We start from the raw sequence: 54,941 nt of genomic DNA, 5'->3' as shown, positions 1-54,941 counted from the left end.
ACGTCATGAGCATCCTCCCTCGTCAGCTCCCCGGGTTCCCGCCCAGGCCGACCGGTAACGCGGTGTCCGTCGCCGGGCAGGAGGGGAATGGGCGGCGACTGCCCGGGTAGCCAGCCAGGTGGAGAGCGGACAGATCAGCGACTACGGTTTCCTCGCCGATGGCCGCAGCGCGGCGCTGGTGGACGCCTCGGGCTCGGTCAACTGGTGGTGCCCGGGCCGCTTCGACGCCCCGTCGGTGTTCGGGCGGCTGCTCGACGACAACGCCGGGCACTGGTCCATCCAGCCCGAGGGCGACTACCGGGTCGAGCGCTCCTACCTTGAGGACACCTTGGTGTTGCGGACGGTCTTCCACACCGCGCACGGGGAGGTCGCGCTGACCGACGCGCTCGCCTTCGAGCCCGGCTCACGCGGTCACGACGTCGGTCTGCACTCGCCGCAGGTGCTGGTCCGTTCGGTGGAGGGCCTGTCCGGTTCGGTGCAGATGCGGGTGCACTACCGGCCGCGTTTCGAGTACGGCCGCACCATCGCGTACCTGATCGAGCGGAAGGACATGCTGGAGGCGATCGCCGGTGCCGCCCGACTCACCCTGCGCTGCAGCGAGCGGTTGACCGCCCTGGACGGCGAGGCCACCGGGACGTTCACCGTCCGCGCCGGCACGAAACACAACTTCACCCTCGGGTACGCCCCGACCTACGACGCCCCGCTGCCGGAGGTGCCGGACGCCGACCAGACCATCGCCGACACGGTCGCGGGTTGGCGTTCCTGGTCGACCGAACACCCCTACGACGGGCTCTACCCCGAGCAGGTGCGACGCAGCCGGCTGGTGGTGCAGGGCATGACGTACCGGCCCAGCGGAGCGGTGGTGGCCTCGGTGACCACCTCGCTACCGGAGAAACTCGGCGGGGACCGCAACTACGACTACCGCTACGTCTGGGTGCGCGACTTCAGCCTGACCCTGCGGGCGCTGTGGCGGACGGCGTGCCTGGACGAGGTGCAGCGGCAGTTCGCCTGGTTGGGCCGGGCGATGGGCCGCATCGACGACAGGCCGGTGCCCATCATGTACGGGGTGCTGGGGGAGCGGGACCTCACCGAGCACCGCCTGGAACAGCTCGGCGGCTACCGCGACAGCCCACCCGTGGTGATCGGCAACGACGCGTGGCAGCAGCGGCAGACCGACATCTTCGGCGAGGCGATGGATGCCGCCTGGTTGATGCGCGACAAGCTGGAGCCGCTGGACCCGGAGGTGCAGCACGTGCTCCGCGTGCTCGCCGACCAGGCCGAGCGGGACTGGGAGTTGCCCGACGCGGGCATGTGGGAGGAGCGCGGCGTCCAGCACCACCACGTGTCCTCGAAGGTGCAGTGCTGGGTCGCCCTGGATCGGGCGGTCCGCTTTGGTGACAGGCTCGGAGAGCCGCAGGACGTGGCCCGCTGGGCGTCTGCCCGCGACGCGGTGCGCGCGGAGGTGTTCGAGCGGGGCTGGAACGAGCGGCTCCAGTCGTACACCGGAAGTTTCGAATCCGACGGCCTGGACGCCTCGGTGCTGGTGATGCCGCTGGTCGGGTTCCTGCGGGCCGACGACCCGCGAATGCGCTCGACGATCCGCGCGGTGGAGCAGCGGCTCTCCCACGACGGCCTGCTGCGGCGCTGGGACGGTGACCCGGCGGGTTTTGTGATCTGCTCGTTCTGGCTGGTGTGCTGCCTGGCGTTGGCCGGTGAGCGGGACCGGGCGCACGAGTTGTTCCGAGGGTTGGCGGAGCGGGTCAACGACCTCGGCCTGTTCGCCGAGCAGATCGACCCGCTGACCGGGGAGCAGCTGGGCAACTTCCCGCAGGCGTTCTCCCACATCGGCCTGATCAACGCCGCCGGTGTGCTGACCGACGTCGAGCGGGACCCGACGCTGCGTCAGTGCGGGATGCCCCCGGCGTACTTCTCTCCGGTGGACCGCTGAGCCGGACTTTCGCGGAGATCGTGACAACTTTCTATCTGGCAACGCGAAGTTCTATCGCTTTCCAGTGAAAGACGTTAATGTCCGGGACACCCTGCGGTGCTCCTCCAGTCGGCGGGAGCGGCACCGAGATCCCCCGGACAGCTGGAGGTCTCGTGTCCCGCACACCGCGCCGACGTCTCGTCAGCGCCACCACACTGCTCACCGTCCTGGTCACCCTCTGTCTCGTCCCGCAGGCAAGCGTTCTGCCGGCCGCCGCGTCCCCGGCCCAGGCCGCCGCCCTCGCTCCGCCCGCCACCGCCGGTTTCGAGAAGGTCGCACTGGATGGCGGCCTGTCCATGGGCGAACCGATCGAACTGGCCGTGGCGCCCGACGGCAAGGTCTTCTACATCAACCGGGGCACCAGCAGCGCCGGTGGTCAGGTCCGCCTCTACAACCCGGCGACCAGGTCCACCACAGTGGCCCTCACCCTGGCGCTGGACGCCCGCTTCGAGGACGGCCTGATCGGCATCACCCTGCACCCGAGCTTCGCGAGCAACCGCTGGGTCTACCTCTTCTACTCGCCGAAGGTCACCCCACTGGTCAACCGGATCAGTCGGTTCACCTTCAACCCGTCCACGCTGCTGCTCGACCCGGGCAGCGAGGACATGCTGATCGAGTGGCCCACCGAACGCGATCTGTGCTGCCACTCGGCCGGCTCGATGAGCTGGGACACCGTCGGCAACCTGTACTTCGCCGTCGGCGACAACACCAACTCCGGCGGCGACTCCGCCGGGATGGCCCCGATCGACGAGCGGACGAACCGCAACGCCCAGTACGACGCCCAGCGCACCTCCGGCAACACGAACGACCTGCGCGGCAAGATCAACCGGATCCACCCGGAGAACGACGGCAGCTACACCGTCCCCGCCGGCAACCTCTTCGCCGCCGGCACCGCCCTGACGCGCCCGGAGATCTACGTGATGGGTGTGCGCAACCCGTACCGGATCTGGGTGGACCGCAAGGCGAACAACACCCTCTACTGGGGTGAGGTCGGCCCCGACGCCGGCACCGACCTCGCCAACCGCGGCCCGGCGGCCTACGACGAGTTCAACCGGGCCAACGGGCCCGGCAACTACGGCTGGCCGTACTGTGGCGGCCCCAACGTCGCCTACAACGACTGGGACTTCGCCACCGCCACACCGCGTGGTTGGTTCCCCTGCGGCGGCTCGACCGGACCGGTGAACAACTCACCCCGCAACACGGGCGTCCAGCAGCTACCGCCGACCAGACCGGCACTCGTCTGGGAGCAGCACGGCGGCAGTGAGGACTGGCCGGCGCTGGACAACCCGGGTGGGTGCGGATCGCCCAACCACGTCGAGGTCTACCACTACGACCCGAACCTCGTCTCGGACGTGAAGTGGCCGGCCTACTACGACAACAAGTGGCTGATCTCCGAGTACTGCCGCAACTGGATCAAGGAGGTCCAGTTCGACAACGGCAACCCGTCCACCGGGGCACCGACAGTCATCGAGCCGGTGCTCGCCGGCATGCAACTCGTCCACCCCATCGACTGGCAGTTCGGCCCGGACGGCTCGCTCTACCTGCTGGAATACGGCAGCGGCTACTTCTCCGGCGCGGTCGACGCGGGTCTCTACAAAATCAACTACGTCCAGGGTGGCCGGTCGCCGGTGGCCAAGGCCACCGTCAACCGGGACAACGGCCTGGCACCCCTCGCGGTGACCTTCTCCAGCGCCGGCAGCTCGGACCCGGACGGCGACCCGCTGACGTACGCGTGGGACTTCACGAACAACGGCAGCACCGACTCGACAGCGGCGAACCCGTCCTTCACGTACTCCGCGAACGGCAGCTACAGCGCCCGGCTCACCGTCAACGACGGCACCGGCCGCAGCGCCACCACAGTGGTGTCGGTGGTGGTCGGCAACAACCGACCTACTGTCACGTTGACCGGACTGCCCGCCGGCGGACTCTTCGACTGGGAGCAGGACCTGACGGTGGGCGCCACGGCCAGTGACCCGCAGGACGGCACGCCGGCCTGCTCGGCGGTGGTCGTCCGGGCGGCGCTGGGCCACCAGGAGCACGCCCACGAGGAGGGGGAGGGGACCGGATGCGGCGCGACCTTCAACACCGGACCGGTGCACGCCGGCCCCGACTCGGTGCTGTTCTTCGTCCTGCGGGGCAGCTACACCGATCGTGGGGCGACCGGTTCGGTCGCACTCACGGGTGAGCAGGAGATCAGCCTCTACCCGAAACAGTGGCAGGCCGAGCACTTCGTCCAGCTCAACGGCCCCAAGGTGATCGACCAGGCGGCGGCCGAGGGTGGCAAGCGGCTGGGTGACGTCCAGAGCGGCGAGAGCGTCCGACACCACGCGGTGAGCCTCAAGGGGATCACCGGCGTCCGGGCCCGGGTCTCCTCCGGCGGCCCCGGCGGCACCCTCTCCTTCCGGTACGACTCACCGACCGGCACCGAGGTCGCCCGGATCGCGGTGCCGAACACCGGCGGCTGGGACAACTACACAGAGCTGAGCGCCACGGTGACCAAGCCGGACGACGGCACCCACGACCTGTACCTGGTCGTCACCGGCGGGAGCGGGGCGTTGCTGGACGTGGACAGCTACACCTTCACCGGCCCGGGCGTCGGCACCGGCGGCGCGCGCACCGGTGAGGTCAAGGCCCTCGGCAAGTGCGCGGACATCGCCTCCAGCCAGACCGCGAACGGCACCAAAGTGCAGACCTGGACCTGCAACGGCACCGCCGCCCAGCGCTGGACCCTGCCCGGCGACGGCACGGTGCGAGGGCTCGCCAAGTGCCTGGACGTGAAGGCAAGCGGCACCACCGACGGCACCCTCGTGCAGCTCTACGACTGCAACGGCACCGGGGCCCAGCAGTGGGCCGCCCAGTCGGACGGCAGTCTGCGCAACCCCCAGTCCGGGCGTTGCCTGGACATCCCCAACTCGGATCTCACCGACGGACGGCAACTGCGGATCTGGACCTGCAACGGCACCGGGGCGCAACGCTGGACCCTGCCCTGACCGCCCCCTGAACGGCTCGGTACCCGTACCCGAGCGTCGATGACGCACGGGGCCGGGCGGCGGAGGCGGAGCCCGGCCGTCCACCCACGTCCCCCGGGTGGGCGGCCAGGACTCGGGGGAGAATGCCGGGTATGCGGCTGGTGCTCACGGCGGACACCCACCTACCCAAGCGGGCCCGGGACCTACCCGGGCCCCTCTGGGCGGCCATCGACGCGGCCGACGTGGTGGTGCACGCCGGCGACTGGGTGGACGAGGCCCTGCTCGACGCCATGACGGTGCGATCGCGCCGACTGATCGGGGTGTACGGCAACAACGACGGGCCGGCGCTGCGCGCCCGGCTGCCGGAGGTGGCCCGGGTCGAACTCGACGGCCTGCGGATCGCTGTGGTGCACGAGACGGGCCCCCGGACCGGCCGGGAGAAGCGGTGCGCGGCTCGCTTTCCCGACGTCGACCTGCTGGTGTTCGGGCATTCGCACATTCCCTGGGACACCGAGGCGCCCGGTGGGCTACGCCTGATCAACCCCGGGTCACCCACCGACCGCCGCTCCCAACCCCACGCCACCTACCTCACCGCCGAGGTGCACGAGGGCAGCCTGACCGAGGTGAAGCTGCACCCCCTGCCCCGCCCCTGATTGCCCTCCCCAGGCCCTGCGCCCCGTCGTCCTCCCTCTCGCCCTCTCGCCCCTCGCCCCTGCCCTCTCGCCCCTGCTCCCTGCGCATGACCTGGAGGGCCTCACTCTGATGAGCGTGATGTCTGTGAGTCATCACGATGACCCGGAGACATCAGGCTCATCAGCGGATGTGGCTCCAGCGCTCATCCCTGGCCAGCCGTTGGGCCTGACGGCCAACGGCGGCAGGGCAGTCCGCGGGCGGGGTGGCAGGGGCGAGGCGGGGCCCCTCCTCGCCCCTGCTCCCTGCTTCCTACTCCCGCGATCTTGCACTTGCTGTCGTTGTTCTGCGCCTTGCGTGCCTTTTGTCGCGACAGCAAGTGCAAGATCGCGTGGAGAGGGTGCGAGCGGCGCCTCGCCGATCATGGAGTTGTGGGGTTACTGGCCTCGGCCGGTTTTGGCTTGGAGTTCGTCGATGCGCTTGGACGCCTCGGCCTTGGTCAGGTCGTCCGGGAGATCGGCGTGGGCCTCCCGGGCCAGCGTGCTCAGGTAGGACTCCTGAGCGGCGGTCGGCGGCTCGTCCCCGGTGACCCACTCGTCCGGGTCCTTGATCGCGGCGTTCTGGTCGGCGTTCTGGTCGACCTGCTCGGTGCGGCGGTCCGTCATCATCATCACCCTTTCTTTCGAACAGGTGTGCCAGTACCCCGATCATTGGTGGTTCATGCCCGAACCCCGCCACCTACGATCATCGGATGACGAAGGACCGGTCGAGCGTGGTGGTGGTCGGGGCGGGCATAGCCGGGGTGGCCTGTGCGGTCGAGTTGACCCGGGCCGGGGTGCCGGTGCAGGTCCGGGAGCGGGGGCACGTCTGCGGTGGCCGGATGGCCAGCAAACGCTTCCAGGGCCGGCCCGCGGACATCGGCGCCGCCTACTTCACCGCCACCGACCCGGACTTCGCCGCACTGGTCGAGCAGTGGCGCGCCGCCGGGCTCGTCCACGAATGGACCGACACCTTCCTGGCGTACGACCGGAGTGGAAACCACGAGGTGGCCGGGCCGATGCGTTACGCCGCTCCCCGTGGGCTTCGCTCGTTGGTCGAGCACCTGGCCGGCGCGGTACCGGTGACCGTCGACCGGCTGGTGCTCACAGTGGAACCCGGCCCGGTCGTCGACGGGCAGCCGTGTGCGGCGGTCGCCCTGGCCATGCCGGGTCCGCAGGCCGCCCTGCTGCTCGACCCGGCCCTGACCGAGGCCACCCGGGTCGTACAGGAGCAACGCTGGTCGCCGTCGCTGGCCGCGGTGCTGCGCTTCCCCACGCGGCGCTGGCCGGACTTCCGGGGCGCGTTCGTCAACGAGCACCCGGTGCTCAACCTCGTCTGCGACGACGGCGACCGGCGCGGTGACGGCGCGCCGGTGCTGGTCGCGCACACCGTGCCGGCGTTCGCGGCCGGGCACCTGGCTCAACCCACCGGGGCCGGCCCGGCGATCGAACAGGCCGTCCGGGACCTGCTCGGGCTGCCCGAGCCGGCCGTCGACGTGCACGTGCACCGTTGGACGTACGCGAAGCCGACCAGCGACGCCGGCGGCGCCACCTACCACCTCGACGCCGACGGGATCGGCCTGGCCGGCGACGCGTTCGGCAAGCCCCGGGTGCAGAGCGCCTGGCGCTCCGGCCGGGACCTGGGCCGTGCGCTGGCCGCCCGCCTGGCCTGAGTCACCCCGTCAGGCGTGCCCGGCTGCCGCGACGGGGCGAGGGTCGGCGTCCCGCTCGGCCGGGTCGGAGGTTCGCTCTCCCTCCCGGTCCAGCAGTTGCATGACCGGGGTCGCCGTGATGCCGTGCACCACGACGGAGACGAGCACCACCAGCCCGACGGTCGCCCAGAGCAGTTCGGCCTGCGGGAAGTCGGCCTTGGTGGTGGCGTACGCGAGGTAGTAGAACGAGCCGACGCCGCGGATGCCGAACAACGAGATGACCCAGTGTTCGGCCGGGCGTCCGGGAGCGCCGCGCAACGACAGCCAGGCGATCAGAGGCCGCACCAGGAACACCAGCGCCAGCCCGACGGCGGCTGCCGGCCAGGTCAGCGGGCCCAGCAGACCACCCACTATCGCGCCGCCGAGCAGCAGCAACAGCACCAGGGTGAGCAGCCGTTCGACCTGCTCGGCGAAGTCGTGCAGCACCGAGTGGAACTCGTGGGTCCGTTCGGCGGCCCGAATGGCCCGGGCGGCCACGAACACCGCCAGGAAGCCGTACCCGCCGACCACCTCCACCAGCCCGTACGCCAGGAACGTGGCGGCCAGCGCCAGGAAGCCCTCGGCGTGCCGGGCCAGCCGCAGCTCGCTGGGTGCGCGGAAGAACAGCTTGCCGAGCAACCAGCCGATGAGCAGGCCACCGCCGACGCCGATGCTGATCTTCCACAGCACGTCCACTGTGAACCACTCGGCCAACCAGTCGCTCGGGGCGAGGCTGGTCGAGGCGATGGCGATGGCCGCGTAGACGAACGGGAACGCCAGCCCGTCGTTCAGGCCGGCTTCGGAGGTCAACGCGAAGCGGACCTCGTCCTCGGAATCCTCCACGTCGGTCGGCTCGCCGACCTGCACGTCGGCGGCGAGCACCGGGTCGGTGGGCGCCAGCGCGGCACCCAACAGCAGCGCGGCGGCCGGCACCAGCCCCGCCCACCACCAGCCGAGCACTGCCACCGCCGCGATGCACAGGGGCATCGCGATCGCCAGGAGCCGCCAGGTGGACGACCACCGCCGCCAACTCAACGGCCGGTCGATCTTCAGCCCCGCGCCCATCAGCGCAACGATCACCCCGATCTCGGTGAGGTGGGTGGCCAGCTCCGGGTGGGCCAGGGGGTCCGGCGACGGCAGCCCGACCGGCAGCAGGAACACCAGCATGCCGAGGGCGAGGAAGGCGATCGGCATGGACAGCGGGCGGCGCTCCAGCACCCGCGGCAGGATGCCCGCGAGCAGCGCGCCCAGACCCACCAGTGCGAACGCCACATCTACCGGCTCCACCGGCACCACCTTTCCGCCCGCACCCGCGAGGTGCGGGCAGGTGGTGACAGTCCTTGCCCCGCAAGGGCTCCGGCTATGCGCGTCGGTGCCGGTGGACCCGAGTGATCCTCACCGGGGTCGGGTGAGCGGCGAGTCCGCCAACTCGTGCAACAGCGCGGCCGGGTCGTCGTACACCGCCACGGCACCCGCGCCGGCGAGCTCGCCGCGGCTGGTGCCACCGCAGGTCAGGCCCACACACGGGATGTTCAACTTGCCGGCCGCCACGACGTCCCACACCGAGTCGCCGACGAAGACCACCCGCTCGGCGGTCAAGCCGGACTGCTCCAACGCGGCGACCAGGATGTCCGGTGCCGGCTTGCTCTGCTCGGCGTCCGCGGAGGAGGTGATCGTGTCGATCACGTCTTCGGCGCCCAGCGCCCGACGAAGCGCGCCCACCTCGGGTTCCGAGGCGGAGGTGGCCAGCACGACACGCAAACCCCGCTCGGCGCAGGCGCGCAACAAGTCGGCCGCCCGGGGTAGCGGCGTGAGTCGTTCCCAGTACTCGGCGTAGAGGGTGTCGTGCGCGTCGCGCAGCTTGGAGTCGGCGTCGCGGTCCCGCTCCGGGCCGAGGAGATGATCCAGGAGCTTGTCCGACCCCATCCCGATCGAACGGTGCACCACCGCCATCGGCACCGGCTGATCGGTCTGGCGTAACGCCTCCCACCAGCTCACCGTGTGCAGGTAGGTGGTGTCGACCAGGGTGCCGTCGACATCGAAGAGGACCCCGGCGGGCCGGTTGGTGGCCATTAGGCGTCCTCCTGCCATCGGGCGGCTCAGGGCTGCGCGGCCGGCGGCGTGAGGATCTCGAACCAGACCGTGGAGCCCCGGACCGACGGGTCGGTGCCCCAGGCGTCGCTGAGCTCCTCGATCAGGCCGAGGCCGCGCCCGCGACTGCTCAACGTGTCGGTACGGGCCCGGGTCACGGTCCCCCGAGTGCCGGAATCGGCTACCGAGACGAGCAGCCGCTCGGCGCTGAGGTCGATCTCCACCCGGGCGGCAGTGCCGGCGTGCAGCAACGCGTTGGTGGTCAGCTCGCTGGTGCAGAGCACCGCCGCTCCGATCACCGACTCGGGCACCTGCCACTCGGTGAGCTGGCCGGTCAGCCAGTGCCGGACCCGGCTGGGCGCGGTCGGCTCGGCGGGCACCTCCATGCTCGCCGAACGACTCGGTCTGAGCGCGTGCTCGACCGCCAGCACGGCCACGTCGTCCTCCGTGCCGCCCGGGACCGCCGCGGTGGCCACCGCGCAGAGCGCGCGGGGGTCGCCGCTGCCGGCCTTGGCAATGGCGTCGCTCAGGGTGGCCAGCCCGGCGCTCAGGCTCTGCCGGCGACGCTCCACCACCCCGTCGCTGAACAGCAGCAGGGTGTCACCGGGGCGGAACGGGACGGTCGTGGTGCCCGGCCGGCCGCCCAACCCCAGCGGCGGCCCGGCCGGGACGTCGACATACTCGGCGTGGAACCGACCATCCGCGTCACCGCGGCGGATCAACGGCGCGGGGTGACCGGCGCTGGCCAGGGTCAGTTCCCGCCGCTCCGCGTCGATCACCCCGAACGCCACGGTCACGAACAGCTCGTGGGTGCTGGCCTCCGCGCCGAGGCTGGTCACCAGCCGATCCAGGCCGGCCAGGACCGCGTCGGGCGTCGGGTCGGCCAGGGCCAGAGCGCGCAGCGCGGCCCGGACCTGCCCCATCCGCGCGGCGGCCTGCACGTCGTGCCCGGCGACGTCGCCCAGCACCACGCCGAGCGAGCCGTTGGGCAGCAGGAACGCGTCGTAGAAGTCACCGCCGGCCGCGTTGCCGTCCACACCCGGGTCGTAGCGGGCCGCGATCCGCAACCGGGGAAGATCCGGAAGGTGCTCCGGCAACATGCTGCGCTGCAACAGTTGGGCAGTGCCGTGCTGGGTCTCGAAACGGCGGGCCCGCTCGGCGGCCTGGCCGATCAGCTCGGCGGAGGCGGCCAGCAGCGCCCGTTCGGCGGGGGACCAGGTGTGCGGAACCTGGTACCCGACCGCCAGCCCGCCGCGGACCACTGAGGTGCCTAGCGGCAGGGCCGCCATCGCGCGGATCTTCTGGTCGTGGCGGTCCACGGCGGTGTCCCGCAGCGGCTGCCCGTCGCGGGTGAACGACGGGGCGCCGGAGCGGGCCGCCTGGACCACCGGGGCCGACCAGTCCGCCGGCGCGCGCCTCCAGAGCGGGGGGAGCCGCTCGTCGGCCTCGTCCAACAACTCACCACGGACCCGACGCACCATGCGCCAGCCGCCGCCGCCCTCGTCGACGGCGAACGACGCCTGGTCGGGGTCGAACGTGGTGATCGCGTACCGCAGCGCCACCCGGGCCACGTCGTCGAGGGTGAGGGTGCCGGCGAGCGCCGCGGCCACCTCGCTGAGGCTCTGCAACTGCTCGGTGACGTGGGTGGTCTCGGCCGCGACAGTCAACACGCCGACGATCTGCCCGGCGCTGTCGCGCACCGGTGAGTAGCCCCGGGTGAAGACCGCCTGCTCCACCGTGGCGGAGTGCCCACGGACCAGCGGGAGGGTGGACTCCTTCTCCAGGAAGGGTTCGCCCTGCCGGTAGCAGCGCTCGATCACCGCACCGACGCCGGGCAGCGCCCAGATCTCCGCGAACACCTCGGCGGCCGGACGACCGAGGGCGCTGGGGTGTTTGGTGCCCAGCAGTTCGGCGTAGCCCGCGTTGTAGAGCAGGACGAGGTCGTCGCCGTACGCCAGGGCCATCGGCATCGGTGAAGCGAGGACCAGCTCCACCACCGCCTGGAGGGCAACGTCCCAGTTGTCGGCCGGGCCGAGCGGGGTGTTGGCCCAGTCGTGGGCGAGCACGCCGACGGCCGGGCCGGACCCGGTGGGTGCGCCCGGGCCCGGAGTTGCTGGCGTGGGGACCCGCCCGACCGTTCCTGGCATGTTCGCAGCCTAGTCGGCCGACCGGAAAAGGCATCCGACCACGGCGGCCGGCCGTCGCCGAGTCCGCCGCGTTGGCCGTTTGGGCAGTTCAGGGCCCCTGTCCGGAGGTCTGTCGGGAAAAACGCCGCGCGCTGCGCGGAGTGCCGGACCGGTTGCCGGGTATGCGCCCGGCGCAGTCCATGCGACAGGAGGGACATCATGCTGAAAACCCTCGCGGTCCGGCAGGCCGACATCGGCGATGCCATCGCCGACACCTGGAGGTCGGTGCTGCTCTTCATCCCGAAGGCAGTGGCCTTCATCGTCATCCTCGTGGTCGGCTGGCTCATCGCCAGAGCCGTCCTCAAGATCGTGGATACGGTGCTGGAACGGGTGCGCTTCGACCAGGCGGTCGAACGCGGTGGCATCAAACGGGCCCTGGAGAGAACGAAGTACGACGCCAGCGACATCCTGGCCAGACTGGCGTACTACGCCGTACTGCTGTTCACGCTGCAGTTCGCCTTCGGAGTCTGGGGGCCCAACGCGATCAGTGACCTGATCAGCGGCGTGGTGGCCTGGCTGCCGCGCGCGTTCATCGCGATCGTCATCGTGGTGGTGGCGGCCGCGATCGCCAACGCTGTCCGGGATCTGGTCACCGGGGCGTTGGGAGGGCTCTCGTACGGCAAGGTGCTGGCCGACCTGACGGCGATCTTCATCATCGCGCTCGGCGTGATCGCCGCCCTGAACCAGGTGGGTATCGCCACCACGGTGACCACTCCGGTGCTGATCGCGGTGCTCGCCACGGTGGCCGGCATCCTGATCGTCGGTGTCGGTGGCGGCCTGGTGAAACCGATGCAGAAGCGCTGGGACGGCTGGCTGGACCGGGCGGCCCAGGAGGCCCGGGCGGTGCAGCAGCAACGTCAGGCCGCGTCGGCCGGGCGTAGCGACGTGGAGCGGCAGATGGCCGACCGCGGGGGTGACCGCACCCAGGCCATGCCTCGGGTGGACGAAGCCCAGCAGTACCGCTCGTAGCGGGCGGAACGGCACGACGGGTGGGAGGGTGTTCCGCGTACGCCGCGGGGTGCCCTCCCCTCGCGTGTCAGTGCTGGTCGAGTGCGCGAGCCAGCGCGCAGACCGCGACCAGCCGGGTGAGCAGCCACTCCGGCTCGCTCCAGTCCACCGCCCCGCTCGGCGGCGTCCACCCGTGCTCCAGCGCGGCGGCGCGCACCCCCTCGGCGTAGCCGGCGAGCGCCGCGGAGGTCAGCGGCGTGCGGTCGCCGTCGAGGCTGTCCCGGACGGCCGCCGCATGCTGGTCGACGAGGGCCAGCAGCCCCGGGCGCGCGGCGGCGGCGGCGAGCCCGACAGTGCCCACGGAGACGATGAGGGCGGCCAGGGTGGACCGCGCCGAGTCGACGGCGGTACGGGAGGCGACCCGGTTGAACGGCACACGCATGGTGACCGAGGCTAACCGACCAGTGTTCGCGTCGACCTCGTCCGCTCGGCGGATGTCGGCTGCACCACTGGGGCGCTCGCCGCTGACCTGGGGGATTGATCCGGCACAGACGGGGCAGCAGGAGAACACCCAGCAACGACCGCACGCGGCACGGAGGCACGGATGGGACAGCAGGCGGACGGACCCGACGAGCGGCACCGGCGGCCGGACGGTGTCAGCGACGCGACGATCGCCGCGCTCGGGAAGCTCAGCGAGGCGCTGGAGTGTGTGGAGCGGGCCCGGGGGCATCTCTACTCGATGCACCAGTTGATCGGTCATGCCGACCTGATGCTCGACGAGGCGGTGGAACAGTTCCAGGCCGCCGGGCATCCGCGCCTCGCCGACCGGATCGCCACCGAGCTGCGCGGCCGCAACGTCATCGCCGGACGGTGGACGTTTCAGATCGTCGAGGACTTCGACGACGGCTACCACGCGCTGTTCCGGGAGTTGGACAAGCAGGCCCGCGACGAGTTGGTGGGTGGGCGGCGCCACCTCTACGAGGCGGAGATGAAGGAACACCGCCGTAGCCGGGGCCGGCCGGGCCACGAGGCCCGGCCGGACGGCGGAGGCTAGTCGCTTGTCGCGTTGGCCGGGCGACGCCGCGCCGCGTCGTCGGCGATGATCACGGTGGCCACCATCAGCGCGACGCACAGGCTGAACAGCCACGACTCGTCGGCGACGAGCCAGGCGGAAACGGGTGCCTGAAGCGCGGCAAGCAGGAAGCCGAGCCAGGCGAGTTTGCGCTGACGCGTGGAGAGGATTCCGGAGCCTTGATGCATCCCGAAATTCTTACGCGAACCGGCCGGCTTGCCGTCCTCCGATCGGCCGATTCTGGATGAGCTGTCCGTTTTCTCGACCGTACGGACACGACTTCTTTGCGGCGCGAGCGATCGGGTGCCGGCGGCGCTAAGGTGCCCTGCGGCAGGATGGTTTCTCGTGTCCACCACGCCCGCGCGTCCCCGCGCCGCACTGCTCCTGCTGTCCTACCTCGCGTTCGTCAGTCTCGGCCTGCCCGACGGCCTGCTCGGCGTCGCCTGGCCCTCGATCCGAGGCGACTTCGACGTGCCGACCGAGGCCGTCGGGTGGGTGCTCACCGCCGGTACCGTCGGCTATCTCACCTCCAGCGTGCTGGCCGGCTTCACGCTGGCCCGGGTCGGCGTGGGCGCCCTGCTCGCCGGTAGCACCCTGCTGGCCAGCCTGGCGTTGACCGGCTACTCGGTGAGCCCCGTGCTGGCGGCGCTGGTGGGCTGTGCGCTGCTGCTGGGGCTCGGCTCCGGCGCTGTCGACTCCGGGCTCAACGCGTACGCCGCCGGGGCCTTCGGGCCCCGCCACATGAACTGGTTACACGCCTTCTTCGGTCTCGGCGTGGCCATCGGTCCACTGATCATGACCGCGGTGCTGAGCGCCGGGCTCGCCTGGCGCTGGGGGTACGGCATCGTGGCCGCCGCCCAGCTCGTCCTCGCCGCCGCCTTCGCGCTCACCGTGCGGGCCTGGCGGCGTGACGCGCCGGCCGGCACCGAGGCGGGTGCCCCGACGGGTACGGCTGCCCAGAGCGTGCCCGCCGCCGCGGAATCCGGGCCGGCGTCCACCGTCCAGGTCCCGGTGAGGGACACGCTGAGGCTGCCGGCGGTCTGGTCGGGGACGCTCGCCTTCGTGCTGTACGTGGCGATCGAGGTGTCCGCGGGGCTGTGGGCGTTCCTGCTGCTGACCGAGGGGCGTGGGCTCAGCGCGGCGGTGGCCGGCGGATGCGTCTCCGCGTACTGGGGCAGTCTCTTCATGGGCCGGGTCGTGCAGGGACTGGTGGCCGAGCGCCTGGGGGCGGGGTTGGTGTTGCGCGCCAGCCTGGCCGGGATGGCCGTCGGCACGGCGCTGATCGCCGTTCCCGGGCCGGCGGTCCTTGCGGTGCTCGGCCTGGTCGTCGTCGGTTTCGCCGCCGCACCGGTGTTTCCGCTGCTCACCCTCACCACCGCCGAACGGGTCGGCGCGGCGCACGCGGACCGCGCCATCGGCCTCCAGATCGGCGCCGCTGGCATTGGTGCGGCGCTCGTCCCGGCCGGGCTGGGCGTGCTGATCGGCAGAACCTCGGTGGAGGTGCTGGGATCAGCCCTGCTGGTGCTCGCGTTGGCGCTGATCGCGCTCTACGAGTGGGGCGCGCGCCGACCGGCTGCGGGACGTCCCGTGCCGGTGTTGCCCGCCCAGCCCGGAAGCGATCCTCAGACGTCCGGCCCGGTACGGCCGGTCGTGGACGGGCGGTAGGCGCGCTGCGGATCGGTGGCCTCGCGGCTGTTGCCCTGGGCCTGTCCGTCGCGGTCCGTCGCGGCCGGCCCGTGCCCGAACGCGGCCTCCTCGCCGGCGTCGTTTCCCGTCACGTCGTCGGCCTGCCCGTCGAGGCTGGAGCCCGACACCGCGCGCTCCAACTCCTCCAACGGAAGCCGCTCCTCGTCCCGCCACACCCTGATGTTGTCGTCGGTCATGCCTTCAGCCGTACCCGGGCACGATGATCGCAAACGGTGCCCGCCGAGCAGGCTCGGACACGGCGATGGCCGCCGGGATACCGGCGGCCACCTCAGGTCACTGCTGCCCGGGGTCACGGCTGCGGACGGTCCACCTGCCCGCGCCACGCGCCGGTCTCCTGACCACGCCGCTCGATGTAGGTCTTGAACCGCTCCAGGTCGCCCTTGGCCCGTCGGTCGACGATGCCGAGCTTGTCGCCGGCCTGCTCGACCACGCCGTGCGGCTCGAACTCGAGCTGCAGGGTGACCCTGGTCTTGTCCTGGTCCAGTCGGTGGAAGGTCACCACGCCGGCCTGCTGCGTGCCGTCGGTCGAGCGCCAGGCGACCCGCTCGTCGGGGAGCTGTTCGGTGATCTCCGCGTCGAACTCGCGCTTCACCCCGGCGATGTCCACGGTCCAGTGGGTCATCGTGTCGGAGAGCTGCCGGACCTCCTGCACACCCTCCATGAACTGGGGGAACTCCTCGAACTGCGTCCACTGGTCGTACGCGGTGCGTACGGGTACGGACACGTCCACATGTTCGGTAACGCCACTCATCGGGGAACCTCCTTCAGTCGCCGGTGGATTGCCGGATCGGGGGCGATCCTGGTCACCAGCGAGTTGTCTCGTTCTTGTTGCCCAGCGCCGCCCACACCTCGGAGACCGTCTGGTAGGTGGTGCCCTCGGGCAGCCGTTCCAGCGCCGCCACGATGTCGTCCGGCGCCTCGTTCTCGCGGGCGCTGGCAATGAGCACCAGACGGTCGCCCGGCAGCGCGCTCATCGAGATGAACCGGCCGAGCCGGCTGCGCTGCTCGACGTCCGTAGAGCTCATGCCCTGCGGGGTGCCGGTGCGCAGGTCGCCAGCCGGGGCGGTGGTCGTCTCCGGCTGGTCCTCGCCAGCCGGTTCCGGCACCCGCGACTCGTCGACTCGAGAGCCACCGGTCCCCGGACCCTGTACGAGGCCGCTGACCTCCTGACTCATCTGTTCGTCGATCCTCGGTCCGTGCTTGCTGTTGCCACGCTCCATGCCTTCTGCGCTACCCGGCACCCCACCCGATAAACCGGCACCGGGCCACGAACCGGCCCTCGGCCCGACGGCGAAACGGACACCGGGCCGGACGGGGGCTCACTCGTCGGCGGGTTTGCGGGGCGGCAGCACCGGCTCGTCCGGGTTCGGGTCGCCGGCCTGCAACTGCCGCCCGCGCTGCACCTCGGAGTTGATCTGCACGCCCAGCATCAGTGCCGAGTTGGACAGGTAGAGCCAGACCAGGAACGCGATGGCCGCCCCGAGGCTGCCGTAGGTGGTGTTGTACGAGCCGAAGTTGGCCACGTAGAGGCCGAAGCCGAAGGAGGCCACCGCCCAGGAGATCAGGGCCACCGCGCCGCCCGGGGTGAGCCAGCGGAACCGGGGCTGGCGCACGTTCGGCGCGATCCAGAACAGCAGGGACAGCAGCGCCATCATGATCATGGCGAGGACCGGCCACTTCGCCACGCTCCACGTCGTGCGAGCCAGGCCGCCGGCGTTGACCAGGTCGCCGACCGCATCGGTGACCGGCCCACTGACGATCAGGGCGAGGGCGACCACCGCGAGCAGCACCAACGTGATCGCCGCCAGGCCGATCTGCAGCGGCCGGAGCTTCCAGACCGGGCGGCCCTCGGTCACCCCGTAGACGGCGTTGGAGGCGCGGGTGAACGCGCCGATGAAGCCGGACGCGGACCAGAGCGCGCCGAGCAGACCGAAGCTGAGCAGAAGCTTCGGGTTGCTCTGCTCCAGCACCACGGAACGGATCACCTTCAGCACGCCGCCCTCATCGTCGCTGAGCACCGCCCCGGCACCGACCTGGTTGGCCAGGTCGACCACGGTGTCCAGGGTCCGCTCGCCGTCGGAGACCAGGCCGACCAGCGCCACCACCACGATGGCGGACGGGAAGAGCGCCAGGACCCCGTAGTAGGTCAGCGCGGCGGCCCAGTCGGAGCAGTTGTCGTTGACGAAGTTCTGCACGCTGCGGACCAGCACTCCCCGCCAGGTCCGCCAGCTCAGCTGCCGCATCCGTCGGGGCACCCGGGAGTGCGGTGTGCCGTCGAGCGTCGTACCCGGCTCCGTGGTCGTCATGCCCGCTCCCTGCGCCCCGGCCGCCGGATGACCGGTCGTCCGGTCTGGCCTGGCCCGCCGGTACCCGGTTGGTGAAATCGACAAACCCGACCGGTGTCCGACCGCCGCCGCTATGGTTTGCCGCCCGGTCACCGGGGAACGGTCACAGTGACCCTGTCGACACGGAGGAGGACGAGATGCCCGGGCGCGAAGACCTGCCCAGCACGCTGCGACGCTCCCCGGAGAAGGCGCAGCGCACCTGGGAGAAGACGCACGACTCGGCGGTGGAGACCTACGGCGAGGGGGAGCGGTCGCACCGCACCGCCTTCGCCGCGGTGAAGCATCAGTTCGAGAAGGTGGGCGACCACTGGGAGCCGAAGGGCCGCAAGGGCCCCAGCGACCAGCAGGCCGCCGGTGGCGGGCCGGAACGACGGGCACCCACCGCCGGTGGCGTCGATGCCAACGCCACCAAGGACCACCTGATGTCGGTGGCCCGCAAACTCGACGTGCCCGGGCGGTCCAGCATGACCAAACCGGAGCTGGTCACGGCCATCGAGAAGGCCAACGACCGCGCCACCCGCAAGGCCCGCGGCGACTGATCGCCGCCGCACCCGAGCACAACCGACGCGGTACGGGCGGACGCTCCACCCCTGCGTCCGCCCGTGCTGTTCTCACCAGTGCCCGCCCCCCGGCGCCTCGATGTGCACCGCCTTCGTCGCGGTGAACTCGTCCAGCAGCTCCGGGCCGTACCCGAAGCCCTGCCCGCTGGCGCGGCGCGGATGCGCGGCACCTCCCGGCGCACCCCCGAACACCGCGTTGACCTTGACCGTGCCCACCGGCAGCTCCCGCCACGCCCGCTGCGCGTGACTCATCGACGGGGTCAACACCGTGGCGGCCAGCCCGTACGGGGAGTCCGCGGCGCAGCGCAGCGCCTCGTCGAACGAGTCGACCACCACCACCGGTGCGACCGGCCCGAAGGTCTCCTCCCGGACCAGCAGCATGTCATGGCGACAGTCGGTGACGACGGTGGCCGGGTAGAACGCCCCCGGTCCGTCCGGCACCTCACCGCCCACCCGCACCCGTGCGCCGTCCGCCAGCGCGGCAGCCACCTGACCGTGCACGTGGTCCCGGTGCCGCCGGTCGACCAGCGGCCCCAGCTCGGTGCCCGGGTCCCGGCCCGGCCCGACCCGCAGCGCTGCGGCGCGTCGTACCAGCGCGGCCACGAAGTCGTCGGCCACCTCCCGGTGCACGTAGAGGCGCTCCACCGCCACGCAGATCTGCCCGGCGTTGGCGAACGCGCCGAGCGCGGCCTGCTCCGCCGCCCACTCCGGGTCGACGCCCGCGTCCACGATCAGCGGGTCGCTGCCGCCGTTCTCCAGGAGCACCTTCGCCCCGGTACGGGCCGCCGCGGCGGCGATCGCCCGCCCGGTCGCTGTGGAACCCACGTGGGCGACCACGTCGACGTCCTGCGCCGCCAGCGCCGCACCCACCTCCGGACCGCCGGTGAGCAGCGACAACACGCCGGCCGGCAGTGCCTCATCCAGTGCTCGGGCCAGCAACCAACCCGTCGCCGGTGTGCGTTCGCTCGGCTTGTAGAGCACCACGTTCCCGGTCACCAGGGCCGCTCCGAGCAGTCCACAGGAGACCGCCACCGGGTCGTTCCAGGGGGTGATCGCCGCGACCACCCCGCGTGGCTGCGGGGTCAGGAAGTCCAGCGCGGCCGTCTCGCCGTTCAGCGTGCGCCCGCCGCGCAGCGGCGCCAGTTCCGCATACTGTCGCAGGGTGCCGATCCCCGCCTCGACGCCTCCGCGGGCGTCCGCCAACGGCTTGCCCATCTCCGCGGTGACCGCCGCCGCCAACTCATCGATGACCGCCTCCACCGCGCCCGCGGCCCGGTGCAGCGCCGCCGCCCGTTCCGCCGGGGCGGTCGCCGCCCACTGGGCCGCCGCGTTGCGGGCCGCCTGGGTCGCCTTGCCCACCTCGTCGGCGGTGGCCACCGGCACCGTGCTCACCGGCGTGTCGTCCGCCGGATCACGCACCACCAGTTCGCCGCCGTCGCCGCCCGCACCCCACACCCCGCCCACCAGCTGCGCAACCGTGTACATGCGGCGCTGGATGCCCCGGCCTCGACGAGGCAAACGCGTTTCGCCCGGTTGCGCGCCGGGTAGGCGGATCCGATGACAACCACCACCGCGCCGAGCGCGGACGCCGTCATCGTCGGGGCCGGGCACAACGGCCTGGTGGCGGCCAACCTGCTGGCCGACGCCGGCTGGGACGTGGTGGTGCTGGAGGCGACCGCGGTGCCCGGCGGCGCGGTCCGCTCCGCCGAGGTCACCGCGCCCGGCTACCTCAGCGACCTCTACAGCTCGTTCTACCCCCTCGGGTACGCCTCGCCGGTGCTGGGCGGCCTGGACCTGGGTCGACACGGGCTGTCCTGGCGACACTCGCCGGACGTGCTGGCGCACCTGCTGCCCGACGGTCGAGCCGCGGTGATCAATCGGGATCCGGATGTCACCGCCGCGTCGCTGGAGCAGTTCGCCCCCGGGGACGGTAAGCGCTGGCTCAACGCGTACACCGACTGGCTCGACGTGGCCGAGCCGATGCTGGAGGCGATCACCTCGCCGTTCCCGCCGGTACGCGGCGGGCTGGGCCTCCTGCGTCGGCTGCGCGTCGCCGGCGCGCTGCGACTCGCGCGCCGGCTCGTCGTACCGGTCCGCAAACTTGGCGACGAACTCTTCGACGGTCCCGGCGGGCCGGCCCTGCTGGCCGGCTGTGCCCTGCACACCGACCTGTCCCCGGAGGAGGCCGGCTCCGGGGTGTACGGCTGGCTGCTGGCCATGCTCGGCCAGCAGATTGGCTGGCCGGTGCCCGACGGCGGCGCGCAGCAGATCACCAACGCGCTGGTGGATCGGCTACAGGCGCGTGGCGGGGCGATCCTCTACGGCGCTCCGGTCGACCGGGTGCTCACCGCCCGAGGCCGGGCGATGGGGGTCCGCACCGTCGGCGGCGCGCTGTGGCGGGCCCGGCGGGCCGTGCTCGCAGACGTGCCGGCGCCGGCGCTCTACCTCGACCTGGTCGGCGCCGCGGCGCTGCCGTCCCGGCTGGTGGAGGACCTGGCGCACTTCCGGTGGGACGGCTCCACGCTGAAGGTGGACTGGGCGCTCTCCGCGCCGGTGCCCTGGACGAACCGGCAGGTGGCCGGCTCCGGCACCGTTCACCTCGGCGCGGACCTGAACGGGCTCACCCACTACGCCAGCGAGTTGGCCCGTGGCGAGCTGCCCCGCGACCCGTTCCTGCTGGTCGGGCAGATGTCGGTGGCAGACCCCAGCCACTCCCCGCCGGGCACCGAGTCGCTGTGGTCGTACACCCACCTGCCGTTCCGGCGGAACTGGCGGGCCGAGGAGGTCGCCGGGCACGTGCAGCGGATGGAGGACGTGCTGGAGGCGGCGGCCCCGGGTTTCCGCAGCCTGATCGTGGGCCGACACGTGGCCGGGCCGGCCGATCTGGAGAAGGACAACCCGAGCCTGGTCGGTGGCACGCTCGGCGGCGGTACCGCCGCCGCGTACCAGCAGCTCTTCCTGCGCCCGATCCCCGGCCTGGGCCGGGCGGACACCCCGGTGGACCGGCTCTTCCTGGCCAGCGCGTCGGCGCACCCCGGCGGCGGTGTGCACGGCGCGCCCGGCGCGAACGCCGCCCGGGCGGCCCTGGCCCGCGACCGAGCGCTCACCGGCCGCGCGTACGCCGCAGCCATCACCACCGCCCACCGCGCCATCTACCCCACCTAAACGCCACCCGTCACCCCGGGTACCAGACCCCGGAACCGCCCGCCGCCGTCGATCATGGAGTTGTGGTGGGTGACAAAGCACCTGCCCGGGTTCTAAGCGGGCACCACAACTCCATGATCGACCGGGCTGGGGCTGGGTTTTTAGCGGGTGATGTTGCGGTGTTTGCTGCGGAGGCGGAAGGGCATCAGGGCGCTCTCCACCTTGGTCGCGGTGGTCATCTTGGAGACGCCGTCGCGCCGCTCCTCGAAGCGGATCGGCACCTCCAGGATGGTGTGCCCCAGCTTGGTGGCGAGGTAGTGCATCTCCACCTGGAAGCTGTAGCCGTTGGACTGCACCCGCTCCAGGTCGATGTCGCGCAGGGCTTCGGCCCGCCAGATCTTGAACCCGGCCGTGAGGTCCCGGATGCGTACCCGCAGCAGGGTGTGCACGTAGAGGTTGGCCCAGCCGCTGAGCGCCCTGCGGTAGAGCGGCCAGTTCTCGTCCAGCTCGCCGCCGGGCACGTAGCGGGAACCGATCACCACGCTGGCCTGGGTGGAGAGCAGCGCGCCAAGCATCCCCGGCAGCGCCTCAGGCGGGTGGGAGAGGTCCGCGTCCATCTGCGCCACGTACTCGGCGCCGCCCTCGATCGCGCGGGTCATCCCGTCCACGTACGCCCGGCCGAGGCCCTCCTTGCCGGCACGGTGCACGACCTCGATCCGGTCGGGGTTCTCGATGGCCAACTTGTCGGCCACCTCCCCGGTGCCGTCGGGGGAGTTGTCGTCGGCGACGAGGATGCGCAGCCCTGGCAGCGGCAGCGCGAGCAGTCGCTCGACCAGCGTCGGAAGGTTGCCCGCCTCGTTGTAGGTGGGCACGACGACGGTCAGGCGTGCGTCCCGCCACGGCGACGGCAACTGCACCGGCTTGATCATGTCGGTCATCCTCGGTTTGCGGACAAGGGTCATGGAAAGGGTATCTAGTTCCCGCATTCGGTCGGAGGGAGGCACCCCTTCCGGGTGTTGCGGGCCTCCGCCGCCCACCGTGCGTGGGCGTCTAACCCCTGGTCAGAGGCTTGTGGTGGTCAGCTCCGACGGCGAGCGACAACGGTGAGTGCGAGCGCCGCGACGGCGAGCGCCACACCGGAGAGCGCCGGTTTGTGCGTGCCGACCCAGAGTGCCGCGGAGCGGTCTCGCGCCTGTTCACGGAACACGCCCGCCGTGCCCCGGTCCGTGTCCGCATCGCCCGGGTGATCCAGATTGTCCCGCCAGGTCGCCGGATCGATCTTCTCGCCGGTCTGCTGGCTGTCGTAGCCGTCGCGGGCCAGCTTCCGGTCCAGCAGGCCGGGGAACAGGGCGTCGGCCACCCGCACCTGCCAGGTCGGGCCACCCACGTTCAGCTCCCTGGTGCCGCGGTCGGCGGCCCAGACGATGGCGCGGGCGGCCAACTCCGGAGTGAAGATCGGCGGCACCGGCTGCGGATGCCGGGGCAGCCGGGTGCGGACCCAGGAGAACTGCGGCGTGTTGACCGCGGGTAGCTGCACCATCGACAACTTCACCCCCGGGCAGTCGTGCAGCAGCTCGGCGCGCAGCGAGTCGTTGAACCCCTGGACGGCGTGCTTGCTGGCGCAGTACGCCGCCTGGAGCGGGATCCCCCGGTAGGCCAACGCCGATCCCACCTGGACGATCGTGCCCCGCCCGTGCGCCCGCATGTGCCGCAGCGCGGCGAGGGTGCCGTGCACGGTGCCCAGGTAGGTGACCTCGGTGACCCGACGGAACTCGCGCGCCGGAATCTCCCAGGCCGGCGCGAACACCGACGCCATCGCGTTGTTGACCCACACGTCGATGCCGCCCCAGTGGTGCACCACGTCGTCGGCGGCCTGCTGCACCGCGCCCGCGTCGGCCACGTCGACCCGGTACACGCGCACGTCCGTCGCGCCGCGCAGTCGGCACTCCCGCTCGGCGGCGACCAGACCCGCCTCGCCCCGAGCCAGCAGCGCCAGCCGGGCGCCGCGGGCCGCGTACGCGTGGGCCACGGCCCGGCCGACGCCGGCGCTCGCGCCGGTCACCACCACGGTCCGTGTCACTGTCACCCCTTCTGTCGGGTGGCGATGTCGGAGAGTCGGGCCAGGGTCTCCCGGTTACGCCGGTGCAGGACGAGATCGTTGATCTTGTTGTGGACCCAGCGGAGCGGTCCGGCCGCGAAATCCTCCCCGAGACGCACCCGGGTGGCGCCGTCGCCGACCGGTTCCAGGGTGAAGGCCACGATCGCCTCGCCCGCCGGCCAGAGACCGGCCTTGAGCACGAGCCGGTGCGGCGGTTCACAGACCAGCACCGTCGACGCGTCCTGCAACGAGACCGGCCATGGCCCGGCCCGGTGATGCAGTTGGCTGCCCACCCGGGGCCAGGCGTCGTCCACGTCCCGCATGTGTGCGGTGCCCACCACCCAGTCGCTGTACGTCCACCCGTCGGCGAGCACGTCGAACACCTGCTGCGGGGGAGCGTCGATCACTTTCTCCACAATCGCCACTGGGCTTTCATACCCACGCCACGTACGGGCTAACGACCGGCGGGGTTAGCTTCTCCGGGGCGGCGGGTAAGGCCTTCCCGGGGCATCGCCGGCGGCGCTGGCCCACCCCCTCGACGGCGACGTTTACTCCTCGGGGCGCAGGGAACCCGCCGGCTGTGCGACAGGACCAGGGGGATCCGTATCAGCGCAGGTCAGCACAGGTGTATGCCGCCGCTGACCGCGCCGGTTCCGGATCTGTCGCAAGCCCCCGAGCGGTGCTCTACGACGCGGTGCTGCTGGACCGCGACGGCACCCTGATCGAGGACGTGCCGTACAACGGCGACCCGGAGAAGGTACGGCCGGTGCCGGGCGCGCGGGCGGCCCTGGACCGGCTGCGCGCGTCCGGGCTGCGGCTGGCGGTCGTCACGAACCAGTCGGGCCTGGCCCGGAGCTACTTCACCGCCGAGCAGATGCGGGCGGTGCACGCCCGCGTCGAGGAGCTGCTGGGCCGGTTCGACGCGTGGTTGGTCTGCCCACACGACGACGCCGACGGCTGTGACTGCCGAAAGCCGGCGCCGGGCCTGGTGTACGCCGCCGCCCGCGAGCTGGGCACGACGCCGTCCCGCTGCGTACTCGTGGGCGACATCGGCCGGGACATCGGCGCCGCCATGGCCGCCGGGGCCGCGGGGGTGCTGGTGCCTACCCCGGTCACCCGGCCGGAGGAGGTCGCAGCCGCCGGGTGGGTGGCCAACGACCTGCCTGCTGCGGTGGCGGAGATCCTGCGCCGCCAACAGGCCGTGCAGCCCGCGACTCCGCCCACCGAACCGGTACGGACGGCGCTGGTGGTCCGCTCGGACTCGGCCGGTGACGTGCTGGTCACCGGCCCGGCGATCCGCGCCGTCGCGGCCGGAGCGCAGCGGGTGGTGCTGCTGTGCGGTCCGCGCGGTCGGGCCGCCGCCAACCTTCTGCCCGGCGTCGACGAGATCATCGAACATCCGCTGCCGTGGATCGACCCCACGCCGGGGCATGTCGACCCGGAGGCCATGCGGAGCCTGACCGCGCGGTTGGGCGCGGTCGGCGCGGACCAGGCGGTGGTGTTCACCTCGTTCCACCAGTCCGCCCTGCCGCTGGCGCTGCTGTTGCGAATGGCGGGGATCAACCGGATCGCGGCGATCAGCGACGACTATCCGGGCTCGCTGCTGGACATCCGGCACCGGGTGCCGGTGGGCGTCCCCGAACCCGAACGTGCCCTTTCCCTGGCGGCCGCCGCCGGCCATCGGCTGCCCGACGACGACGAACCGGTCCTGCGGCTGCGCCGGGACGCCGTTCCACCACGCCCGGCCGACCTGGGCTATCCGGGGTACGTGGTGCTGCACCCCGGATCGGCCGCGTCGAGCCGGGCCTGCCCGCCCGACGTGGCCACCCGGATCGCCGGGGCGCTGGTCGACGCCGGGCACCGGGTGCTGGTCACCGGCGGCCCGGACGAGCGGGCGGTCACCGCCCAGGTCGCCGCGGCCGGCGGGACCGACCTGGGCGGCCGCACCGACCTGGCCGGGTTGGCCGCGATCGTCGCGGACGCCAGCGCGGTCGTGGTCGGAAACACCGGACCCGCGCACCTGGCGGCGGCCGCCGGTGTGCCGGTGGTGAGTCTCTTCGCGCCGACCGTCCCGTTCGGTCAGTGGGGGCCCTACCGGGTGCCCACCGTCCGGCTCGGCGACGCCGCCGCGCCCTGCCGGGACACGCGGGCGGCCAGTTGCCCGGTCCCCGGGCACCCCTGCCTCAGCGGCGTCGACCCGGGCGACGTGGTCGACGCGCTCCGGACCCTCACCGCCAGCGGTGGTGGCGGCCGATGAACATCCTGCTCTGGCACGTGCACGGCTCCTGGACCACGTCGTTCGTGCACGGCAGCCACCGCTACCTGATTCCCACCACACCCGACCGCGGCCCGTACGGCCTCGGCCGGGCCCGCACCTACCCGTGGCCGGACAGCGCGGTCGAGGTCAGACCGGAGGAGCTGCCGAGCGCTGACGTCGACCTGGTCATCCTGCAACGCCCCGAGGAGATCGACCGGGCCGAGCAGTGGCTCCGTCGCCGCCCCGGCCGCGACCTTCCAGCGATCTACGTCGAGCACAACACCCCCAAGGGCGACGTGCCGAACACCCGTCACCCGATGGCCGACCGCGACGACCTGCTCATCGCCCACGTCACCGGGTTCAACCAGATCTTCTGGGACACCGGCGACACCCGCACCACAGTGGTCGACCACGGCATCGTCGCCCCCTCCGCGTCCTACACCGGGGAGCTGGACCGGCTCGCCGTGGTGATCAACGAGCCGGTGCGGCGAGGCCGGGTCACCGGCACCGACCTGCTGCCCCAGTTCGCCGAGATCGCGCCGCTGGATGTGTTCGGCATGGGCGTCGCCGGCCTGGCCGACCACCTCGGGCTGCCCGCGGACCGGCTGACCAGCCACGACGACGTGCCCCAGGAGCGGATGCACACCGAACTGGCCCGGCGGCGGGCGTACCTGCACCTGTGCCGGTGGACTTCCCTCGGGCTCAGCCTCATCGAGGCGATGTCGATCGGCATGCCGGTCGTCGCGCTCGCCACCACCGAGGCGGTGATGGCGGTGCCCCCGGAGGCGGGGGCGCTCGCCACCCGGACCGACACCCTGCTCGACGCCGCCCGCCGGTTCATCGCCGAACCGGACACCGCGCGGCAGGCCGGAGCGGCGGCGCGAACCGCCGCGCGCGACAGATACGGCCTCGACCGTTTCCTCGCTGACTGGGACCGGCTGCTGGAGGAGGAAGTATGCGGATCGCGATGATCTCGGAGCACGCCAGCCCGCTCGCCGTCCTCGGAGGGGAGGATGCCGGCGGCCAGAACACGCACGTCGCGGAGCTGTCCGCCGCGCTCGCCGCCGCCGGGCACGAGGTGCGGGTCTACACCCGCCGCGACGCACCTGACCTGCCGGTGACCGTCCGCAGCCCGGACGGGTACGACGTGGTGCACGTGCCGGCCGGCCCGGCCGAGCCGGTGGCCAAGGACGCGCTGCTGCCGCACATGCGGGAGTTCAGCCGCTGGCTGATCGAGCGGTGGCGCGGCGGCGACTGGGTGCCCGAGGTGATCCACGCGCACTTCTGGATGAGTGGCCTGGCGGCGCTGACCGCCGGCCGGCAGACCGGGGTGCCGGTGGTGCAGACGTACCACGCGTTGGGCACCGTGAAGCGCCGCTACCAGGGAGTGCAGGACACCAGCCCGGCCCGCCGGATCTCCTACGAGCGGGAGCTGGGCCGCTCGGTGGACCGGATCGTCGCGCAGTGCCGCGACGAGGTGGGTGAGCTGGTCCGGATGGGTGTGCCCCGGTCCCGGATGACGGTGGTGCCCTCCGGGGTCAACCTCGCCACCTTCGCGCCACTCGGGCCGGCCGCCGACCGCGAACCGGGACGGGCCCGCATCCTCACCGTGGGTCGGCTGGTCGAGCGCAAGGGCTTCCAGACCGTGATCCGCGCGATGGAGCTGGTGCCGGACGCCGAGTGCGTGGTCGTCGGCGGCCCACCCGAGGGGCTGTTGGAGACCGACCCGTACGCCCGCCGGCTGCGGGCACTCGCGGAGTCGTGCGGGGTGGCCGACCGGGTGCACCTGGTCGGCGCGGTGCCCCGGGAGGAGATGGGCCGCTGGTACCGCTCGGCGGACCTGCTGGTCGCCGCGCCCTGGTACGAGCCGTTCGGGTTGACTCCGCTGGAGGCGATGGCCTGTGGGGTGCCGGTCGTCGGCACGGCCGTGGGCGGCATCCGGGACACCGTTGTCGACGGGACGACGGGTGACCTCGTGCCGGCCCGGGACCCGCACGCGCTGGCCGCCGCGATACAGGGGTTGCTCGACGACCGGATCAGGCGCTTCGCGTACGCGACGGCGGCGCGTGAGCGGGCCCGGGAACGGTACTCGTGGGCGGCCACCGCCGAGCGGCTGGTCGAGGTCTACAGCGAGGTGGCCGCCGTGCGCCGGCCGACCCGGGTGGTGGCCTGATGCCGACGGGCACACTGCTCGACACGCATCTGACGAACCTCGCCGCGGCACTGGTGCCGTACCGACGGTGTGAGCGACAGCTGGCGCGCTGGGGCGCGGACCTGGCCCACCGGTTGGTCGCCGGGGGTCGTCTGCTGGTGGCCGGCAACGGCGGCAGTGCCGCCGAAGCCCAACACCTCACCGCCGAGTTGGTCGGCAAGCTGCACGACGACCGTCAGCCGCTGTCCGCGATCGCGCTGCACGCCGAGACGAGTGCGCTCACCGCCATCGCCAACGACTACGGCTACACCGAGGTGTACGCCCGCCAGGTGCGCGCCCACGGGCGCCCGGGCGACATCCTGCTGTTGCTGAGCACCAGCGGGACCAGCCCCAACCTGGTCGCCGCCGCGCGGGCGGCCCGCGAGGTCGGGGTGACCACCTGGGCGCTCACCGGCGTCGCCCCCAATCCGCTCGCCGAGGCCTGCGACGACGTGCTGGCCGTCGCGTCCCCGGACACCCAGGTCGTCCAGGAGCTGCACCTGGTGACCAGTCATCTGCTCTGCGAGTACCTCGAACAGGAGTTGCCCGCCGCGCTGGCGGCAGCCGCCGATCCGGCGGTCGTCCACCCCGTGCCCGGGGAGCCCGCACCGGCCGGTCGGCTGGCTGCCGCGCCGGTACGCACCGGGGTCGAGGTGGTGCTCGACGGCGGGCCCGGACGGCAGGTCGACGCGTGAGCCGGACAGCGGGTCGGCGAGTGAGGATGAGGAGGCAAGCGTGAGGGGACCGGTGGTGGTGCTCGGGGACACCCTGCTCGACCGGGACGTGGAAGGTGTGGTCAACCGGCTCTGCCCGGACTCCCCGGTGCCGGTGCTCGACGAGACGGTGGCCACCGACCGACCGGGGGGCGCCGGGTTGGCGGCGGTGTTCGCCGCCGCGCAGGGCGCCGAGGTGGTGCTGGTGACGGCGCTCGCCGACGACGCAGGCGGGGCCCGACTGAGCGCGCTGCTCGCCGCCGCCGGCGTGCAGGTGTACCCACTGGCCCTTTCCGGCGCGACGCCGGAGAAGATCCGGCTGCGGGCTCGGGGGCGGGTGCTGCTGCGCCACGACCGGGGCGGCGTGTCCGGGGAGCCGGGTCAGCCCTCCGACGAGGTGCTCCGGGTGATCGCCGAGGCGTCTGCGGTGCTGGTCAGCGACTACGGTCGGGGGGTGGCGCGGGAGCCCGCGCTGCGTGCCGCGTTGGCCGCCACCCGCGCGCCGGTGGTGTGGGACCCGCATCCGCGCGGCCCGGCGGCCGTGCCCGGCGTACACCTGGCCACGCCGAACGAGTCCGAGGTGCGTGAGCTGGTCCCCGCGCTGCCCGGCGCGTCCCGACTGGCCACCGCGTCGCGGGGTGCCCAGGGACTACGGCGGCGCTGGCGGGCCGGCGCGGTAGCGGTGACGCTGGGCGGCGACGGCGCGCTGCTCTGCCACGCCGGTTCGACGCCGCTGGTGGTGCCGACGCCGGGTAGCGCGGAGGGGGACACCTGCGGTGCCGGCGACCGGTTCGCGGCGGCGGCCAGCGTCGCACTGGCCCAGGGTGCGCTGGTCTCCGAGGCGGTGCAGGTGGCGGTCGCCGAGGCGTCCGCGTACGTGGCCGGTGGGGGAGTGGCCACGGCGCTGCCTCCGTCGACGCCCGCGGTGCGGGGCCGGAGTGCGCCGGAGCCGCGGGCACTCCAGCCGGGACCACGGGGTGGTGCGATGGCCGACCGGGTGGGAGTGGCCGCTGTCGCCGCGCTCCTGGGTGAGGTACGCGCCGCGGGTGGCACGGTGGTGGCGACCGGCGGTTGCTTCGACCTGCTGCACGCCGGGCACGTGGCCACCCTGGAGGCGGCCCGGCAGCTCGGCGACTGTCTCATCGTCTGCCTGAACTCCGACGCCAGCGTGGCCGGGTTGAAGGGGCCGGACCGGCCGGTGCAGTCCGAAGACGACCGCAGCCGACTGCTGGCCGCGTTGAGCTGCGTCGACGCGGTCCTCGTCTTCGATGAGCCGACCCCGCAGGCGGCGCTGTCCTGGGTACGCCCCGACGTCTGGGTCAAGGGCGGCGACTACGCCACCGGCGGTGGGGACGCCAGCGCCGCACTGCCGGAGGCGGAGGTCCTGCGCCGCTGGGGTGGGAACACAGTCGTGGTGCCCTATCTGGACGGTCGTTCCACCACCGACCTGATCGTCCGCACGCTCGCGGAGCGGACCCGATGACCGCCACGCGGCCCGGTGCCGGGCCCACCGTCCTGATCACCGGGGGCGCCAGCGGCCTCGGCGCCGCTGTGGTCGCCGCGGTGGCCGCCTCCGGTGGCCGTCCGGTCGTGCTGGACCGGCAGCCGCCGGCCGACGGGGTGTCCTGGACCGAATGCGACCTGGCCGACACGCGAGCCGCCGAGGTGGCCACCCGGCACCTCGCCGAGCAGGCCGGTGGCCTGGACGCCGTGGTGACCGCCGCCGGCACCGACGTGCCGGGCCGACTCGCCGACCTGCCGGGGGAGACCTGGGACCGGATCGTCGCCGTCGATCTGCTGGCCACCGCGGCGGTGATCCGGGCCGCGCTGCCGTTCCTGGTCACCTCCCGGGGCCGCATCGTCACCGTCGCCTCGACCCTGGGCGTCAAGGCGGTCAGCGACGCCACCGCGTACTGCGCGGCGAAGTTCGGCGTGGTGGGGTTCACCCGAGCCCTCGCCGCCGAGCTGGCCGGTCAGGTCGGCGTCACCCTGCTCATCCCGGGTGGGATGCGCACCGCGTTCTTCGACGAACGTGACCCGCAGTACAAGCCGGGGCCGGACGCGAACCTCAACGAGCCCGCCGACACCGCCGCCGCGATCATGTTCGCGCTCAATCAGCCGCCCGGGTGCGCGGTGCGCGAGATGGTGGTCTGCGCCGAGCAGGAGACGTCGTACCCGTGATCCTCGTGCTGCGCGCCCTCGGCGTCGGCGACCTGGTGACCGCGGTGCCCGCGCTGCGGGCGCTGCGGGCCGCGTACCCGTCGCGGGAGCTGGCGCTCGCCGCGCCCGGCTGGCTGGCCCCGCTGGTCGACCTGGTCGGTGGCGTCGACCGGCTGGTGGACACGGCGGGGCTGGATCGCCCTCTCCGGGCGGGGCCGGCCCCGTGGATCGCTGTCAACCTGCACGGGCGCGGCCCGCAGTCGCACCGGCTGCTCGCGGCCACGCGGCCCGGTCGGCTTCTCGCCTTCGCCAGCCCGGACGCCGGCTTCGCCGACGGCCCGCGCTGGGCCGCCGACGAGCACGAGGTGGACCGGTGGTGCCGGCTGCTGTCCTGGTACGACATCCCGGCCGACCGCGCCGACCTGAGCCTGCGTCGGCCCGCTGCGGCAGGGCTGCCCAGCGGTGTCACGGTGCTGCACCCGGGCAGCAAGATCCCGGCCAAGCGGTGGCCCGCCGAGCGGTTCGCCGGTCTGGCCCGGGCACTGACCGACCAGGGGCACCGGGTGCTGCTCACCGGCTCGGCCGACGAACGGGCGCTGGCGGCCCGGGTGGCCGAGGCGGCGGGCCTGAGCTCGGACGCCGTGCTGGCCGGCCGGACCGACCTCGGCGTGCTCGCCGCGCTGGTGGCCGACGCCCGGCTGGTGGTCAGCGGGGACACCGGCGTCGCCCACCTGGCCACCGGGTACGGCACCCCGTCGGTCGTCCTCTTCGGGCCGGTGCCACCGGCGCACTGGGGGCCGCCACCGGACCGGCCACGGCACCGGGTGCTCTGGGCCGGCGAAGGAGACTGGCCCAGGTGGGATGGGGTAGGAAGCCACCCGACGATGGCGGCTCTGCGTCTCGACGAGGTGCTGGCCGCCGTGGCCGAGGTGGAGAAGGTGGTGCGGGTCTCCGGTGCGGTTGCGGCGTAGCGACCCGGGTCGACCGGGGTACGGACGGCGTCGGCGCGGTCGGGGCTGGCTCTTCGTCGACCCGTCCGGTGCGCCGGTGCGGGATCCGGACGTCCTGGCCCGGCTGCGGGAGTTGGTCATCCCGCCGGCCTGGCAGGACGTGTGGATCGCGCCGCACCCGAACGGGCACATCCAGGCGATCGGGATCGACGCGGCCGGACGCAAGCAGTACGTCTACCACCCGCGGTGGCGGGAGAAGCAGGACGAGGCGAAGTTCGACCGCGTGCTGGAGGTGGCCCGGCGGCTACCGGCGCTGCGTGAGCGGGTGGGGCGCGACCTGGACGGGCCCGGACTGGGCCGGGACCGGGTGCTGGCCACTGTGGCCCGACTGCTGGACATGGGGATGTTCCGGGTCGGCAGCGACCAGTACGCCGCCGGCGACGACCCGACCTACGGGGTCGCCACCCTGCGCCCCGAGCATGCCCGGTCCCGCGGCGGCTGCGTGGTGCTCGTGTTTCCCGCGAAGGGGGGCATCGAGCAGGTACGCCGGATCGAGGACCCGGAGCTGTGCCAGGTGCTGTCCAATCTGCGCCGTCGTCGGCGGCGGGCGGAGCGGCTGTTCGGCTACTGGGACGGCAGGGAGTGGCGCGACGTGCGCAGCGACGAGGTCAACGGCTACCTGCGCGACGCCAGCGGTGGGGAGATGACCGCGAAGGACTTCCGCACCTGGCACGCCACTGTGCTCGCGGCCACCGAGTTGGCCACCGCCGGTCCGGCCCGCTCGGTGACCGCCCGGCGCAAGGCGGTGGTCGCTGTGATGCGTGCGGTGGCGGAGCTGCTGGGCAACACGCCGACGGTGGCGCGTGCGTCCTACGTGGATCCTCGGGTGGTCGACCTCTACCACGACGGAGTGGTGGCGTCGGTGGATCCGCAGGCGCCTCGCGAGGAGGCGGAGCAGGTGGTCCTGAAGCTGCTGGAGGGGGCCTGACCGGCCCCGTCGGCGATTCTGGGGGGAAGCGCGACGGAGCCGGAGCCTCGGGCCTCAGCGGGGTGCCACCGGGCGGCCGCCCGCCGCGCGAGCGGCGGGCGCCTCGCCACGGCCCCCGTTGGCGGCCCACCAGGTGATGGCCGGCCGCGTTGGTGTCAGTCTGCCGGCAGCGAGTTGACCGTGGACGCCCGGCGGTTGACGATCCGCGCCAGATCCGAGTGGCTGTCGCGGTGTTCCTGCGGCGTGGTGCCGTACGCGGCCCGGAAAGCCCGGCTGAAGTGGGCCTTGTCGGAGAAGCCCCACCGCGCCGCGACGGTCTGCACCGGCTGGTTGCGCAGCGCCGGGTCGGCCAGGTCGCGCCGGCACCGGGCCAGCCGCAGCTCCCGGATGTACGACGCCACTGTGGTGTCCTCGGCCTCGAACAACCGGTGCAGGGACCGCACCGAGATGTGGTGGGCGTCGGCGACCACCTGCGGGCCGAGGGCCGCGTCGCCGAGGTGGCGGTGGATGTACGACTGCACCTGGGTTAGCAGCGCCCGGCGGCGGACCTCGGTCGGCACGGCGTCCTCGGCGACGAGGTGCCGGCCGAGCATGGTGGTGGCCAGGTCGAGCCCCACCGCGCCGAGCCGGCTGACGTCGGCGGCATGGTACTGCTCGGGGTGCCCGGTCACCTGGATCAGGAACTGCGCGAGCAGCGCCCCGATCCCCTCAGTGCCGGACATCCGGCCGCCGCAGAGCGCTGCCATCCGCTGCGGCGGCAGGGGTAGCGCGGCGTGCGGGATCATCGTGGTGATCGAGGTGGCCCGCTCCCGCTCCGGCTCCGTCGCGTGGTGGCCGAGGTCGTGCGGCAGGGACGCGTTGTAGAAGGTGAACTCGCCGGCCAGGATCTCGCTGCGGCGACCGTCCTGGCTGGAGGTGCCGACGCCGCCGGTGGTGAGGGCGAGGATGTACAGCTCCGGGTCCGACTGACGGACCATCTTCCGGGTCCGGGCGGCGTGCAGGGACGGGTACTCGTACTGCGCCAGCTGGATCGGGCCGAGGTCGATGAAGCTGGCGTGGGCGGCGAAGTCGTCGCTGTGGGCGGACCGGACCTGCATCGGCGTCGAGGTGCGTGCGACGAGTTCCAGCCACATCCCGAATCGATCACCGGGTGGCAGGACGGTCGTGTCGAGGGTTTCTCTCGGCAGCATCCGGGCCCCTCAGCCCGCTCGGCGCTGGATCAGGGCCTCGACGCCGTCGAGGATCCGGTCCAGGCCGAAGACGAACTCGTCGTCGGGGTCGTCGTCCTGGTAGAGCACACCGGCGCTGAGCACCCGGTGCAGCGCGGGGAAACGGGCCGGGTCGATGAGTCGGGCCACCAGTCGACCGTACGCCGGCATCATCTCGCTGGGCTCGACGCCGGCCGCCCGGCTGCCCTCGGCGATCTGCGAGGCGAGGGTGGCCTCGTTGCGGACGTACCCGGTGATCAGCAGGAGCACCGACATCTTCTCGCTCTCGCCGAGCGTGGTGCCGTCGAGGCAGCGCAGCCCGTCCTCCAGCCAGCCGAGCTGAAGCGGGGTGACCGGTGGGCCGCTGATCGGCACGTGCAGCAGCCAGGACCGTTGCCGCAGCACCTCGTGCTCGGCCCAGGCCCAGCGGGTGAGGCCGGCGCGCCAGCCGTCCTCCGGCGCGGGTGGGCCGGGGGACGGGCCGTACCCGGTGTCCACCATGAGCATGAGCAGCTCGTCCTTCGAGCCGACGTACCGGTAGAGCGCCATTGTCGCTGCGCCCAACTCCTTGGCCACCCGGCTCATCGAGACGGCCGGCAGGCCGTCGGCGTCGGCGACGCGTACGGCGGCGTCCACGATGGTGGGCACGCTCATTCCCGGCCGGGGGCCCTTGGGTGGCCGCTCCCGTAGCCCCCACGCGCTCTCGATGGCCGGCGGTAGTACGGGCCCGCCGTCGTCTGTCTTCGCCGCCACATGTCCTCCTTGCCCTGCCATCCTAGTTCTGCGTATGGTCTACGCATAAGAGCGTACGTCATACGCAGAAGGAGAACTGATCATGGCGATCACCACCACACCGGCACCGCGGGCGGGCCGACGGGAGTGGATCGGGCTCACCGTGCTGATGCTGCCGCTGCTCCTGGTCTCGATGGACGTGTCGGTGCTCTACTTCGCCGTCCCGTTCATCAGCGCGGAGTTGCGCCCCACCGCCACCGAGCAGCTCTGGATCTTCGACATCTACGGTTTCGTGCTGGCCGGGCTGCTCATCACCATGGGCGCTCTGGGGGACCGGATCGGCCGACGCCGGCTCCTGCTGATCGGCGCCTCCGCGTTCGGCGCGGCGTCGCTGCTGGCCGCCTACGCCGACAGCACCGCGACGCTCATCGCCGCGCGTGCCGTGCTCGGCGTCGGTGGGGCCACCCTGATGCCCTCGACGCTCGCGCTGGTGCGCAACATGTTCCACGACGCCAAGCAGCGCGGCACGGCCATCGCCGTCTGGACCGCCACTCTCACCGGCGGCATCGCGATCGGGCCGGTGCTCAGCGGCATCCTGCTGGAGCACTTCTGGTGGGGCTCGATCTTTCTGATCAACATTCCGGCGATGCTGATGTTGCTACTGCTCGTGCCGCTCCTGGTGCCCGAGTTTCGCAACCCGGCGACCGGGCGGTTCGACCTGGTCAGCGCGGCACTGTCGCTCGGGGCGCTGCTGCCGGTGATCTACGGCATCAAGGAGATGGCCCGGGACGGCTTCAGCCCGGCGCGCGTCCTCGCCATCGTCGGCGGTCTGCTGGTGGGGGCGCTCTTCCTGCACCGGCAGCGGACCCAGGCGTACCCGATGGTCGACCTCGCCCTGTTCCGCCGCCGCGGCTTCGCCGGATCGCTCGCTGTCAACCTGCTGGCGATGTTCGCCATCGTCGGCTTCGCCATCTTCACCACCCAGCACCTCCAACTGGTGCTCGGCCTGAGCCCGCTGCGGGCCGCACTGTGGAGCCTCGTGCCGTCCCTCGCCGTGGGCGGAGTCGCGCCGGCCGCCGCCGCCCTCGCCCAGCGCGTTGAACGGGCGTACCTGATCGGTACGGGGTTCGGAATCGCCGTGGTCGGTTTCGTGGTGTTGACCCGGGTCACCCCGGAGACGCCGCTGTGGCTGCTGCTCGTCGGTGCCAGTGTCTACGCCGCCGGCCTGGTGATGGTGATGTCTCTCGTCACCGAGCTGGTCATCGGCGCGGCGCCGCCCGAGCAGGCAGGTGTCGCCTCGGCGCTGACCGAGTCCAGCAGCGAGCTGGGCGGTGCGCTGGGGATGGCGATCCTGGGCAGCGTGGGCGCGGCGGTCTACCGCCGCGAGATCGTCGACGGCCTTCCGGCCGGGCTGCCCGCCGACGCTGGAGCGGCGGCCCAGGAGACCCTGGGCGGTGCGCTCGCGGTCGCCCAGGGGTTGCCGGCGGAGCTGGCCGACGCGGTGCGTCACGCCGCCGGAGTGGCGTTCACCGACGGGCTGCACCTGGCCGCGTACGCCGCCATGGCGGTGATGCTGCTGGGCGCGCTCACCGCGCTCGTCGCGCTGCGTGGCGTCCGGCCGGCCGACCCCGCGGCGCTGGCCGCGGAGCCGACCGGTCCGGCCGACACGTCGTTGTCGTCGGTCAGTCGATGAGCACGTGCGCGAGCCGGTCGCGGAAACGCCGCTCGGAGTCGCTGACCGACTCGCCGCCGATGCCCAGCAGCCCACCGCTGGACGCGGCGCCCACCACCTGCTCGGCGATCTTCACGAGCCAGTGCTTGTACGCGCCGGCCTCACCCTCGTCGACCCGCGCGGCCAGCAACGTGCCGGCCTCGCCGGCCCGCAGCAGCACGTCGTCGATGTACGCCCCCGGGTCGGCGGGCGCGATGACCGGCAGCTCCTCGCCGGCCTCCGGGTCACCGACCCGGGTGACGATCTCGCCGGCCACGGCGACCACCAGCGGGCTGGCGGACTCCCGGCCGGCGGCGATGGTCTCCAGCCCGGCCGCGTTCTCCGCCATGGTCCGGCGGGTGCCGTCGGACTCGGCGGCGCTCGCCGCGGTCAACACCGACTGTGGCAGGCCGACCAGCAGCCCCCACTCCTCGTCGGAGAAACCGAACCCGGTGTACGCCGGCTGCTCGATCACGACAACGCCCCTTCCGCCCTGCTCTTCTTGGTCAATCGGTGCTCTGCTTTGTCGATCCACCGGGGCCGCAACCGGCGCCCGGGTCAGGCTAGTCCAGGGTCAGCAGGCCCTGTTCGGACACCACGCGCACCGACAACGTCTTGTACCCGACCTCCTCGAAGAGGACGGTCATCTTGTCCTCCTCGTACGAGAGCACCATGCCCGGCCCCCACTCCGGGTGACGCACCTGACTGTGCACCGGGAACGGCCCGACCGCACCCTGGTCGGCCACGCTGGTGCCGCTGCTGCAGTTGTCGCAGTGTCCGCAGACGTCGCTCATCTGCTCGCCGAAGTAGGCCAGCAGGGTCTGCCCCCGGCAGGCCCTGGTCTCGGCGAAGGCCCGCATCATGTCGGTCCGGGACCGGGTCACCGTCTGCTGGCGTTCCGCCTCGGCGAGGGCCGCCGCGGCGGCGTCCACCGCGGCGGGGGAGTAGCGCGGGGCGCCGATGCGCTGCCGGGCGCGCGGCTCGGCCGCGCCGACCTGCTCCAGCAGGGACAGGTACTGGCCCAGCTTGCGTGGCCCCAGGCCGGTGGTCTCGCGCAGTTCGGTCTTGGTGGCTGCCTTCTTGCGCAGCAGGGCGGCCAGGTCGCGCAGCTCGTTCTCGTCGGGCAGACCGCCGCTGAAGAACCGTTGCAGGCCCACGTCCTCAGCCCGCCACAGCAGCAGGACCCGGGCCGGTTGCCCGTCGCGCCCGGCCCGGCCGATCTCCTGGAAGTAGCTGTCCGGCGAGTCGGGCAGCGCCATGTGTACCACCCAGGCGATGTTCGGCTTGTCGATGCCCATGCCGAACGCCGAGGTCGCCACCATGATCGGGACCTGGTCGGCGAGGAACGCCTCGTGCAGCTCCGCGCGGGCACCCATCGGCATCCCACCGTGGTAGAACTGCGCCGGGAAGTCGGCGTCGGTCAACCGGGTGGCCAGCTCCTCGGCGGCGCGGCGGGTCGGCACGTAGATGATCCCCGGCCGGCCCTCGTCGCGCAGCAGCGTCATCAGCCGTCGCCAGCGGTAGTCCTCGTCCGGGCAGTGGGCCACCTCGAGGAAGAGGTTGGGCCGGTCCAGCCCGGAGACCACCACGTCCGGATCGCGCAGCCGCAGCCGGGCGATGATGTCGTCGCGTACCGGCGGGGAGGCAGTGGCGGTGAGCGCCACCACCGGCGGCCTTCCGATGCCCTCGATGAGGTGTCCGAGCGCCAGGTAGTCAGGGCGGAAGTCGTGCCCCCAGGCCGAGATGCAGTGCGCCTCGTCGATCGCCACCAGCGCCGGCTTCAGCGCGGCGACCTCGGCCATCCGGTCCGGGTTGCTGAGCTGCTCCGGGGTGATGAAGAGGAACTCCGCCCGGCCCTCGCGGACGTCGGCGAGCGCCTCGGCCTGCTGGCTGGCGGACTCGTTCGAGCTGATCCGCACCGCCCGCAGCTCCGGGCGTTGCCGCTCGTTGAGGGAGGCGATCTGGTCCTGCTGGAGGGCGAGGAGCGGAGAGATCACCACGGTGGGACCGGGGATCAGACTGGCCGGGATCTGGTAGATCGCCGACTTGCCGGCACCGGTGGGCAGCACCACCAGGGCGTCGCGTCGCTTCATGACCGCGCGCATGGCGGCCAACTGGTTGGGCCGCAGCGCGTTCCAGCCGAACAGGCTGCGGGCGGCGCGGCGCAACGTCATCGAATGCGTGGACAGTTTCATCGAGGGCCGGAGGTACCCGAGCCCGGGACAACCGAAACGCATTCGGAAGATCATGGGCTCGGGTGCCAGGGGCTCAGCGCAGGCCGGGCAGGACCTCGCGCTGGTACAGGTCGAACAGACCCTGGTAGTGCGGGCCGGTGTTGGCCACGTAGACCTCGTCGAAGCCGGCCTTGGCGTACTTGTCGATCATCTCCAGGTGCGCGTCGGCGCTGTTGCCGCAGACGAACGCCTTCTTGAGCATCTCCGGCTCGACCAGCTCGGAGGCCTGCTCGAAGTGCCGTGGCGAGGGGAGCACCTGGGACAGCTCACCCGGCACCCCCGCGTTGGGCCAGCGCTCGTACGCGATCCGCAACCCCTCGTCCTCGCTGTCCGCGTACGCCGCCTTGAATCCGGCCTGGCACGGCTTGTCGCCGCCGCCGTTCTCGCGGAAGCGGCGGACCATCTCGCCGTCGGGCATGGTGCTCACGTAGCCGTCGCCGATCCGGGCGGCCAGGTCGATGGCCTTGGGTCCGAAGCCGGAGACGTAGATTGGCGGGGGCGTGTCGGGCAGCGTGTAGATCCGGGCGTGCTCCACCGTGTAGTGCTTTCCGTGGTGGTTGACGAAACCGCCCTTCCACAGCTCGCGCAGCACCTCGACGGCCTCCTCCAGCATCTCCAGCCGGACGTCCGCCTGCGGCCACGCGTCGCCGAAGATGTGCTCGTTGAGGGCCTCGCCGGTGCCGACGCCGAGCACGAACCGCCCACCGTGCAGCACCGCGCTGGTCGCCGCCGCCTGCGCGATCACCGCCGGGTGGATCCGCACTGTCGGGCAGGTCACCGCCGTGGTCACCGGCAGCGAGCAGACCTGGCTGAGCGCGCCGATCATCGACCAGACGAACGGGCTCTGGCCCTGGGCGTCCACCCACGGGTGGTAGTGGTCGGAGATCCACAGAGCCTCGAAGCCGGCCTCTTCGGCACCGCGCGCCTGCGCCAGCAACTCGGCGGGCGTGTACTCCTCACTGGACAGAAAATATCCGATCTTCATGGCTTACCCCTTCGGCACGCGGACCTGCTGATGGGGAGAGCCCTACCCCGGCGGCGCACTGTCACACCGGTTCTCGCCGCTGGCGGGTCAGCGTCGCCCGAACATCGCCCGGATCGCGGCGAGGAGCAGCAGGGCGCCGACCACCAGGCCGAGCAGGCGTACGCCGGGGATGTCGGCCGGGCTCGTCGCGTCGGCCAGCAGGACGGGATCCATCCCCGCACTCTCCCCGGGGAGCGGGCCGCCAGGCAACTGTAAGGTTTATTGACTATTGAATCGCTCAGTGTGACCATGGCAGAACCGCCTGCCGGTGGCGGTGCGCCGAGGGCGCGCGAGAGATGGGGTACGGGGGCCGCATGAGCGAGCGCAACCAGCGGATCGACGGGGGCGCACCGTCGCCGGTGATCGATCTCGATCACTGCGAGGGAGTGGCGTGACCACTTCCAACGGGCACCTCTCGGCGCTCGCCGCCGCCGTCCTGCAACCCGGCTTCGTCGGCACCACCCCACCGCCCTGGGTGTGCCGCTGGCTCGGCGAGGGTCTCGGCTCGGTGGTGCTCTTCGCCCGCAACGTCGTCGACACCGAGCAGGTGACTGCCCTCACCGCGACGCTGCGCGCGGAACGGCCGGACGTCATCGTGGCGATCGACGAGGAGGCCGGCGACGTCACCCGGCTGGAGTCGGTGCACGGCAGCTCCCGGCCCGGCAACTTCGCCCTCGGCGCGGTCGACGACCCGGGGCTGACCGAGGCCGTCGCCCGGGACCTCGGCGCCGAGCTGGCCGCGGCGGGGATCACCCTCAACTACGCCCCGGACGCCGACGTCAACTCCAACCCGGCGAACCCGGTGATCGGCGTCCGCTCCTTCGGCGCCGACCCGGTGCTCGTCGCGCGGCACACCGCCGCCTGGGTCCGCGGGCTCCAGGCCGGCGGCGTCGCGGCCTGCGCCAAACACTTCCCCGGCCACGGCGACACCCGGGTCGACTCACACCACGACCTGCCCCGGATCACCGCCGACCGGACCCGGCTGGACGCCTGCGAACTGGCCCCGTTCCGCGCCGCCGTGGCCGCCGGGGTGCAGGCGGTGATGACCGGTCACCTGCTGGTGCCCGCGCTCGACCCGCACCTGCCGGCGACGTTGAGTCAGCGCATCCTGGGTGGGTTGCTCCGCGACGAACTGGGCTTCTCCGGTGTGGTGGTCACCGACGCGATGGAGATGCGCGCGGTCGCCGACCGGTACGGCTTCGCCGGGGCCACGGTCCGCGCCCTCGCCGCCGGGGCCGACGCCATCTGCATCGGCGGTGAACGGGCTGACGAGCAGGCCGCCCGCGAGTTGCGCGACGCCATCGTGGCCGCCGTCGTCTCCGGCGAGCTGCCCGAGGAACGTCTCGCCGAGGCCGCCAAGCGCGTCGGTCAACTCGCCGCCTGGACGGTGGCCGCCCGCAACTCCGGCTCGGCCGGAGCGCGCGCCGCCGCCGACGTCGGGCTGGTCGCCGCCCGCCGGGCCGTCCGGGTCACCACCGCCCCGGGTACGACGGTCGCGCTGCCCCTGACCCGCGCGGCACACGTCGTCGAGTTCGAGCCGCCGCGCAACATCGCCATCGGCGCCGAGACCCCGTGGGGCATCGGCGGACCACTGACCGAGCTGCTGCCCGGCACCAGCACGGTCCGTTACGCCGAACCCGACGTGCCGGCGGACCCGGGCGCCGGGGCAGGCAGCCGCCCCCTGGTCCTGGTCGTCCGTGACCAGCACCGGCACGACTGGATGCGGGCCGCCGTGCACCGCGCGTTGGCCGCCCGGCCGGACGCCGTCGTGGTCGAGTTGGGCGTGCCCGAGCTGGTCACCGGGGCGGTGCACCTGGCCACCCACGGCGCCACCCGGGCCAGTGGACGGGCCGCCGCCGAGGTGCTCACCGGCGCCCGCTGACCGCCCGCGTTACGGGAGGTCGGCGACCAGGTCGGCGTACTCGGGGTGCTTGTCGATGAACGCGGCCATGAAGGGGCACTGCGGCACCACTGTCGTGCCGCGTGCCCGGAGCTGGTCCAGGGTGCCGCGGATCAGCGCGCCGCCCACCCCCTTGCCCTGAAAGCCCCGGTCCACCTCGGTGTGGGTGAAGACCAGCACCTCACCGCGCGGCAGGTACGCGGTGAAGCCGGCCAGCGCGTCGTCGACAAGGATCTCGAAGCGGTGCTTCGCCGGGTTGTCCTCGACCAGGGTGCTCATCCGGCCATTCTCCCCGCCGGCTCGGCCAGCGCGTCGAGTTCGCCGAGCAAACGGTCCACCTCCTCGGCGGTGTTGTAGTGGTAGATGCTGGCCCGTACCGCGCCGCCGCTGTCGCGCAGACCCATCAGCTGGAAGTACTCGTAGGCGTAGTAGTCGCCGACGGAGAGGCAGAACCCGGCGGCACCCAACGCCTCCTGGGTGGCCGCCGGGGACATCCCGGCGACCCGGAACGAGACCGTCGGGCAGCGCCGCGCCGGAGAGCCGTAGACGGTGATCGCCGGCCGCTGCGCCAGCCCGGCGAGCAGCCGGTCCAGGAGCGCCTCCTCGTGCGCCTGAGCGGCGGCCAGCCCGGCCCGCAGCCGGTCCCGCCGGTCCCCGACCGCGTCCGGGTCCAGCCCCGCCAGGTGATCCACCGCCGCGGCCACGCCGGCCAGCAGCGGGAAGCTCGGCGTGCCGTACTCGAACCGGTCCGGCACCGCGTCGGAGGACGGCACCAGCTTCGCCGGGCGCAACGCCTCCCACCGGGCCGGGTCCGCCACCATCGCCGCCAGGTGCGGGCCGGACCACTTGTACGCGCTGGTGACCAGCACGTCGGCGCCGAGCGAGGCCAGGTCGGTCGGCCCGTGCGGCACCGAGTGCACCCCGTCGACGTGGACCAGCGCGCCGACCGCGTGCGCGGTCTTGGCGATCGCCGACACGTCCGGCATGGTGCCGATGGCGTTGCTGCCGGCGGTCACCGCGACCAACCGGGTCCGCTCACCCACCAGGTCCGCGTACTGGGCCGCGGGCAGCTCACCGGTGTGCCGGTCGACCTCGGCCCAGCGCACCGTCGCGCCGGCCGCCTCGGCGGCCTGCACCCACGGCCGCACGTTCGCGTCGTGGTCGAGCCGGGACACCACCACCTCGTCGCCCGGGCGCCAGGTCGCGCCGAGCGTGCGGGCCAGGGTGTACGTCAGCGCGGTCGCGCTCGGGCCGAGCACCACCCCGGCCGGGTCGGCGCCGAGCAGATCGGCCACCGCCGAGCGGGCCTCGGCCACCAGCTCCAACGACCGGCGGCCCGCGACGTTGGCGGCGCTGCGATTGCCGACCGCCGACCGCATGGCATCGGTGACCGCGTCGATCACGCCGGCCGCGGTCTGGGTGCCACCGGCACCGTCGAAGTGGACGAAGCCCTCGGTCAGGGCGGGGTACGCGGCCCGGGTGCGGGCGATGTCGAACGGCATGTCCCGGACCCTAGCCGGTGCTCCCCGCACCTTCCCCGGCCGCCAGGTGATCACCGTTCGGCGTTGATCTCGCGGTTGTCTCGTACTCTTGGCGAGGTGACGAACAGACCCGCCACCTTGCCCATTCCCCCCGTCCGCCGCGCCGCCGGTCTCTTCGCCGGTCTGGCGCTCGGCCTCGCCGTGCTCGCCGGGTGCAGCTCCCAGGGCGCCTCCACCGACTGCGCGCTGGACGCCTGCACCGTCACCTTCGAGCGGGGTGTCGACGCGAGGACAACCATCCTCGGCGTCGAGGCCAAGTTGGTCGGCGCCGAGGGTGACCAGGTGACCGTCGAGGTCGCCGGTGAGCAGCTCACCCTCACCACCGGCCAGCAGGCCGCAGAGGCCGGCGGCTTCGCGGTCACCCTGGACAGCGTGACCGACCAGCAGGTCAAGATTCGCGTATCGCGCAACCCGGGCAGCTGACCTGAGCGGGTGGCGGTGGCCGACGTTTGGGAATCTTCAGATTCGGAGATTGTGACGACATGTCACTCACCCGTAGCGCCGAAGCCACCGCCTCCCGTACGGCGGACAGCCGGTGGCTGGAACTCCTCGCCCGGGCCGGCTTCATCGGCTACGGCGTCGTCCACCTCCTCTTCGCCTGGTTGGCGTTGCAGATCGCGTTCGGTACGTCGTCCGACGACGGCGACCAGTCCGGCGCGCTGCGTACCCTCTCCGCACAGCCCCTCGGCAAGTTCCTGGTCATCGCCGTCGCGGTCGGCCTGCTCGCGATGGCGATCTGGCAGGCGCTGGAGGCGGCGGTCGGGCACCGCGCCGAGCGCGGCAAGGAGCGGGTCATGGAACGGGTCGCCTCGGCGGGCCGGACCATCGTCTACCTCTACTTCGCCTGGACCGCCTTCAAGGTCTTCAAGGACGCGGGGTCCAACAGCGCCGACCAGCAGGAGGCGTTGACCGGCAAGCTGATGACCTCCAGCGGTGGCCGCTGGCTGGTCGGCCTCGCCGGGTTGGTCGTCGCCGCGATCGGCATCGGCCTGGCGATCTACGGTGCCCGGAAGAAGTTCGAGAAGCACCTGAAGACCGGCGAGATGAGCCCGAAGACCCGCCAGCTCGCCCGCCGGCTGGGCATGGCCGGATACATCGCCAAGGGCGTCGCCTACGGCATCGCCGGTCTGCTGGTCATCGTGGCGGCGGTGAACTACGACCCGGAGAAGGCCCGTGGTCTGGACGCCGCGCTGCACACCCTGCAAGAGCAGTCGTACGGCACGTTCCTGCTGACCCTGGTCGCCCTCGGCATCGCCGCCTTCGGCGTCTACTGCTTCCTCCAGTCCCGGTACCGCAAGGTCTGAGCTGGTCGATTCTGAGGATGACGGGCACTCTTGGGCTTTTGCCCGGAGTGCCCGTCGTTTGATCGAAGGGAAGCACCGAAGCCGTGCAGAACTATCTCGAAACGGCCGTCGCCGCGCTCGTCGCGGCGGCGGTCGCCCTGTTCCTGGTCGAGGTCGTCCACCGGTTGACCCGGCGGTTCGGCCGCCGGTCACTGCTGTTGACCGAGTTGACCGACCACGCCCACCGCCCGTTCCAGGTCGCCGCGACGGTCCTGGCCGTGCAGTTCGCCGTCCGCTTCAGCACCGGGTACGCGGTCGGCGAGGGCTGGCGGCGGCTCCTGCTGCACCTGCTCATCCTCGGCGTCATCGCCGCACTGGCCTGGCTGGTCGCCTGCCTGCTGGTCGTCGTGGAGGACACCGCGCTGGCCCGGTTCCGGGTCGACGTACCGGACAACCGGCACGCCCGACGGGTACGGACCCAGGTGGTCATGCTGCGCCGACTGACCATCGCGGTGATCGTCATCCTGGCCGTTGGCGTGATGCTGATGACGTTCCCCAGCGTGCGGGGCATCGGCGCCGGTGTGCTGACCTCGGCCGGTGTGGTCGGTGTGGTGGCCGCGCTCGCCGCACAGAGCCTGCTCGGCAACGTCTTCGCCGGCGTCCAGCTCGCCTTCAGCGATGCCGTCCGGCTCGACGACGTCGTCGTTGTCGAGGGGGAGTGGGGCCGCATCGAGGAGCTGACCCTCAGCTACGTCGTCGTGCAGATCTGGGACGACCGTCGGTTGATCCTGCCCACCTCGTACTTCACCAGCAAGCCGTTCCAGAACTGGACCCGGACGGAGGCGGCGGTGCTCGGCACCGCCGAGTTCGACGTCGACTGGGCGGTGCCCGTGCAGACCATGCGCGAGGAGCTGCGCCGCCTCGTCGAGGGCACCGAACTGTGGGACGGACGGGTCTGCGTCCTGCAGGTCACCGACGCCACCGGCGGGACGGTCCGGTTGCGCGCGCTGGTCAGCGCCGCCGACGCCGGCAGCCTGTGGGACCTGCGCTGTCTCGTCCGGGAGCACCTGGTCGCCTGGATCCGCGACAACCGCCCGACGGCGATGCCGCGGCTCCGCACCGAGCTGGGCGACGCCAACAGCAACCTGTCCTGGCAGTGGGTGCAGCCGAGGCGGCCGGCCCGCCGCCTGTCCGACACCGAGGCGCCCGACGACGCCCGTGTCTTCGGTGGCAGCGACGACGGGGACGCCCGAAGCGAAGCCTTCGTAGGCCCCGAAGAAACCCGCCCCTGACACCCCGCCCCTGACACCCCGCCCTGACACCCCGCCCTCGCACCCCGCCCCGCCTAGCGCCCTGCCCCACCTCGCGCCCCGCCCCTGCCCGGCCCCGCCCCTGCCCTGCCCTGCCCCGCAAGATCGTGCAACTTCCTGGTTGTAGTGGCCTCCATCCCCGTCGAGGCCACTACAACCAGGATCGAGCGCGATCTTGCGCGACAGACCTCGACGATCATGGCGTTGACGGGTGGGTATGCCTGGTTTGCCCCCGACAACCTCATGATCACCGCTGCGAGAGGGGCGGGAGGGGCGGGGTGGGGTGGGAGCGGGAGTGGGTGGTTGGTTTCGGAGGTTTGGTTGGGCTTGGGTGGGGGATGTGCTGCCTGACGTCTCTGGCGTGATCGTGGCGACTGGCGGCGGATCAGCGGCGCGGCGTCCGGACAAGCGGGACGGTGAGCTGGCTGGCGCGCTTTAGGATTGACGAGCGACGACTTCGGGCATACAGCGCGGTGATGAGGAAAGGAGGACAGCATGGCTGACGTGGCGAAAGCCCGCACATCCCAGAATGGGAGCGAGCCCTCCACCGCCGAGTTGGTGCAGCGGGCCACCGAGCAGATCTCCCGCCTCGTACGGGACGAACTGACGCTGGCCCGAGCGGAGTTGACCCAGAAGGGTAAGCACGCGGGCATCGGGATCGGCCTGTTCGGCGGCGGTGGCGCGCTCGCCTTCTTCGGTCTGGGTGCGCTCATCGCCACGGCGATCCTGTTGCTCGACCTGGTGTTGCCCGCCTGGGCGGCGGCGCTGATCGTGGCGGTGGCGTGTTTCCTGGTGGCCGGCATCCTGGCCCTGGTGGGCAAGAAGCAGGTCAGCCGTGCTGTCCCGCCGGTGCCTGCGGCCACGGTCCGTAGCCTCCGGGCAGACATGGACACCGTCACTGCCGCGGTGAAGGACAGGGGGCGGCAATGACGGGTAACGGGACCGGCGACACGGAGGCACTCCGCGAGGAGATCCGTCGCACCCGGGTCGAGTTGGGCGAGACGATGGAGGCGTTGGCCGCCAAGGCCGACGTCAAGGCGCGTCTCAAGGAGTCCGCCGAGCAGGCCAAGGAGCGGATGCGGGAGCAGGCGGCGCAGACCGTCGCCCGGGTCCGCGGGCAGGCCGCGCGTGGCGCCGGAATGGCGCGGGCGCAGGCATACGAAAAGGGCGAGTTGGTACGCGCACAGGCGTACGACAAGAGCGAGTTGGTGCGCCGCAACCCGGTGCCGTGGGCGGCCATCGCGGCCGGCGCGGTGGCCACCGTGGTGGTGCTGATGATCGTGCGGGGGAGGCGTCGGTGAGCAAGAAAATCGGCAGGGTCGCGTACCGGCCGGTCGGCGTGTTGTTGGGTATCGCCGCGGGCACGGTGGCCGGGGCGATCTTCCGGCAGGTCTGGAAGGTCACCGCGGGCGACGGTGAGGCGCCCAACGCGACCGACGAGGATCGCGGCTGGGGCGAGATCCTGGCCGCCGCGGCGTTGCAGGGCGCCATTTTCGCTGTCGTCCGGGCCGCCGTGGACCGGGGTGGCGCGGTCGGCGTACGCCGGATGACCGGCAGTTGGCCGGACTGACCAGCAGCGACTTCAGCCCCCTTCCCGCATCGATGGGAAGGGGGCTTTCGCATGGCATCGCACGCCGCCCAGCGCGCCTGAGGCATCCGTCAGGTCACATGTCGGAGAAATTCGTCGGAGAGGTCGTGACAGACTTTTTACCTCCGTGATTTGCTGGTCCCCGCTGTTGCGAGATGGCGTGGGTTGAGAGAAGTCTCCTTCGTGGGGCCGCCTCAGGCACCGCTGCTCAAAAACGGCCAATCGGCCGGACGGCGTGCACGGCCGCCAGTTTTTCGAGGGAGATACACATGGCTCAGGGAACCGTGAAGTGGTTCAACGCTGACAAGGGCTTCGGCTTCATCACCGTCGATGGTGGGGGTGCTGACGTGTTCGTCCACTTCTCGGCCATCCAGACCAGCGGCTACCGCTCGCTGGAGGAGAACCAGCGGGTGGAGTTCGAGATTGCTCAGGGTCAGAAGGGCCCGCAGGCTGAGCAGGTCCGTCCCATCTGAGTAGGACGGCCGGCCCCCGCCGGCCAGTGGGACGACCCGGCTCACGGGTCACGGTAAAGCCCCGCATCCCGGTTGGGATGCGGGGCTTTCGCCTGCTCAGGCTCGCCGCTGCGGCGAGCGGTCAGCGTCGACGCGAGCGCAGGCCGAGCCAGAGCACGACCAGCCCAGCCAGCGTCACGATCGGGCCGATCACCGCCCAGATCTTCTCGTCGGTCATCACGCTGCCGCTGACGTAGCCGAGGCCCTGGACCGTCCACACCGCACCGATCACCACGGCCAGCAGGCCGAGGGTGAGCGGAAGCCAACCTCTCATCGCGTCCCCTCTCCGCCGCCCGGGGCGGCGCGCCGCCGTCCAGCATCGCCGGCCGGATGGCGTGACGCGAGCACCCCGGGCGCGCGGGTCACCACCGGTCGTGCACCTGCGGGCGGATCAGCTCGTCGTAGGTGTCGCGGACGGCTGCCAACTGCTCGTCGGTGAGCGGGGACAGGTCCGCCGCGGCGGCGTTGCGTCGGGCCTGGTCGGCGTCGCGGGCGCCGGGGATGACCACTGTGACGCCCGCCTGGTCCAGCACCCAGCGCAGGGCGAACTGCGCCATCGTGCGGTCCGCGTCGACGAGCGGGGCCAGCCGGCGTACGGCGGCCAGACCTCGATCGAAGTCGACCCCGGAGAACGTCTCGCCGACGTCGAAGGCGGCGCCGTGCCGGTTGTAGTTGCGGTGGTCGTCGGCGGGGAACTCGGTGTGCTCGTCGTAGCGGCCGGAGAGCAGGCCACTGGCGAGCGGTACGCGGGCGATGATGCCGACGCCGGCTGCCGCCGCGGCCGGCAGCACCTGCTCCAGGGGCTTGTGGCGGACCGCGTTGAGGATGATCTGAACGCTCGCCACCCCCGGTCGGGCGATCGCGGTGAGGGCCTGGTCGCAGGTCTCGACGCTGACTCCGTACCCGGCGATGGCCTTCTCGGCGACGAGGGTGTCCAGACCGTCGAAGACCTCGTCGGAGGCGAAGACCTCGGTGGGCGGGCAGTGCAACTGGACCAGGTCCAGGGTGTCCATGCCCAGGTTGGCCCGGGAGCGGTCGGTCCACTGCCGGAAGTTGGCCAGGGTGTACGCCTCCGGCCGCTGCTCGACCCGGCGGCCCATCTTGGTGGCGACGGTCAGCCCGGCGTCGGGTCGGGTGCGCAGGAAGCGGCCGATCAGCTGCTCGCTGCGGCCGTCGCCGTACACGTCGGCGGTGTCGAGGAAGGTGACCCCGGCGTCGACGGCGGCGGCGAGCACCGCCATCGCGTCGTCCTCGCTGACGGTGCCCCAGTCGGCGCCGAGTTGCCACGCGCCCAGGCCGACCGCGCCAACGGTCCGGCCGAGCCGGTTGAAGCTGCGCTGTTCCATGCCCCGAGCCTAGTGATCGGGTTGCCACCCTGCCACGCGAGCCGTACCGTCAGCAGTACGGACGTACGGTTTGGGGGGCGACCATGTGGGATCCGACGACCTACCTGCGCTTCGGCGACGAGCGATCCCGGCCGTTTCACGACCTTCTCGCCCGGATTCCGGCCGAGCGCCCCCGGGCGGTGGTCGACCTCGGCTGTGGCCCCGGCCAGCTCACCGCCATCCTCGCGGAACGCTGGCCGACCAGCCGGGTGCGCGGCCTCGACTCCTCAGCCGAGATGATCGAGCGGGCCGAGACCCTCGCCGCGCCTGTCGACTTCGCGGTCGCCGATCTGCGCGACTGGCGTCCGACCGGCGACGACGACGTGGTGGTCAGCAACGCGGCCCTGCAGTGGGTTCCGGGCCACCAGGAGCTGCTGCGCCGCTGGGCCATCGATCTGCCCGCCGGCGCCTGGCTCGCCATGCAGGTCCCCGGCAACTTCGCCGCCGACTCGCACCGCGCCCTGCGCGAGGTCGCCGACCGGCCGACCTGGCGCGCCGAGGTCGCCCCGCTGCTGCGCGCGGACCCGGTCGACGACCCGGCCGACTACGCGGCGTTGCTGACCGCCGTCGGCTGCGCGGTGGACGCCTGGGAGACTACCTACGTGCACCTGCTGCCGGCTCGACCCGCCGCCGAGCACCCGGTGCTGACCTGGATGGAGGGCACCGCGCTGCGCCCGGTCCGGGCCGCACTGGACGCAGCCGGCTGGTCCGCCTTCCGGGCCGAGCTGGGAGTACGGCTCAGCGCGGCGTACCCGGTGCGGCAGGGTCAGGTGTACTTCCCGTTCCGCCGCGTCTTCGTCGTCGCCCGCACCGGCGACCATGCTCAGGAGAATCCGTGACCGACCTGTCCACCTTCATCGCCGGCCTACCCAAGGTGGAGCTGCACGTGCACCACGTCGGCTCCGCCCTGCCCCGGACCGTCGCCGAGTTGGCGGCGCGCCACGAGGGGCGCACCCCCGTGCCGGCCGACCCGGACGCGCTCGCCAGCTACTTCGAGTTCCGCGACTTCGCGCACTTCGTCGAGGTCTACCTGAGCGTCGTGGATCTCATCCGCGACCCGGAGGACGTCTGGATCCTCACCCACGAGGTGGCCCGGGAACTGGCCCGCCAACAGGTCCGGTACGCGGAGCTGACCATCACCCCGTACTCGCACGTCCGACGGGGCATTCCCGCGCCGGCGTTCTGCGAGGCCATCGAGGACGCCCGCAGGCGCGCCCTGACCGACTTCGGCATCGAGCTGCGCTGGTGCTTCGACATCCCCGGGGAGGCCGGCCTGCCGGCAGCCGAGGAGACGCTGCGCATCGCGCTGGACGAGCGCCCGGACGGGCTGGTCAGTTTCGGTCTGGGCGGCCCGGAGATCGGCGTACCCCGACCGCAGTTCCGGCCCTACTTCGACCAGGCCCGCGCCGCCGGGCTGCGCTCGGTGCCGCACGCCGGGGAGACCACCGGGCCGCAGACCGTCTGGGACGCGCTGAACGAGTTGGGTGCCGAGCGGATCGGGCACGGCATCTCCGCCGCGCAGGACCCGCAGCTGCTCGCGTACCTGGCCGAGCGGCAGATCGGGATGGAGGTCTGCCCGACGTCCAACGTGCGGACCCGGGCGGTCGCCACCCTCGATGAGCACCCGCTGCGTCAGCTCGTCGACGCCGGGCTGCTGGTCACCATCAACTCCGACGACCCGCCGATGTTCGGCACCACCCTCAACGACGAGTACGCGGTGGCCGCCCGCCTGCTCGGTGTCGGCGCCGACGGATTGGCCGGGCTTGCCCGCAACGCGGTGACCGCGTCCTTCCTGGACGCCGCCGGCCAGCAGCGGATCCTCGCCGAGATCGACGCGTACCTCGCCACCGCGGGCTGAGCTGGACTGCCGCTCGGATGCCGGTCGGGCCGGCTGGTTGAGCAGGGCGCGCGGCGGGAGCGTGGGTGTGGGGGGACCTGTGACTCCCGCCGCGCGCGCGGCTCCACCGGCCGTGGGTGCGTGGTGCGCTCGGCCGGTGGAACTGGTGGGTTCGTGCCCTGAATCCTGTCAGCCCACGGCCGATCCAACGCGGTCGTTAACCGCGATCTAAGGAAGACTTGCGCCGGCGCACAGCCCCGGGCCCGGCGGGGTCAGTCGTCGGTGGGGCGCTGGCGGGGCCAGCGACGTGCGGTGGCCTTCGTGTCGCGGGCGTCGCGGGCCATCCGACCGACCAGACCGAAGCGGCTGACCTGCCGGGGCGTCGCCTCCGGGTCGGCGAGCAGCATCACCACACTGGCCCCGCCCAGCCGGGCGCGGTCGATGCTCACCGAGCCGTTGGCCTGCAACGCGACCCGCTTGGCGATGTCCAGCCCGAGCCCGGTCGAGCCCTGGTCACTGGCGCCGCGGCGCAGCGCGCGGTCCGGGTTGGCGATGCCGGGGCCGGCGTCGTCGATCCGGATCGCCACGTAACCGTCACGCCGGGACACCGCCACCTCGAACGCGGTGCCCTGCGGGGTGTAGCGGAAGACGTTGCCGATGACCGCGTCCAGCGCGGCGGCCAGTTCGGCCCGCGGCACCGGCGCCGGGATCCGCAGCTGGGCACCGTTGACCCGGTGCGGCCGGTTCTGGTCGCCGGCCAACGCCGCCCAGAACACCATCCGGTCCCGGACCACCTCGCTGACGTCGCACATCGCCGGCCCGGCCTCCAGCGCCACCGTCTTGCGGGTGGTCTTGATCAGGACGTCGATCTCACCCTCCAGGGTGACGATCGCCTGCCGGATCCGCCGGATCCCCCGCAGCCGGTCCAACTCCGCCGGGCTGAACGAACCCACGCTGGTGTCGTCGGACTCCAACGCCTCCGCGTCCAACCGCAGCACCGTCAACGGGGTACGCAGACGATGCGACAGGTCGGCCACCAACTCCCGCTCGTCGGTGCGGGCGGCGTCCAGGCGGTCCGCCATCCGGTTGAAGGCGTACCCGGCCTCGGCCAGCTCGCGCGGACCGGTCGGCTCGACGCGTACGCCGAGGTCGCCGTCGCCGATGGAGAGCGCGGCCTTGACCAGACCGCGGGTGGAGTCCACCGCGCGGGCAGCGACCCGGTCGACCACCAGCACCGCCGCGCCGGCCATCGCCGCGCCGACAGCGAACAGCAGCAACCAGGTGCCGCCGGCGCCCTCGCCCAGCGTCGACTCCGGAAGGAACACCTCGACCACTGCCGTCCGGTCGCCGAGCACCACCGGGTCGAGCCGGGCCACACCCCCGTCGACGTCGACGACGAGCGACTGGCGTTCGGAGCGGGCCCGGTCCAGGTCGCTGCCGCTGGCCCGACCAGCGGATTCGTCCAACCCCAACCCGTGCACCACGGGCCGGGTGGGTGCGCCCTCGGCGCTGGCCACCATGGCACGCTCGACGACCGCCGGGTCGGTGCTGACCGCCAGCGCGCCGGTCACCAGCGCGCTGCGCCGGGCCGCGTCGGCGATCGCCTCGTCCCGGCTCTGCTCGCGCAGGCTGAGCCCGAGCGGGATCAGGAACGCGAGCGCGACGAGACTGCACATGCCGGCCGTGAGCAGGGCCAGCGCCGTCCTCAGTCCGGTGCCACCAGCCGGAATCCGACCCCCCGCACGGTGCGCAGGTAGCGCGGCTTCGCCGCGGACTCGCCCATCTTTCTGCGGAGCCAGTACAGGTGAACGTCGATTGTCTGATCCTCGCCGACCGATGGCTGCCGCCATACCTCCTCCAAGAGTTCCCGGCGGGACACTACCCGCCCAGGTCGTGCGGCGAGATACGCCAACAGGTCGAATTCCTTGCGGGTCAGCGCCAGCGGCTCCCCGTCGAGCTGGGCGCTGCGCTCGCCCACGTCCACCCGCAGCCCGCCGACGCTGTGCACGGCGGGCTGCACGGACCGACTGGCCCGGCCGGCCCGGCGCAGCACTGTGGTGATCCGGGCATCCAGGTGTGCGCCGGTGAACGGCTTGACCATGTAGTCGTCGGCGCCGGCCCGCAGCAGCTTGACCACCGACTGCTCGTCGTCGCGGGCGGTGGCGATGATGATCGGAACGTCGGTGATGCCGCGCAACATCCGCAGCGCGTCCGAGCCGTCCAGGTCGGGTAGGCCGAGGTCGAGCACCACCAGGTCGGGTGTCTCCGCGGCCACCCGACGCAGGGCGTCCAACGCCGTACCCACGGCGTGCACGGCATGCCCCCGGTCGGTGAGGGACCGCAACATCGCGCCGCGTACGACGTGATCGTCTTCGACCAGGAGCACGGAGGCCACGACAAGACCGTACTTGGCCTGGCAAGTTGATCGCGTTGCGGCGTGCCTGGCAACCGGGCAAGCTGGTACGACGATGTCGTTCACCCTGTTCGCCGATGCCCGCCTGGCGCTCGCCCGGGACAGCCTCGCCGGTCTCTCCACCGGTGACGCGCTCGGCGCGCAGTACTTCCTGCCGGTGCCGGCGCCAGTGGATCTCACCGCCGACGCGCTGCCGCCGCCGCCGCCCTGGGAATGGACCGACGACACCGAGATGGCCTGCTCGGTCTTCGCCCAGTTGGCCGACTTCGCCGGCATCGACCGGGACCGGCTTGCCCTCTCCTTCGCGCAGCGATGCACCGAGCGACGAGGCTACGGCGCGGGCGCGATGCTCATCCTGGGGCTGATCCGCGCCGGCACCCCGTGGCCGCTGGCCGCCGCCTCAGCTTTCGACGGGCAGGGCTCCTGCGGCAACGGCGCGGCGATGCGGGTCGGCCCGCTGGGCGCGTACTTCGCCGACTCGACAGCGCGCGCCGCGGCACAGGCGCGCGCGTCCGCCGAGGTGACGCACGCGCACCCGGAGGGGATCGCCGGGGCGGTCGCCGTCGCCGTCGCCGCCGCGCTGGCCGCCCGGGCCCGCCTCGACGGACACCGGCCCGCCCCGGAGCGGCTGCTCGCCGGGATCGCCGCCGCGCTCGACCCGGGCACCGAGGTGCATCGGGGCGTACACCGGGCGGCCGGGCTGCTCGGCCGGCCGTTGCCCCGGGTGGTGGCGGAGCTCGGCAACGGCTCCCGGGTGACCGCCCAGGACACCGTCGGGTTCACCCTCTGGGTGGCCGCCACCCACCTCGACGACTATCCGGCGGCCATCGAGACGTGCGTACGGGCCGGTGGTGACGTGGACACCACGGCGGCCATCGCCGGAGCGGTGGTAGCGGCGCACACCGGCGTCGGCACCCCCGGCGGGGTGCCCGCGCAGTGGCTGGCCGCCCGCGAACCGTTACCTACCTGGCTGCCCTGAGCACCCGGGGCTGCCCTGGCCGGCCGGGGGTTGCCCCTGTGCGGGCTGCCCTGCGCTGGCGCCGCCCTGGGTTTGGGCGGCCCGCGATCAACTCGGCTTCCTGCAAATCGGGCCGTCCGGGCGGCGGGGATGCCGCGGTTTCCTGGAAGCCGAGTCGATCACCGCGATGCCGCGGAGACAGCGGGCTGTGGGTCGGTCTTTGCGGTCCTGTCCGCGCGGCCGGTTATCTCGGCCAGGGTCGCGGCCGCATCGGGCGTCGCGGCCTCGTCCGGGTCGCCGGTCACCTCGGCGAGCGCGGTGGCCTCTCCCGGGTCGCGTCGGCGCCACCGGCTGAGCAACCAGCCGATCGCCGCGCCGCCGCCCAGGCCGGCGAGCAGGCCGGCGGCCAGCAACCCGTCGGCACTGCCCTCGTCGGCACCGCCCGATCGGGCCGGCGGTGCCGCGTCTGCCCCGTTGTCCGGAGCATCAGGCACACCGGCAGCATCGGGCACGCCGCCGGACGTGCTCCAGGCAGGCGCCGAGCGCGTTGGAGTTGAGCCGGCTGCGGATCTGCGCCGCC

At 72.5% G+C, this 54,941-nt stretch carries 57 protein-coding genes (1 of these 57 running past the window's edge); 29 read left to right on the top strand and 28 right to left on the bottom strand.

Annotated features, from left to right (window positions below; translation table 11 throughout):
- A protein-coding gene (locus AB0B68_RS27530; RefSeq protein WP_355007209.1) for a general stress protein crosses the window boundary here: on the bottom strand, positions 1–7 show its beginning. The gene continues 581 nt to the left of window position 1, outside the view; 7 of the gene's 588 nt are visible here — the first part of the coding sequence; the start codon lies at positions 5–7; the stop codon falls past the left edge of the window.
- A gap of 111 nt (positions 8–118) precedes the next feature.
- On the opposite strand from AB0B68_RS27530, the gene AB0B68_RS27525 reads away from it, so the two are divergent.
- From AB0B68_RS27525 to AB0B68_RS27515, 3 genes are all read left to right on the top strand, one after another.
- Positions 119–1,948 (top strand): glycoside hydrolase family 15 protein, encoded by a 1,830-nt coding sequence (locus AB0B68_RS27525; protein WP_357263715.1) that lies wholly within the window; start codon positions 119–121, stop codon positions 1,946–1,948.
- A gap of 152 nt (positions 1,949–2,100) precedes the next feature.
- On the top strand, positions 2,101–4,977 hold the full coding sequence (locus AB0B68_RS27520) for a ricin-type beta-trefoil lectin domain protein (protein ID WP_357263712.1): 2,877 nt from the start codon (positions 2,101–2,103) through the stop codon (positions 4,975–4,977).
- Positions 4,978–5,108: 131 nt separating this feature from the next.
- On the top strand, positions 5,109–5,609 hold the full coding sequence (locus AB0B68_RS27515; RefSeq protein ID WP_357263709.1) for a metallophosphoesterase: 501 nt from the start codon (positions 5,109–5,111) through the stop codon (positions 5,607–5,609).
- A 414-nt stretch (positions 5,610–6,023) separates the two neighbouring features.
- Here AB0B68_RS27515 and AB0B68_RS27510 read toward each other — a convergent pair whose 3' ends face one another.
- Positions 6,024–6,254, bottom strand: a complete 231-nt coding sequence (locus tag AB0B68_RS27510; protein ID WP_357204743.1) for a DUF3072 domain-containing protein — start codon at positions 6,252–6,254, stop codon at positions 6,024–6,026.
- Between the two features lie 104 nt (positions 6,255–6,358).
- On the opposite strand from AB0B68_RS27510, the gene AB0B68_RS27505 reads away from it, so the two are divergent.
- On the top strand, positions 6,359–7,297 hold the full coding sequence (locus AB0B68_RS27505; RefSeq protein ID WP_357204745.1) for an FAD-dependent oxidoreductase: 939 nt from the start codon (positions 6,359–6,361) through the stop codon (positions 7,295–7,297).
- Positions 7,298–7,306: 9 nt separating this feature from the next.
- On the opposite strand, the gene AB0B68_RS27500 is transcribed toward AB0B68_RS27505, so the two are convergent.
- The 3 genes from AB0B68_RS27500 to AB0B68_RS27490 form a co-directional block, all read right to left on the bottom strand.
- Complete coding sequence (locus tag AB0B68_RS27500) at positions 7,307–8,602, bottom strand: cation:proton antiporter (RefSeq protein ID WP_357204731.1); 1,296 nt, start codon at positions 8,600–8,602, stop codon at positions 7,307–7,309.
- 108 nt (positions 8,603–8,710) lie between these two features.
- On the bottom strand, positions 8,711–9,388 hold the full coding sequence (locus tag AB0B68_RS27495; RefSeq protein WP_357204733.1) for an HAD family hydrolase: 678 nt from the start codon (positions 9,386–9,388) through the stop codon (positions 8,711–8,713).
- A 26-nt stretch (positions 9,389–9,414) separates the two neighbouring features.
- A complete protein-coding gene (locus tag AB0B68_RS27490) occupies positions 9,415–11,553 on the bottom strand; it encodes a SpoIIE family protein phosphatase (RefSeq protein WP_357204735.1) in 2,139 nt (712 codons plus the stop codon).
- 198 nt (positions 11,554–11,751) lie between these two features.
- Between AB0B68_RS27490 and AB0B68_RS27485 the strand changes: the two genes are divergently transcribed.
- Positions 11,752–12,561 (top strand): hypothetical protein, encoded by an 810-nt coding sequence (locus AB0B68_RS27485; protein ID WP_357204737.1) that lies wholly within the window; start codon positions 11,752–11,754, stop codon positions 12,559–12,561.
- A gap of 67 nt (positions 12,562–12,628) precedes the next feature.
- Here AB0B68_RS27485 and AB0B68_RS27480 read toward each other — a convergent pair whose 3' ends face one another.
- Complete coding sequence (locus tag AB0B68_RS27480) at positions 12,629–12,982, bottom strand: DUF6401 family natural product biosynthesis protein (protein ID WP_357204739.1); 354 nt, start codon at positions 12,980–12,982, stop codon at positions 12,629–12,631.
- A 162-nt stretch (positions 12,983–13,144) separates the two neighbouring features.
- Here AB0B68_RS27480 and AB0B68_RS27475 point away from each other — a divergent pair, with 162 nt between their 5' ends.
- Positions 13,145–13,594, top strand: coding sequence for a hypothetical protein (locus AB0B68_RS27475; RefSeq protein WP_357263706.1), 450 nt, complete (start codon positions 13,145–13,147; stop codon positions 13,592–13,594).
- On the opposite strand, the gene AB0B68_RS27470 is transcribed toward AB0B68_RS27475, so the two are convergent.
- Entirely contained in the window at positions 13,591–13,800 is a 210-nt protein-coding gene (locus AB0B68_RS27470) for a hypothetical protein (protein WP_357204398.1), read from the bottom strand. The genes AB0B68_RS27475 and AB0B68_RS27470 overlap by 4 nt on opposite strands.
- 157 nt (positions 13,801–13,957) lie before the next feature.
- On the opposite strand from AB0B68_RS27470, the gene AB0B68_RS27465 reads away from it, so the two are divergent.
- Positions 13,958–15,277, top strand: a complete 1,320-nt coding sequence (locus tag AB0B68_RS27465) for an MFS transporter (protein ID WP_357263703.1) — start codon at positions 13,958–13,960, stop codon at positions 15,275–15,277.
- Here AB0B68_RS27465 and AB0B68_RS27460 read toward each other — a convergent pair.
- From AB0B68_RS27460 to AB0B68_RS27445, 4 genes are all read right to left on the bottom strand, one after another.
- A complete protein-coding gene (locus tag AB0B68_RS27460; protein ID WP_357263699.1) occupies positions 15,235–15,495 on the bottom strand; it encodes a hypothetical protein in 261 nt (86 codons plus the stop codon). The two genes, AB0B68_RS27465 and AB0B68_RS27460, sit on opposite strands and share 43 nt — an antisense overlap.
- A gap of 113 nt (positions 15,496–15,608) precedes the next feature.
- Positions 15,609–16,070, bottom strand: a complete 462-nt coding sequence (locus AB0B68_RS27455; protein ID WP_091401658.1) for an SRPBCC family protein — start codon at positions 16,068–16,070, stop codon at positions 15,609–15,611.
- A 52-nt stretch (positions 16,071–16,122) separates the two neighbouring features.
- On the bottom strand, positions 16,123–16,539 hold the full coding sequence (locus tag AB0B68_RS27450) for a DUF2795 domain-containing protein (protein ID WP_357204393.1): 417 nt from the start codon (positions 16,537–16,539) through the stop codon (positions 16,123–16,125).
- A gap of 99 nt (positions 16,540–16,638) precedes the next feature.
- Positions 16,639–17,625: a YihY/virulence factor BrkB family protein gene (locus AB0B68_RS27445; protein ID WP_357263696.1), complete on the bottom strand. Its 987-nt coding sequence runs from the start codon at positions 17,623–17,625 to the stop codon at positions 16,639–16,641.
- Positions 17,626–17,801: 176 nt separating this feature from the next.
- Here AB0B68_RS27445 and AB0B68_RS27440 point away from each other — a divergent pair, with 176 nt between their 5' ends.
- Positions 17,802–18,203, top strand: a complete 402-nt coding sequence (locus tag AB0B68_RS27440) for a ChaB family protein (RefSeq protein WP_210785235.1) — start codon at positions 17,802–17,804, stop codon at positions 18,201–18,203.
- A gap of 72 nt (positions 18,204–18,275) precedes the next feature.
- Here AB0B68_RS27440 and AB0B68_RS27435 read toward each other — a convergent pair whose 3' ends face one another.
- On the bottom strand, positions 18,276–19,709 hold the full coding sequence (locus tag AB0B68_RS27435) for an aldehyde dehydrogenase family protein (RefSeq protein ID WP_357263693.1): 1,434 nt from the start codon (positions 19,707–19,709) through the stop codon (positions 18,276–18,278).
- A gap of 72 nt (positions 19,710–19,781) precedes the next feature.
- Between AB0B68_RS27435 and AB0B68_RS27430 the strand changes: the two genes are divergently transcribed.
- Positions 19,782–21,389, top strand: a complete 1,608-nt coding sequence (locus tag AB0B68_RS27430) for an NAD(P)/FAD-dependent oxidoreductase (RefSeq protein WP_357263690.1) — start codon at positions 19,782–19,784, stop codon at positions 21,387–21,389.
- A 140-nt stretch (positions 21,390–21,529) separates the two neighbouring features.
- On the opposite strand, the gene AB0B68_RS27425 is transcribed toward AB0B68_RS27430, so the two are convergent.
- The 3 genes from AB0B68_RS27425 to AB0B68_RS27415 form a co-directional block, all read right to left on the bottom strand.
- Positions 21,530–22,297, bottom strand: a complete 768-nt coding sequence (locus AB0B68_RS27425) for a polyprenol monophosphomannose synthase (RefSeq protein WP_355007225.1) — start codon at positions 22,295–22,297, stop codon at positions 21,530–21,532.
- Between the two features lie 149 nt (positions 22,298–22,446).
- A complete protein-coding gene (locus AB0B68_RS27420; protein WP_357204383.1) occupies positions 22,447–23,448 on the bottom strand; it encodes an SDR family oxidoreductase in 1,002 nt (333 codons plus the stop codon).
- A gap of 2 nt (positions 23,449–23,450) precedes the next feature.
- The gene (locus AB0B68_RS27415; protein WP_355007227.1) at positions 23,451–23,891 is read right to left on the bottom strand and encodes an SRPBCC family protein; all 441 of its coding nucleotides are present in this window, start codon (positions 23,889–23,891) and stop codon (positions 23,451–23,453) included.
- Between the two features lie 155 nt (positions 23,892–24,046).
- Here AB0B68_RS27415 and AB0B68_RS27410 point away from each other — a divergent pair, with 155 nt between their 5' ends.
- The 8 genes from AB0B68_RS27410 to AB0B68_RS27375 are packed head-to-tail and all read left to right on the top strand — an operon-like array spanning position 24,047 to position 32,725.
- Positions 24,047–25,723 carry an HAD-IIIA family hydrolase gene (locus tag AB0B68_RS27410; RefSeq protein ID WP_357263687.1) on the top strand — a complete coding sequence of 559 codons (1,677 nt, stop codon included), beginning with the start codon at positions 24,047–24,049 and terminating at the stop codon, positions 25,721–25,723.
- Entirely contained in the window at positions 25,720–26,694 is a 975-nt protein-coding gene (locus AB0B68_RS27405; protein WP_357204378.1) for a glycosyltransferase, read from the top strand. Before AB0B68_RS27410 ends, AB0B68_RS27405 begins: the two co-directional genes overlap by 4 nt.
- Entirely contained in the window at positions 26,679–27,896 is a 1,218-nt protein-coding gene (locus tag AB0B68_RS27400) for a glycosyltransferase (RefSeq protein WP_357204376.1), read from the top strand. The genes AB0B68_RS27405 and AB0B68_RS27400 overlap by 16 nt, the downstream gene beginning before the upstream one ends.
- The gene (locus AB0B68_RS27395) at positions 27,893–28,609 is read left to right on the top strand and encodes an SIS domain-containing protein (RefSeq protein ID WP_357263724.1); all 717 of its coding nucleotides are present in this window, start codon (positions 27,893–27,895) and stop codon (positions 28,607–28,609) included. Before AB0B68_RS27400 ends, AB0B68_RS27395 begins: the two co-directional genes overlap by 4 nt.
- Positions 28,610–28,649: 40 nt before the next feature.
- Positions 28,650–30,110 carry a PfkB family carbohydrate kinase gene (locus tag AB0B68_RS27390; protein WP_357263684.1) on the top strand — a complete coding sequence of 487 codons (1,461 nt, stop codon included), beginning with the start codon at positions 28,650–28,652 and terminating at the stop codon, positions 30,108–30,110.
- Positions 30,107–30,808 carry an SDR family oxidoreductase gene (locus AB0B68_RS27385; protein WP_357204372.1) on the top strand — a complete coding sequence of 234 codons (702 nt, stop codon included), beginning with the start codon at positions 30,107–30,109 and terminating at the stop codon, positions 30,806–30,808. Before AB0B68_RS27390 ends, AB0B68_RS27385 begins: the two co-directional genes overlap by 4 nt.
- A complete protein-coding gene (locus AB0B68_RS27380; RefSeq protein ID WP_357263681.1) occupies positions 30,805–31,758 on the top strand; it encodes a glycosyltransferase family 9 protein in 954 nt (317 codons plus the stop codon). The genes AB0B68_RS27385 and AB0B68_RS27380 overlap by 4 nt, the downstream gene beginning before the upstream one ends.
- Entirely contained in the window at positions 31,742–32,725 is a 984-nt protein-coding gene (locus tag AB0B68_RS27375; protein ID WP_357204367.1) for a DNA topoisomerase IB, read from the top strand. The genes AB0B68_RS27380 and AB0B68_RS27375 overlap by 17 nt, the downstream gene beginning before the upstream one ends.
- 155 nt (positions 32,726–32,880) lie before the next feature.
- Here AB0B68_RS27375 and AB0B68_RS27370 read toward each other — a convergent pair whose 3' ends face one another.
- Together AB0B68_RS27370 and AB0B68_RS27365 are read right to left on the bottom strand one after the other, a co-directional pair.
- Positions 32,881–33,915: a helix-turn-helix domain-containing protein gene (locus AB0B68_RS27370; RefSeq protein ID WP_357263678.1), complete on the bottom strand. Its 1,035-nt coding sequence runs from the start codon at positions 33,913–33,915 to the stop codon at positions 32,881–32,883.
- A gap of 9 nt (positions 33,916–33,924) precedes the next feature.
- The gene (locus AB0B68_RS27365) at positions 33,925–34,686 is read right to left on the bottom strand and encodes a TetR/AcrR family transcriptional regulator (protein ID WP_357263675.1); all 762 of its coding nucleotides are present in this window, start codon (positions 34,684–34,686) and stop codon (positions 33,925–33,927) included.
- Between the two features lie 82 nt (positions 34,687–34,768).
- Between AB0B68_RS27365 and AB0B68_RS27360 the strand changes: the two genes are divergently transcribed.
- On the top strand, positions 34,769–36,358 hold the full coding sequence (locus tag AB0B68_RS27360; protein ID WP_357263672.1) for an MFS transporter: 1,590 nt from the start codon (positions 34,769–34,771) through the stop codon (positions 36,356–36,358).
- On the opposite strand, the gene AB0B68_RS27355 is transcribed toward AB0B68_RS27360, so the two are convergent.
- The 4 genes from AB0B68_RS27355 to AB0B68_RS27340 form a co-directional block, all read right to left on the bottom strand.
- Positions 36,348–36,851, bottom strand: coding sequence for a hypothetical protein (locus AB0B68_RS27355; protein WP_355007238.1), 504 nt, complete (start codon positions 36,849–36,851; stop codon positions 36,348–36,350). The two genes, AB0B68_RS27360 and AB0B68_RS27355, sit on opposite strands and share 11 nt — an antisense overlap.
- An 88-nt stretch (positions 36,852–36,939) precedes the next feature.
- Positions 36,940–38,571: a RecQ family ATP-dependent DNA helicase gene (locus tag AB0B68_RS27350; RefSeq protein ID WP_357202632.1), complete on the bottom strand. Its 1,632-nt coding sequence runs from the start codon at positions 38,569–38,571 to the stop codon at positions 36,940–36,942.
- Between the two features lie 73 nt (positions 38,572–38,644).
- Positions 38,645–39,595, bottom strand: coding sequence for a TIGR03557 family F420-dependent LLM class oxidoreductase (locus AB0B68_RS27345; protein WP_357202629.1), 951 nt, complete (start codon positions 39,593–39,595; stop codon positions 38,645–38,647).
- An 87-nt stretch (positions 39,596–39,682) separates the two neighbouring features.
- Entirely contained in the window at positions 39,683–39,808 is a 126-nt protein-coding gene (locus AB0B68_RS27340) for a hypothetical protein (RefSeq protein WP_255750123.1), read from the bottom strand.
- 217 nt (positions 39,809–40,025) lie between these two features.
- Here AB0B68_RS27340 and AB0B68_RS27335 point away from each other — a divergent pair, with 217 nt between their 5' ends.
- Positions 40,026–41,516, top strand: a complete 1,491-nt coding sequence (locus AB0B68_RS27335; protein WP_357263669.1) for a glycoside hydrolase family 3 N-terminal domain-containing protein — start codon at positions 40,026–40,028, stop codon at positions 41,514–41,516.
- A 9-nt stretch (positions 41,517–41,525) separates the two neighbouring features.
- On the opposite strand, the gene AB0B68_RS27330 is transcribed toward AB0B68_RS27335, so the two are convergent.
- Complete coding sequence (locus AB0B68_RS27330) at positions 41,526–41,813, bottom strand: GNAT family N-acetyltransferase (RefSeq protein WP_357202622.1); 288 nt, start codon at positions 41,811–41,813, stop codon at positions 41,526–41,528.
- Positions 41,810–43,036, bottom strand: a complete 1,227-nt coding sequence (locus AB0B68_RS27325; RefSeq protein ID WP_357202619.1) for a cysteine desulfurase-like protein — start codon at positions 43,034–43,036, stop codon at positions 41,810–41,812. The genes AB0B68_RS27330 and AB0B68_RS27325 overlap by 4 nt, the downstream gene beginning before the upstream one ends.
- Positions 43,037–43,132: 96 nt before the next feature.
- Between AB0B68_RS27325 and AB0B68_RS27320 the strand changes: the two genes are divergently transcribed.
- The 7 genes from AB0B68_RS27320 (at position 43,133) to AB0B68_RS27290 (ending at position 47,729) form a co-directional block, all read left to right on the top strand.
- A complete protein-coding gene (locus AB0B68_RS27320) occupies positions 43,133–43,498 on the top strand; it encodes a hypothetical protein (RefSeq protein ID WP_357202615.1) in 366 nt (121 codons plus the stop codon).
- Positions 43,499–43,557: 59 nt separating this feature from the next.
- Complete coding sequence (locus tag AB0B68_RS27315; RefSeq protein WP_357263666.1) at positions 43,558–44,379, top strand: DUF1206 domain-containing protein; 822 nt, start codon at positions 43,558–43,560, stop codon at positions 44,377–44,379.
- An 83-nt stretch (positions 44,380–44,462) separates the two neighbouring features.
- The gene (locus tag AB0B68_RS27310) at positions 44,463–45,650 is read left to right on the top strand and encodes a mechanosensitive ion channel domain-containing protein (RefSeq protein ID WP_357202609.1); all 1,188 of its coding nucleotides are present in this window, start codon (positions 44,463–44,465) and stop codon (positions 45,648–45,650) included.
- A gap of 513 nt (positions 45,651–46,163) precedes the next feature.
- Entirely contained in the window at positions 46,164–46,598 is a 435-nt protein-coding gene (locus AB0B68_RS27305) for a phage holin family protein (protein ID WP_357202606.1), read from the top strand.
- Positions 46,595–46,969, top strand: a complete 375-nt coding sequence (locus AB0B68_RS27300; protein ID WP_355007247.1) for a DUF3618 domain-containing protein — start codon at positions 46,595–46,597, stop codon at positions 46,967–46,969. Before AB0B68_RS27305 ends, AB0B68_RS27300 begins: the two co-directional genes overlap by 4 nt.
- Complete coding sequence (locus AB0B68_RS27295; protein WP_357202603.1) at positions 46,966–47,238, top strand: DUF4235 domain-containing protein; 273 nt, start codon at positions 46,966–46,968, stop codon at positions 47,236–47,238. The genes AB0B68_RS27300 and AB0B68_RS27295 overlap by 4 nt, the downstream gene beginning before the upstream one ends.
- A 287-nt stretch (positions 47,239–47,525) precedes the next feature.
- Positions 47,526–47,729: a cold-shock protein gene (locus tag AB0B68_RS27290; RefSeq protein WP_030338233.1), complete on the top strand. Its 204-nt coding sequence runs from the start codon at positions 47,526–47,528 to the stop codon at positions 47,727–47,729.
- Positions 47,730–47,850: 121 nt separating this feature from the next.
- Here AB0B68_RS27290 and AB0B68_RS27285 read toward each other — a convergent pair whose 3' ends face one another.
- Together AB0B68_RS27285 and AB0B68_RS27280 are read right to left on the bottom strand one after the other, a co-directional pair.
- Entirely contained in the window at positions 47,851–48,042 is a 192-nt protein-coding gene (locus tag AB0B68_RS27285; protein ID WP_357202600.1) for a hypothetical protein, read from the bottom strand.
- 88 nt (positions 48,043–48,130) lie between these two features.
- Positions 48,131–49,114 carry an aldo/keto reductase gene (locus AB0B68_RS27280; RefSeq protein WP_357202597.1) on the bottom strand — a complete coding sequence of 328 codons (984 nt, stop codon included), beginning with the start codon at positions 49,112–49,114 and terminating at the stop codon, positions 48,131–48,133.
- A gap of 83 nt (positions 49,115–49,197) precedes the next feature.
- On the opposite strand from AB0B68_RS27280, the gene AB0B68_RS27275 reads away from it, so the two are divergent.
- Both AB0B68_RS27275 and AB0B68_RS27270 read left to right on the top strand, forming a co-directional pair.
- Entirely contained in the window at positions 49,198–49,992 is a 795-nt protein-coding gene (locus AB0B68_RS27275) for a trans-aconitate 2-methyltransferase (RefSeq protein ID WP_357263662.1), read from the top strand.
- On the top strand, positions 49,989–51,011 hold the full coding sequence (locus AB0B68_RS27270) for an adenosine deaminase (protein ID WP_357263659.1): 1,023 nt from the start codon (positions 49,989–49,991) through the stop codon (positions 51,009–51,011). Before AB0B68_RS27275 ends, AB0B68_RS27270 begins: the two co-directional genes overlap by 4 nt.
- A gap of 251 nt (positions 51,012–51,262) precedes the next feature.
- Here the strand turns inward: AB0B68_RS27270 and AB0B68_RS27265 are convergent, their stop codons facing one another.
- Both AB0B68_RS27265 and AB0B68_RS27260 read right to left on the bottom strand, forming a co-directional pair.
- On the bottom strand, positions 51,263–52,666 hold the full coding sequence (locus tag AB0B68_RS27265; RefSeq protein ID WP_355007253.1) for a HAMP domain-containing sensor histidine kinase: 1,404 nt from the start codon (positions 52,664–52,666) through the stop codon (positions 51,263–51,265).
- A 29-nt stretch (positions 52,667–52,695) separates the two neighbouring features.
- Complete coding sequence (locus AB0B68_RS27260) at positions 52,696–53,385, bottom strand: response regulator transcription factor (protein WP_091401712.1); 690 nt, start codon at positions 53,383–53,385, stop codon at positions 52,696–52,698.
- Positions 53,386–53,458: 73 nt separating this feature from the next.
- Between AB0B68_RS27260 and AB0B68_RS27255 the strand changes: the two genes are divergently transcribed.
- On the top strand, positions 53,459–54,382 hold the full coding sequence (locus AB0B68_RS27255) for an ADP-ribosylglycohydrolase family protein (RefSeq protein ID WP_357263656.1): 924 nt from the start codon (positions 53,459–53,461) through the stop codon (positions 54,380–54,382).
- Between the two features lie 158 nt (positions 54,383–54,540).
- On the opposite strand, the gene AB0B68_RS27250 is transcribed toward AB0B68_RS27255, so the two are convergent.
- Positions 54,541–54,855: a hypothetical protein gene (locus AB0B68_RS27250; protein ID WP_357263653.1), complete on the bottom strand. Its 315-nt coding sequence runs from the start codon at positions 54,853–54,855 to the stop codon at positions 54,541–54,543.
- Between the last annotated feature and the right edge of the window lie 86 nt (positions 54,856–54,941).

The organism is Micromonospora sp. NPDC049049, from assembly GCF_040649115.1.
Classification (GTDB): Bacteria; Actinomycetota; Actinomycetes; order Mycobacteriales; family Micromonosporaceae; genus Micromonospora.
Note: the sequence above shows the minus strand (reverse complement) of the source record. Positions and strands in the feature narration are given on the sequence as shown.

Bases quoted from the DNA above. Each gene is read 5' to 3' on its own strand.
- AB0B68_RS27470 (WP_357204398.1), bottom strand. From the start codon at position 13,800: ATGCATCAAGGCTCCGGAATCCTCTCCACGCGTCAGCGCAAACTCGCC.
- AB0B68_RS27275 (WP_357263662.1), top strand. From the start codon at position 49,198: ATGTGGGATCCGACGACCTACCTGCGCTTCGGCGACGAGCGATCCCGG.
- AB0B68_RS27480 (WP_357204739.1), bottom strand. From the start codon at position 12,982: ATGCGTGTGCCGTTCAACCGGGTCGCCTCCCGTACCGCCGTCGACTCG.
- AB0B68_RS27485 (WP_357204737.1), top strand. From the start codon at position 11,752: ATGCTGAAAACCCTCGCGGTCCGGCAGGCCGACATCGGCGATGCCATC.
- AB0B68_RS27510 (WP_357204743.1), bottom strand. From the start codon at position 6,254: ATGATGACGGACCGCCGCACCGAGCAGGTCGACCAGAACGCCGACCAG.
- AB0B68_RS27255 (WP_357263656.1), top strand. From the start codon at position 53,459: ATGTCGTTCACCCTGTTCGCCGATGCCCGCCTGGCGCTCGCCCGGGAC.
- AB0B68_RS27475 (WP_357263706.1), top strand. From the start codon at position 13,145: ATGGGACAGCAGGCGGACGGACCCGACGAGCGGCACCGGCGGCCGGAC.
- AB0B68_RS27425 (WP_355007225.1), bottom strand. From the start codon at position 22,297: ATGATCAAGCCGGTGCAGTTGCCGTCGCCGTGGCGGGACGCACGCCTG.
- AB0B68_RS27460 (WP_357263699.1), bottom strand. From the start codon at position 15,495: ATGACCGACGACAACATCAGGGTGTGGCGGGACGAGGAGCGGCTTCCG.
- AB0B68_RS27430 (WP_357263690.1), top strand. From the start codon at position 19,782: ATGACAACCACCACCGCGCCGAGCGCGGACGCCGTCATCGTCGGGGCC.
- AB0B68_RS27405 (WP_357204378.1), top strand. From the start codon at position 25,720: ATGAACATCCTGCTCTGGCACGTGCACGGCTCCTGGACCACGTCGTTC.
- AB0B68_RS27325 (WP_357202619.1), bottom strand. From the start codon at position 43,036: ATGCCGTTCGACATCGCCCGCACCCGGGCCGCGTACCCCGCCCTGACC.
- AB0B68_RS27290 (WP_030338233.1), top strand. From the start codon at position 47,526: ATGGCTCAGGGAACCGTGAAGTGGTTCAACGCTGACAAGGGCTTCGGC.
- AB0B68_RS27360 (WP_357263672.1), top strand. From the start codon at position 34,769: ATGGCGATCACCACCACACCGGCACCGCGGGCGGGCCGACGGGAGTGG.
- AB0B68_RS27515 (WP_357263709.1), top strand. From the start codon at position 5,109: ATGCGGCTGGTGCTCACGGCGGACACCCACCTACCCAAGCGGGCCCGG.
- AB0B68_RS27315 (WP_357263666.1), top strand. From the start codon at position 43,558: ATGTCACTCACCCGTAGCGCCGAAGCCACCGCCTCCCGTACGGCGGAC.
- AB0B68_RS27370 (WP_357263678.1), bottom strand. From the start codon at position 33,915: ATGCTGCCGAGAGAAACCCTCGACACGACCGTCCTGCCACCCGGTGAT.
- AB0B68_RS27445 (WP_357263696.1), bottom strand. From the start codon at position 17,625: ATGACGACCACGGAGCCGGGTACGACGCTCGACGGCACACCGCACTCC.
- AB0B68_RS27280 (WP_357202597.1), bottom strand. From the start codon at position 49,114: ATGGAACAGCGCAGCTTCAACCGGCTCGGCCGGACCGTTGGCGCGGTC.
- AB0B68_RS27330 (WP_357202622.1), bottom strand. From the start codon at position 41,813: ATGAGCACCCTGGTCGAGGACAACCCGGCGAAGCACCGCTTCGAGATC.
- AB0B68_RS27300 (WP_355007247.1), top strand. From the start codon at position 46,595: ATGACGGGTAACGGGACCGGCGACACGGAGGCACTCCGCGAGGAGATC.
- AB0B68_RS27435 (WP_357263693.1), bottom strand. From the start codon at position 19,709: ATGTACACGGTTGCGCAGCTGGTGGGCGGGGTGTGGGGTGCGGGCGGC.
- AB0B68_RS27495 (WP_357204733.1), bottom strand. From the start codon at position 9,388: ATGGCCACCAACCGGCCCGCCGGGGTCCTCTTCGATGTCGACGGCACC.
- AB0B68_RS27265 (WP_355007253.1), bottom strand. From the start codon at position 52,666: ATGTGCAGTCTCGTCGCGCTCGCGTTCCTGATCCCGCTCGGGCTCAGC.
- AB0B68_RS27305 (WP_357202606.1), top strand. From the start codon at position 46,164: ATGGCTGACGTGGCGAAAGCCCGCACATCCCAGAATGGGAGCGAGCCC.
- AB0B68_RS27400 (WP_357204376.1), top strand. From the start codon at position 26,679: ATGCGGATCGCGATGATCTCGGAGCACGCCAGCCCGCTCGCCGTCCTC.
- AB0B68_RS27490 (WP_357204735.1), bottom strand. From the start codon at position 11,553: ATGCCAGGAACGGTCGGGCGGGTCCCCACGCCAGCAACTCCGGGCCCG.
- AB0B68_RS27385 (WP_357204372.1), top strand. From the start codon at position 30,107: ATGACCGCCACGCGGCCCGGTGCCGGGCCCACCGTCCTGATCACCGGG.
- AB0B68_RS27440 (WP_210785235.1), top strand. From the start codon at position 17,802: ATGCCCGGGCGCGAAGACCTGCCCAGCACGCTGCGACGCTCCCCGGAG.
- AB0B68_RS27340 (WP_255750123.1), bottom strand. From the start codon at position 39,808: ATGGATCCCGTCCTGCTGGCCGACGCGACGAGCCCGGCCGACATCCCC.
- AB0B68_RS27285 (WP_357202600.1), bottom strand. From the start codon at position 48,042: ATGAGAGGTTGGCTTCCGCTCACCCTCGGCCTGCTGGCCGTGGTGATC.
- AB0B68_RS27345 (WP_357202629.1), bottom strand. From the start codon at position 39,595: ATGAAGATCGGATATTTTCTGTCCAGTGAGGAGTACACGCCCGCCGAG.
- AB0B68_RS27350 (WP_357202632.1), bottom strand. From the start codon at position 38,571: ATGAAACTGTCCACGCATTCGATGACGTTGCGCCGCGCCGCCCGCAGC.
- AB0B68_RS27450 (WP_357204393.1), bottom strand. From the start codon at position 16,539: ATGGAGCGTGGCAACAGCAAGCACGGACCGAGGATCGACGAACAGATG.
- AB0B68_RS27455 (WP_091401658.1), bottom strand. From the start codon at position 16,070: ATGAGTGGCGTTACCGAACATGTGGACGTGTCCGTACCCGTACGCACC.